At 46.0% G+C, this 57671-nt stretch carries 59 protein-coding genes, 1 riboswitch and 1 other annotated feature (1 of these 61 cut by a window edge); of the genes, 19 read left to right on the forward strand and 40 right to left on the reverse strand.

Translation table 11 applies throughout. The annotated features are described in order from the left end of the window. Positions 1-129 precede the first annotated feature (129 nt). The gene (locus BLV50_RS25045) at positions 130-771 is read right to left on the reverse strand and encodes an NAD(P)-dependent oxidoreductase (protein WP_090810545.1); all 642 of its coding nucleotides are present in this window, start codon (positions 769-771) and stop codon (positions 130-132) included. 218 nt (positions 772-989) lie between these two features. Beyond that, positions 990-1346 (reverse strand): HesB/IscA family protein, encoded by a 357-nt coding sequence (locus BLV50_RS25050; RefSeq protein WP_063566114.1) that lies wholly within the window; start codon positions 1344-1346, stop codon positions 990-992. Between the two features lie 629 nt (positions 1347-1975). Between BLV50_RS25050 and mqnE the strand changes: the two genes are divergently transcribed. After that, positions 1976-3082, forward strand: coding sequence for an aminofutalosine synthase MqnE (gene mqnE, locus BLV50_RS25055; RefSeq protein ID WP_072735487.1), 1107 nt, complete (start codon positions 1976-1978; stop codon positions 3080-3082). A gap of 221 nt (positions 3083-3303) precedes the next feature. Beyond that, on the forward strand, positions 3304-4365 hold the full coding sequence (locus BLV50_RS25060; protein WP_063566178.1) for an NAD(P)/FAD-dependent oxidoreductase: 1062 nt from the start codon (positions 3304-3306) through the stop codon (positions 4363-4365). Here BLV50_RS25060 and BLV50_RS25065 read toward each other — a convergent pair. Next, entirely contained in the window at positions 4362-4616 is a 255-nt protein-coding gene (locus BLV50_RS25065) for a YuzB family protein (protein WP_063566116.1), read from the reverse strand. The two genes, BLV50_RS25060 and BLV50_RS25065, sit on opposite strands and share 4 nt — an antisense overlap. An 80-nt stretch (positions 4617-4696) precedes the next feature. Between BLV50_RS25065 and BLV50_RS25070 the strand changes: the two genes are divergently transcribed. Then, on the forward strand, positions 4697-4942 hold the full coding sequence (locus BLV50_RS25070) for a NifU family protein (RefSeq protein ID WP_024632664.1): 246 nt from the start codon (positions 4697-4699) through the stop codon (positions 4940-4942). A gap of 68 nt (positions 4943-5010) precedes the next feature. Here the strand turns inward: BLV50_RS25070 and BLV50_RS25075 are convergent, their stop codons facing one another. Further along, positions 5011-5790 carry an SDR family oxidoreductase gene (locus tag BLV50_RS25075; protein ID WP_063566117.1) on the reverse strand — a complete coding sequence of 260 codons (780 nt, stop codon included), beginning with the start codon at positions 5788-5790 and terminating at the stop codon, positions 5011-5013. A gap of 324 nt (positions 5791-6114) precedes the next feature. Here BLV50_RS25075 and BLV50_RS25080 point away from each other — a divergent pair, with 324 nt between their 5' ends. Beyond that, positions 6115-7113, forward strand: coding sequence for a DUF2167 domain-containing protein (locus BLV50_RS25080; protein ID WP_090810546.1), 999 nt, complete (start codon positions 6115-6117; stop codon positions 7111-7113). Positions 7114-7298: 185 nt separating this feature from the next. Here the strand turns inward: BLV50_RS25080 and BLV50_RS25085 are convergent, their stop codons facing one another. The 6 genes from BLV50_RS25085 to BLV50_RS25110 form a co-directional block, all read right to left on the reverse strand. Continuing rightward, entirely contained in the window at positions 7299-8135 is an 837-nt protein-coding gene (locus tag BLV50_RS25085) for a MetQ/NlpA family ABC transporter substrate-binding protein (RefSeq protein ID WP_072735490.1), read from the reverse strand. 78 nt (positions 8136-8213) lie between these two features. Next, positions 8214-8873, reverse strand: coding sequence for a methionine ABC transporter permease (locus BLV50_RS25090; protein WP_072735491.1), 660 nt, complete (start codon positions 8871-8873; stop codon positions 8214-8216). Next, positions 8874-9908: a methionine ABC transporter ATP-binding protein gene (locus tag BLV50_RS25095; protein ID WP_090810547.1), complete on the reverse strand. Its 1035-nt coding sequence runs from the start codon at positions 9906-9908 to the stop codon at positions 8874-8876. Between the two features lie 127 nt (positions 9909-10035). Next, positions 10036-10177, reverse strand: a riboswitch (SAM riboswitch). Positions 10178-10307: 130 nt separating this feature from the next. Further along, a complete protein-coding gene (locus BLV50_RS25100) occupies positions 10308-11036 on the reverse strand; it encodes a Cthe_2314 family HEPN domain-containing protein (RefSeq protein WP_090810548.1) in 729 nt (242 codons plus the stop codon). 212 nt (positions 11037-11248) lie between these two features. Further along, a complete protein-coding gene (locus tag BLV50_RS25105) occupies positions 11249-12172 on the reverse strand; it encodes a COX15/CtaA family protein (RefSeq protein WP_256336683.1) in 924 nt (307 codons plus the stop codon). Positions 12173-12489: 317 nt separating this feature from the next. Next, a complete protein-coding gene (locus BLV50_RS25110; protein WP_063566123.1) occupies positions 12490-12834 on the reverse strand; it encodes a thioredoxin family protein in 345 nt (114 codons plus the stop codon). A 143-nt stretch (positions 12835-12977) separates the two neighbouring features. Here BLV50_RS25110 and BLV50_RS25115 point away from each other — a divergent pair, with 143 nt between their 5' ends. Next, entirely contained in the window at positions 12978-14258 is a 1281-nt protein-coding gene (locus BLV50_RS25115; protein WP_090810549.1) for a DUF2515 family protein, read from the forward strand. Between the two features lie 150 nt (positions 14259-14408). Here the strand turns inward: BLV50_RS25115 and BLV50_RS25120 are convergent, their stop codons facing one another. The 11 genes from BLV50_RS25120 to BLV50_RS25170 form a co-directional block, all read right to left on the reverse strand. After that, entirely contained in the window at positions 14409-16037 is a 1629-nt protein-coding gene (locus tag BLV50_RS25120; protein WP_090810550.1) for a putative polysaccharide biosynthesis protein, read from the reverse strand. Between the two features lie 60 nt (positions 16038-16097). Beyond that, entirely contained in the window at positions 16098-16538 is a 441-nt protein-coding gene (locus BLV50_RS25125) for a DUF456 domain-containing protein (RefSeq protein ID WP_063566179.1), read from the reverse strand. A gap of 54 nt (positions 16539-16592) precedes the next feature. Next, a complete protein-coding gene (locus tag BLV50_RS25130; RefSeq protein WP_076290920.1) occupies positions 16593-17342 on the reverse strand; it encodes a Cof-type HAD-IIB family hydrolase in 750 nt (249 codons plus the stop codon). Between the two features lie 283 nt (positions 17343-17625). After that, entirely contained in the window at positions 17626-18498 is an 873-nt protein-coding gene (locus BLV50_RS25135; RefSeq protein WP_079696677.1) for a metal ABC transporter permease, read from the reverse strand. Next, positions 18498-19457: a metal ABC transporter permease gene (locus BLV50_RS25140; RefSeq protein ID WP_072735496.1), complete on the reverse strand. Its 960-nt coding sequence runs from the start codon at positions 19455-19457 to the stop codon at positions 18498-18500. Before BLV50_RS25140 ends, BLV50_RS25135 begins: the two co-directional genes overlap by 1 nt. 3 nt (positions 19458-19460) lie before the next feature. After that, entirely contained in the window at positions 19461-20282 is an 822-nt protein-coding gene (locus tag BLV50_RS25145; RefSeq protein WP_256336684.1) for a metal ABC transporter ATP-binding protein, read from the reverse strand. A 31-nt stretch (positions 20283-20313) separates the two neighbouring features. Then, positions 20314-21261, reverse strand: a complete 948-nt coding sequence (locus BLV50_RS25150; protein ID WP_079696714.1) for a metal ABC transporter solute-binding protein, Zn/Mn family — start codon at positions 21259-21261, stop codon at positions 20314-20316. A gap of 240 nt (positions 21262-21501) precedes the next feature. Then, a complete protein-coding gene (locus BLV50_RS25155; protein WP_083584868.1) occupies positions 21502-23478 on the reverse strand; it encodes a peptidoglycan D,D-transpeptidase FtsI family protein in 1977 nt (658 codons plus the stop codon). A gap of 369 nt (positions 23479-23847) precedes the next feature. Continuing rightward, positions 23848-25875: a peptidoglycan D,D-transpeptidase FtsI family protein gene (locus BLV50_RS25160; protein WP_072735498.1), complete on the reverse strand. Its 2028-nt coding sequence runs from the start codon at positions 25873-25875 to the stop codon at positions 23848-23850. 105 nt (positions 25876-25980) lie between these two features. Beyond that, entirely contained in the window at positions 25981-27078 is a 1098-nt protein-coding gene (locus BLV50_RS25165; protein ID WP_072735538.1) for a transglutaminase domain-containing protein, read from the reverse strand. 66 nt (positions 27079-27144) lie between these two features. Beyond that, positions 27145-27603 carry an ATPase gene (locus tag BLV50_RS25170; protein WP_072735539.1) on the reverse strand — a complete coding sequence of 153 codons (459 nt, stop codon included), beginning with the start codon at positions 27601-27603 and terminating at the stop codon, positions 27145-27147. Positions 27604-27819: 216 nt separating this feature from the next. On the opposite strand from BLV50_RS25170, the gene BLV50_RS25175 reads away from it, so the two are divergent. Next, positions 27820-28995 carry an MFS transporter gene (locus BLV50_RS25175; protein WP_063566132.1) on the forward strand — a complete coding sequence of 392 codons (1176 nt, stop codon included), beginning with the start codon at positions 27820-27822 and terminating at the stop codon, positions 28993-28995. 301 nt (positions 28996-29296) lie between these two features. After that, positions 29297-29644 carry a toprim domain-containing protein gene (locus BLV50_RS25180; protein WP_072735499.1) on the forward strand — a complete coding sequence of 116 codons (348 nt, stop codon included), beginning with the start codon at positions 29297-29299 and terminating at the stop codon, positions 29642-29644. Positions 29645-29724: 80 nt separating this feature from the next. Here BLV50_RS25180 and BLV50_RS25185 read toward each other — a convergent pair whose 3' ends face one another. Further along, the gene (locus tag BLV50_RS25185; protein WP_083584878.1) at positions 29725-30336 is read right to left on the reverse strand and encodes an SCO family protein; all 612 of its coding nucleotides are present in this window, start codon (positions 30334-30336) and stop codon (positions 29725-29727) included. Positions 30337-30567: 231 nt separating this feature from the next. Next, complete coding sequence (gene cyoE, locus BLV50_RS25190) at positions 30568-31497, reverse strand: heme o synthase (RefSeq protein WP_072735501.1); 930 nt, start codon at positions 31495-31497, stop codon at positions 30568-30570. Positions 31498-31750: 253 nt separating this feature from the next. Here cyoE and BLV50_RS25195 point away from each other — a divergent pair, with 253 nt between their 5' ends. Beyond that, the gene (locus BLV50_RS25195) at positions 31751-32731 is read left to right on the forward strand and encodes a metal-dependent hydrolase (RefSeq protein WP_063566136.1); all 981 of its coding nucleotides are present in this window, start codon (positions 31751-31753) and stop codon (positions 32729-32731) included. 107 nt (positions 32732-32838) lie between these two features. Here the strand turns inward: BLV50_RS25195 and BLV50_RS25200 are convergent, their stop codons facing one another. After that, positions 32839-33057, reverse strand: a complete 219-nt coding sequence (locus BLV50_RS25200; protein ID WP_017692386.1) for an alpha/beta-type small acid-soluble spore protein — start codon at positions 33055-33057, stop codon at positions 32839-32841. A gap of 120 nt (positions 33058-33177) precedes the next feature. Here BLV50_RS25200 and BLV50_RS25205 point away from each other — a divergent pair, with 120 nt between their 5' ends. Continuing rightward, complete coding sequence (locus BLV50_RS25205; protein ID WP_063566137.1) at positions 33178-33375, forward strand: hypothetical protein; 198 nt, start codon at positions 33178-33180, stop codon at positions 33373-33375. Positions 33376-33485: 110 nt separating this feature from the next. Here the strand turns inward: BLV50_RS25205 and trpS are convergent, their stop codons facing one another. Beyond that, positions 33486-34478, reverse strand: coding sequence for a tryptophan--tRNA ligase (gene trpS, locus BLV50_RS25210; protein ID WP_072735502.1), 993 nt, complete (start codon positions 34476-34478; stop codon positions 33486-33488). 64 nt (positions 34479-34542) lie between these two features. Beyond that, positions 34543-34808 (reverse strand) — a binding site (T-box leader). Between the two features lie 249 nt (positions 34809-35057). On the opposite strand from trpS, the gene BLV50_RS25215 reads away from it, so the two are divergent. Both BLV50_RS25215 and BLV50_RS25220 read left to right on the forward strand, forming a co-directional pair. After that, the gene (locus BLV50_RS25215) at positions 35058-36032 is read left to right on the forward strand and encodes an aldose 1-epimerase (protein ID WP_079696682.1); all 975 of its coding nucleotides are present in this window, start codon (positions 35058-35060) and stop codon (positions 36030-36032) included. 201 nt (positions 36033-36233) lie between these two features. Continuing rightward, entirely contained in the window at positions 36234-36467 is a 234-nt protein-coding gene (locus BLV50_RS25220; RefSeq protein WP_063566140.1) for an alpha/beta-type small acid-soluble spore protein, read from the forward strand. 78 nt (positions 36468-36545) lie between these two features. On the opposite strand, the gene BLV50_RS25225 is transcribed toward BLV50_RS25220, so the two are convergent. Both BLV50_RS25225 and BLV50_RS25230 read right to left on the reverse strand, forming a co-directional pair. Next, entirely contained in the window at positions 36546-36959 is a 414-nt protein-coding gene (locus tag BLV50_RS25225; RefSeq protein ID WP_063566141.1) for a hypothetical protein, read from the reverse strand. 272 nt (positions 36960-37231) lie between these two features. Beyond that, positions 37232-39031, reverse strand: coding sequence for a M3 family oligoendopeptidase (locus tag BLV50_RS25230; RefSeq protein ID WP_090810554.1), 1800 nt, complete (start codon positions 39029-39031; stop codon positions 37232-37234). Positions 39032-39149: 118 nt separating this feature from the next. Here BLV50_RS25230 and BLV50_RS25235 point away from each other — a divergent pair, with 118 nt between their 5' ends. Both BLV50_RS25235 and BLV50_RS25240 read left to right on the forward strand, forming a co-directional pair. After that, the gene (locus BLV50_RS25235) at positions 39150-39320 is read left to right on the forward strand and encodes a YycC family protein (protein WP_090810556.1); all 171 of its coding nucleotides are present in this window, start codon (positions 39150-39152) and stop codon (positions 39318-39320) included. After that, positions 39317-39550: a hypothetical protein gene (locus BLV50_RS25240; protein ID WP_063566143.1), complete on the forward strand. Its 234-nt coding sequence runs from the start codon at positions 39317-39319 to the stop codon at positions 39548-39550. The genes BLV50_RS25235 and BLV50_RS25240 overlap by 4 nt, the downstream gene beginning before the upstream one ends. Before the next feature lie 17 nt (positions 39551-39567). Here BLV50_RS25240 and BLV50_RS25245 read toward each other — a convergent pair whose 3' ends face one another. Both BLV50_RS25245 and BLV50_RS25250 read right to left on the reverse strand, forming a co-directional pair. Further along, positions 39568-40299: a DUF2225 domain-containing protein gene (locus BLV50_RS25245; RefSeq protein ID WP_063566144.1), complete on the reverse strand. Its 732-nt coding sequence runs from the start codon at positions 40297-40299 to the stop codon at positions 39568-39570. Positions 40300-40335: 36 nt separating this feature from the next. Continuing rightward, a complete protein-coding gene (locus BLV50_RS25250) occupies positions 40336-40713 on the reverse strand; it encodes a globin domain-containing protein (protein WP_024634405.1) in 378 nt (125 codons plus the stop codon). Between the two features lie 562 nt (positions 40714-41275). Here BLV50_RS25250 and ylbJ point away from each other — a divergent pair. Together ylbJ and BLV50_RS25260 are read left to right on the forward strand one after the other, a co-directional pair. Further along, entirely contained in the window at positions 41276-42529 is a 1254-nt protein-coding gene (gene ylbJ / locus BLV50_RS25255) for a sporulation integral membrane protein YlbJ (protein ID WP_090810558.1), read from the forward strand. 104 nt (positions 42530-42633) lie between these two features. After that, entirely contained in the window at positions 42634-43437 is an 804-nt protein-coding gene (locus BLV50_RS25260; protein ID WP_024634403.1) for an NAD kinase, read from the forward strand. Positions 43438-43466: 29 nt separating this feature from the next. On the opposite strand, the gene BLV50_RS25265 is transcribed toward BLV50_RS25260, so the two are convergent. Next, complete coding sequence (locus BLV50_RS25265) at positions 43467-43868, reverse strand: YutD family protein (protein WP_240321485.1); 402 nt, start codon at positions 43866-43868, stop codon at positions 43467-43469. Continuing rightward, entirely contained in the window at positions 43865-44764 is a 900-nt protein-coding gene (gene lipA / locus BLV50_RS25270) for a lipoyl synthase (protein ID WP_063566146.1), read from the reverse strand. Before lipA ends, BLV50_RS25265 begins: the two co-directional genes overlap by 4 nt. Positions 44765-44967: 203 nt before the next feature. Here lipA and BLV50_RS25275 point away from each other — a divergent pair, with 203 nt between their 5' ends. Beyond that, positions 44968-46038 carry a M23 family metallopeptidase gene (locus BLV50_RS25275; protein WP_063566147.1) on the forward strand — a complete coding sequence of 357 codons (1071 nt, stop codon included), beginning with the start codon at positions 44968-44970 and terminating at the stop codon, positions 46036-46038. A 122-nt stretch (positions 46039-46160) separates the two neighbouring features. Here the strand turns inward: BLV50_RS25275 and yunB are convergent, their stop codons facing one another. The 4 genes from yunB to zwf form a co-directional block, all read right to left on the reverse strand. Next, the gene (gene yunB / locus BLV50_RS25280; RefSeq protein WP_063566148.1) at positions 46161-47036 is read right to left on the reverse strand and encodes a sporulation protein YunB; all 876 of its coding nucleotides are present in this window, start codon (positions 47034-47036) and stop codon (positions 46161-46163) included. 206 nt (positions 47037-47242) lie between these two features. Beyond that, entirely contained in the window at positions 47243-47887 is a 645-nt protein-coding gene (gene fsa / locus BLV50_RS25285) for a fructose-6-phosphate aldolase (RefSeq protein ID WP_024632668.1), read from the reverse strand. A gap of 87 nt (positions 47888-47974) precedes the next feature. Continuing rightward, on the reverse strand, positions 47975-48868 hold the full coding sequence (gene gnd / locus BLV50_RS25290; protein ID WP_063566149.1) for a phosphogluconate dehydrogenase (NAD(+)-dependent, decarboxylating): 894 nt from the start codon (positions 48866-48868) through the stop codon (positions 47975-47977). Positions 48869-49308: 440 nt separating this feature from the next. Further along, positions 49309-50763, reverse strand: a complete 1455-nt coding sequence (gene zwf / locus BLV50_RS25295) for a glucose-6-phosphate dehydrogenase (RefSeq protein WP_090810560.1) — start codon at positions 50761-50763, stop codon at positions 49309-49311. A gap of 414 nt (positions 50764-51177) precedes the next feature. Between zwf and BLV50_RS25300 the strand changes: the two genes are divergently transcribed. Next, on the forward strand, positions 51178-51498 hold the full coding sequence (locus BLV50_RS25300) for a winged helix-turn-helix transcriptional regulator (RefSeq protein ID WP_063566151.1): 321 nt from the start codon (positions 51178-51180) through the stop codon (positions 51496-51498). A 165-nt stretch (positions 51499-51663) separates the two neighbouring features. On the opposite strand, the gene BLV50_RS25305 is transcribed toward BLV50_RS25300, so the two are convergent. Then, a complete protein-coding gene (locus BLV50_RS25305; protein ID WP_177031254.1) occupies positions 51664-52536 on the reverse strand; it encodes a helix-turn-helix domain-containing protein in 873 nt (290 codons plus the stop codon). 141 nt (positions 52537-52677) lie between these two features. Here BLV50_RS25305 and BLV50_RS25310 point away from each other — a divergent pair, with 141 nt between their 5' ends. Further along, positions 52678-53805, forward strand: coding sequence for a glycoside hydrolase family 88 protein (locus BLV50_RS25310; RefSeq protein WP_177031255.1), 1128 nt, complete (start codon positions 52678-52680; stop codon positions 53803-53805). A gap of 85 nt (positions 53806-53890) precedes the next feature. Here BLV50_RS25310 and BLV50_RS25315 read toward each other — a convergent pair whose 3' ends face one another. Then, entirely contained in the window at positions 53891-55048 is a 1158-nt protein-coding gene (locus BLV50_RS25315; RefSeq protein WP_090810564.1) for a Gfo/Idh/MocA family protein, read from the reverse strand. 112 nt (positions 55049-55160) lie between these two features. Here BLV50_RS25315 and BLV50_RS25320 point away from each other — a divergent pair, with 112 nt between their 5' ends. Further along, on the forward strand, positions 55161-56027 hold the full coding sequence (locus BLV50_RS25320) for an AraC family transcriptional regulator (RefSeq protein WP_177031256.1): 867 nt from the start codon (positions 55161-55163) through the stop codon (positions 56025-56027). A gap of 91 nt (positions 56028-56118) precedes the next feature. Here the strand turns inward: BLV50_RS25320 and BLV50_RS25325 are convergent, their stop codons facing one another. The 3 genes from BLV50_RS25325 to BLV50_RS25335 all read right to left on the reverse strand — a co-directional run. After that, on the reverse strand, positions 56119-56880 hold the full coding sequence (locus BLV50_RS25325) for a DUF3600 domain-containing protein (RefSeq protein ID WP_090810568.1): 762 nt from the start codon (positions 56878-56880) through the stop codon (positions 56119-56121). Beyond that, a complete protein-coding gene (locus BLV50_RS25330) occupies positions 56867-57454 on the reverse strand; it encodes a sigma-70 family RNA polymerase sigma factor (protein WP_090810570.1) in 588 nt (195 codons plus the stop codon). The genes BLV50_RS25325 and BLV50_RS25330 overlap by 14 nt, the downstream gene beginning before the upstream one ends. A 174-nt stretch (positions 57455-57628) precedes the next feature. Beyond that, positions 57629-57671, reverse strand: partial view of a TrmH family RNA methyltransferase gene (locus BLV50_RS25335; protein WP_090810572.1) — the 3' end only. It continues 746 nt past the right edge of the window; 43 of the gene's 789 nt are visible here — the last part of the coding sequence; the start codon falls outside the window, past its right edge; it ends in the stop codon at positions 57629-57631.

Below are 57671 nucleotides of genomic sequence, written 5' to 3' on the forward strand. Positions count from 1 at the left end.
TATCACATAGTGGATGCGAAATGATGGCTTTTATAACTGTTTACTTAAGTGTAACAGTAGCCTTTAAGTAACATATTTATGTGGTAGAGCTGGCTTCTCCCCGCGCAAAGAAGGAAATCTCACTTATTCTTACTTCGCTTCGCCTACAACCGTAAAGCGTTCGTTCTTATGCTGCGGGTTTTCGATCTCATCGACCAAAGCGATGGCATAGTCAGCATAGCTGATGTAGCTGTTGCCTTCACTGTTCACCAGAATCTGATCTTTACCCGATTGGTATTTGCCTGTGCGTATACCCTCTGGATTGAAGAATCCCGCCGGGCTCAGGAACGTCCATTGGATACCTGAAGAAGCTTGCAGATCCTGCAAGTTTTTACCCTGGTTGGTTGCTGTTGCTTTGTATGCATCAGGGAATCCAGGGGAGTCTACAACACGCAAGGTTTGAGTTTCATCTGTGAACAGACTGCCTGCACCACCAACAACGATCAGACGAGTATTCGGCGCCTCTTTCAGAACGTTAATCAGGGCTTGTCCTGCTTCCACATGCAGATTCTCTTTCCCGGCTGGCGCACCGAATGCATTGACGATCACGTCGAATGATTTGGCATCCTCTGCCGTGAGGTCGAATACATCTTTTTCAAGTACATTCAGACTTATATCTTCCACTTTGGATGCATTACGAACGATCGCAGTCACTTCATGCCCTCTATCCAACGCTTCTTTCAAAATCAAATTCCCTGCTTTGCCTGTCGCGCCAATAATTCCAATCTTCATCATAATCTCTCCTTTGGTTAGGTTCTGTTAAATTTCATAATGTAACTATATTAGTTACAACATAACTTGTCAACTTCACCTCTCTATAAAAAAGCGTCCAGGTGCCCTCTTAATATGAACAACCAAAATACATACCAAACCACCACGCAAAAAAAAAAGACCTCCATAACGTGATTAGTACAAGACTAATCCGCTATAGAGGCCGCAATTCACAAATATTAACAATCTTTATCCGGTACGCCTGCTTCTTCTCTCGTCCGGAAGGATGAGCCACAGCCGCATGTTGCCACTGCGTTCGGGTTGTGAATGGTGAAACCACCGGACATGCCGGATTCTTCAAAATCAATTTCCAGTCCATTCAAATATTTCAGGTTTTCCTTCTCTACAACAACCTTCATGTTCTGAATATCCATATAGAGGTCCTCATCGGACTCTTTATCGTCAAAGCCCATGGCGTACGAAAATCCGGTACAACCGCCCGGTGCTACGCCAAGACGCAAGAACATACCAGGTGTCTCTTGCTGCTCAAGCATTTCTTTCAATCTGTCTGCAGCCGTTTCGCTGATGCTAATCATGCCAGGTCACTCTCCTTTTTCATATATAATCATGTTCAAAAAGGGCGCTTTTCAGTACCAAGAAGATGGGATGAAGATAGAAATGGAGTAGCGGAGCGTAGGCAAAACTACGTGAGCAACGGACATTTCGGCTGAATCCCATATTCGACGCTGAGATGCCGCTAGGCATCCTTCGTAATCAAAGGCGTACTTTTTTAAACAACCTTTCGTTAACTCTTCTTTAAATTATACTCCACCCCGTCAAGGGGCTCAAGTCATCTTTGCCTGTTTCCGCGTTCCCCCTTAACTCCTTTTTCTTCCCAGTGTATTGAACCCCCGGGACACGAGGTTTATAATGAGTAGGTGATCGCTTTGAAATGTCGATATTTTGTCATGACTTATTCAGGCGATGGTCATATATAGAGTTGTAATTTTTTTCACATTTCGAGACTGTACGCAGTCCCCAATGCATATAGAGTCACAAGACTCATTTTGATGAAAAATCAGCTTTACGTACGCAGCATAGGCTGCACCGGGTAAATAAGAGTTAGTCCATATAAGAAGCGGCAGATGACCGCATCTTTTCTATGTAGTTCTGTAAGTAAGTCCTACACACAACTCGATTCCGGTTAAGAATAGGAGGATACAAAATGTCTACATTGGTAACACCGTTCACAGACAAAAGAATGGCTGAAATCGTTGAGAAAGTGCAGAACGGCGTAAGGCTGACCGTAGAAGACGGCGTTTATCTGTATGAAACGGATGATCTGCTGACTTTGGGCCAACTGGCCAATGAGGCCAACCTGCGTAAGAATGGCAAGAAAGTTTATTTTATTGAAAACATGAGCCTTTATTTTACCAACGTATGCGAAGCCCACTGTGCTTTCTGTAACTTCCGCAAAGATCAGGGCGAAGATGGCTCTTACACGTTGTCCGGTCAAGAAATGATCGATTACGTAGAACAGCATATTCACCCAGGTGTACGCGAGTTCCATATTGTAGGCGGACATAACAACCATGTTCCTTTTCAATATTATGTCGATTCCTTGCGTGCTTTAAACGAGAAATATCCGGACGTTACGTTGAAAGCCTACACGGCTGCCGAGATTGATTTCTTCACTCGCATCAGCGGACTGAGCATCAAGGAAGTACTACAAGAACTGCAAAAAGCAGGTCTGAAATCACTGACTGGTGGCGGCGCTGAGATTCTGTCCGATGAATACCGCAAAAAAATGCGTGTAGACAAAGCGAACGTTGACCGTTATCTGGAAGTGCACCGTACTGCTCATCATTTGGGCATGCGTACCCATACAACGATGCTTTATGGATCCATTGAGTCTTATGAGGATCGCGTGAACCATATGGTACAAATTCGTGAACTGCAAGATGAGACCAACGGATTCATGGTATTTATCCCGCTCTCCATGCAGCCGAAAAGCAAAAACGCCAGCATCATGCGTCGTAACTCCGCATACGAGGATCTCAAAACGATTGCGATCAGCCGTCTGATGCTGGATAACATCGATCATATCAAAGCATACTTCATCAACATCGGTCCACAGCTGACTCAAGTCGCCCTTGGATTCGGTGCTTCGGATGCACACGGAACTATTGTTCGCGAACGGATTAGTCATGCCGCAGGCGCACTAACGCCTGAAGGCCTCACCCGCAAAGAGCTTATATGGTTAATTAAGGGTGCTGGACGCATTCCGGTTGAACGTGATACGTTCTACAATGAAATTCAAGTGTACGAATAGCATGTAGTATGAGCATCATTCCCATAAGCGACTTTCATTCAACTCGGGAGCGTTTGGCATGGAGTGGTGCGGATTACTGAAACATATCTGTAATTTTAAATGCCCATTTTCAATCATTTCAAATCCAGATTAAAAAAACAGGAGCAGCTATGTTATTGCATAGCTGCTCCACAGGTTACAGCCCCGTTCACACGGGACTGATGCAGAAAGGAAGCCGAGTCATGAAAAATTTCGTCATTCTCGGAGGCGGCTACGGTGGCCTCACGATTATCAAGGAACTTCTGGAAGGCAAGATCCCGTCAGATACACAAATCGTGTTGGTGGACCGCAGTCCCTTCCAAGGATTGAAAACTGAATATTACGCACTCGCAGCAGGGACCGTATCCGATTATGACCTGCGTATCCAATTTCCAGTCAGCGACAAAGTCACTTATCGTTACGGAGAAGTAACTTCGATTGACTTGGAACAGCGTCAGATTGAATTTGAAGGACAGGACCCGTTGGAATATGACAAGCTCGTGATTGGGCTTGGATGTACAGACCGATTCCACAATACACCGGGAGCCGAGGAATATAGCTGTACGATTCAAAGCTTTAGCAAAACACGGGAAACCTACCTTCGTCTTAACGAAGTCAAAGCTTATGGTAACGTGCATATCGTCGGCGGTGGATTGAGCGGCGTCGAGATCGCTGCCGAGCTTCGTGAGAGCAGACCGGATCTGAACATCAGCATCCTGGACCGTGGTGAACGTGTATTATCCGCTTTTCCGCAGCGCTTGTCCGCTTATGTTCATGAATGGTTTGGTGAACATCAGGTCGAGACACGTGGGCATATTGCCATTTCCCGACTTGAACCGAACGCCATTTTCAACCGGGATGAAGAAATTCTGACGGATGCGGTAGTCTGGACTGCCGGCATTCAGCCCGTAAAAGTCGTACAGGATCTCGATGTGACCAAGGATCCACAAGGTCGTGTCGTACTGAACGAATATTATCAAATTCCAGAATATACCGATGTTTATGTAGTAGGTGACTGTGCCAGCGTGCCTTATGCACCAAGCGGTCAGGCTGCCGAAGTACAGGGTGAACAAATCGCCCATATTCAGCATGCCCTCTGGAAAGGCGAAAAGCCCAATCCGCAGCCACTCAAGCTTCGTGGCACACTCGGTGCACTCGGCAAGAAGGCTGGATTTGGGCTGATGGGCAAAACGTCCATGATGGGACGTGTGCCACGTATTCTAAAAAGCGGCGTGCTCTGGATGTCCAAGCGTCATCTCGGTTAATCGAGATCCAGCTCATCCCAGGCATCGGCTTCGGCAATTTTGGCCAATATAGCGTTATATAAATCCTCCACTTTGTCGGTGATGACAAGCTCGCCATTCACCAGTGCAAATGGAGTCATGTAACATTGGCCGCAGTTGCTGAGGCAGCCGTATTCTATCACATCATAGTCTGGATTTTCTTCCAGTTGATCCATGACTTCATCTGTGCCAAAATGCATATTATTGGCACAAAATTCAATAATCGGTCTCATGTAGGTTCACCTGCTTTGTTTGACCATTTTAATTTGTGGCCAATTGTAATATACTATAGTGAGGAAAGGAGTTGAAAAAAATGAGCGAAAACGCACAAAGCACCATGTATGATGAGGTATCTGAAGTGCTTGACAAACTTCGTCCGTTCCTGCAACGCGATGGCGGTGACGTGGAACTGGTCGACGTGGAGGACGGCATTATTAAGCTGAAACTGGTCGGTGCCTGCGGCAGCTGCCCAAGCTCCACCATTACCTTAAAAGCCGGGATTGAACGCGCCCTTCTCGAAGAAGTTGAGGGTGTTGAAGAAGTCGTACAAGTATTCTAATCAATCCTTCACGAAATAAACCTCAAGAGCCTTTCGCTTCACATGAAGCGGAGGGCTCTTTTTTTGTGCTATGCATCCTCACGCTGTATGTTAGGACGAATCGGGTCAAGTCCTCCAGATACATCCATAATGTTACCTGTTATAAAATCGGAATGATCCAGACACAGATAGGTAATCACCCGCGCAATATCTTCACCGCTTCCAGGACGTCCTCTCGGCGTTTCCTCGTCGGTTATACCTACCATCTCATCAATCGTTTTCTCTTTGTTGGCACCGCGAATATCACCTGGACACACCATATTAACCGTAATGCCGTAGGGAGCTTCCTCTACAGCAAGTGTCTTTGTAAATGAAACCAGACCTACCTTCGCAGCAGCATAAACCGCCCGATGAGGCCATGACCTCGCTTCTCCTGCATGACTGAAGCCAAAATGTATTATTCGTCCCCACTGCTTGCGCCGCATCTCCGGCAATACACGCTGATCCAGCAGCATCGGCCCAAGCAGATTTCCTTGCACAAGCATCTGAACCTCATCTTCGGAATACTCGGCAAACAGTCGACGTTCACGGACAAAAGGACCCGCGTTGTTCACGAGAATATCAATGCTGCCCAGTTTCTCTTCGACCTGAGCAACGAGCATAGTGATCTCTTCTGTCTTGGAAATATCGGCCTGGACGGCAATACACCGCACACCCTTGGCTACAATCTGAGTCTTTAACGCCTCAGCCTCCGTACGGCTATGTACGTAATTCAGAGCAATATGGCAACCCTGATCCGCCAGACTGAGGGCCGTCATTTTACCAAGACCTTTGGCACTTCCCGTTATGAGGGCAATCTTTCCCTTCACGTTCATCCCCCTCTTCAAAGAGCAGTCACTCATCCAGTATAAAAGATTTATCATCCCCCCACAACTCGCGTTTCCCACCAATCTGTACCATTTGCAAAAAAGTGTAAATTAAGGACTAAATACTTATCTTTCAAACCACTGAAATAAAATGAATTAGGTCTTTTGTAGGAAAATTAACCCTTTATCTCCAGAATTACCTTGTCTGGTCTGGATGCCTGTGTTAATGTCGATAAGTCCTTATTTTCTTATGAATATAACGACACAATACATATGTTCATGTAAATGACAACATTGCATGACACCTTCGAAAGGAATACAGCGTAAATGAAAAAATGGTTAGCCTCTCTACTCGCAATTTTGCTTATCGCCTCATTTCAAGCTCCATTCTCGACCACAGCATCTGCAGAAAGTGAAAGCAATAGCTCCACCGAAGATTATCAATGGATTGATGGGCCTTCAAACGTAGCACTTGATAACAAAGCAACATTAAACGTAGCTGAAAATCTCTCCTATCTCGATGCAGCTAACACCCAAAGGTTTTTGGAAGACACGGACTCCTTCCCCAATGGAACGGAAATTGGAAGTATCTATGGCGCCGGCGAAAACTCCAACTGGTATGTGATCTTTGAATATAACGATACCGGTCATGTCGATGATAGTGAGAAAGACGATCTGGATGCCGATGAACTGCTCGATAGCTACAAAAGAGGTACAGAAGATCAAAATGAGAAAACAACCCCCGAAAACCAACTGTTTATCACCGGATGGGAAATTGAGCCCACCTATGACAGCAGCAAACATCAATTGATCTATTCTCTTGGTCTTGAGGATGCAGAGCGAGAAAAACTCGTCAATTATAATGTGAACGTACTCACCCGCGAAGGATACATCGGTGTTATCCTCGTTACGGATAGTGCCAATTTTGAAGAAAATCGCAAACAGTTTGAAAGCTCCGTGCTTAACCAACTCAACGTGATCAAAGGAAATACCTATGAAGAGTTTGATGCATCCGTAGACAAAAAATCAGAACTTGGCCTGACCAGTCTGATTCTCGGTGGTGCTGGTGTAGCTGTAGCTAAGAAAGTTGGATTATTGCTTTTACTTAAGAAAGGATGGTTTGTCATCGTGGCCGCTATTGTTGGTGCTTTCGGATGGATTCGTCGCAAGCTGACCGGCCGCAAAAAAGATGCTGACCCAGGAGATCAGAATTCGCTATCTCCTGCAGAGGAAGCTTACCAACAGCATGCTGCTGGACAGGAGTCCGCAGGCTCTGATAGCCAACAGACAGATGGACATTCAGATACTGATCCGAATAAACCTTAAGCTTATAAGTAAAGCACTTATAGTATTCCTACATCGAAGTGCTCTTACCTCAAAACGTTCTCTTTAACATGATGTACAAAACAGAAAGCCCTGCATTCTCCATAAAGAGAATGCAGGGCTTTCTTTAGTAGTTCCATAACAAGTGGAGCCGAGTATACAATATATTTTCAGCTTAATCGTTCAGCTTAAAACGCCGGTTCTACAGCACCTTGATAACGATCTTTGATGAATGTTTTAACCTCTTCGGAATGCAGGGCTGCAGCCAGTTTTTGGATGGCATCTGCATCTTTGTTATCTTCACGGGATACGAGAATGTTTGCATAAGGGTTACCTTGCAGGTCCTCGATCAACAGCGCATCCTTCTCTGGGTTCAGATTGGCTTCCAACGCGTAGTTGGCGTTGATGAATACCAGATCTGCTTCATCCAGTTGACGAGGCATCATGGCTGCATCCAGCTCGATGATATTCAGATTTTTCGGATTGGCTGTAATATCCTGAATCGTAGAAGTGATATTTGTGTTGTCTTTCAGCGTGATAAGTCCTTCTTTTGCAAGCAACAACAGTCCACGACCGCCGTTGGATGGGTCATTAGGAATGGCTACTTTTGCGCCGTCTTTCAACTCATCCAATGATTTGATTTTTTTGGAATAGCCAGCAAATGGCTCAACATGCACAGGTGTTACAGCAACGAGATGGAAACCACGTTCTTTGTTCTCTGTATCCAGGTAAGGTTGGTGTTGGAAAAAGTTCGCATCCAGTTGTTTATCTTCAAGCTGTTGGTTCGGTTGAACATAGTCATTGAAAGTCACGATTTGCAAGCGAATGCCTTCAGCTTCGAGTTCAGGCTTGATGCTTTCCAAAATTTCTGCATGTGGTGTAGGGGATGCTCCCACTTTCAATTCTACGGTGCGCGGTGCGCCTCCCGCATTGTCAGCGCCGCTGTCGGAATCCTTGTTGTTTCCGCAAGCCGCTAGAACCGCAATCAGCATAATACTAAGTAGAGCAAAAGACCATTTTTTCATGTGTAAAACCCCTTCTCCAATAATTTTTTTTGCATTTTGCCCAAATCGATACCGAATCAGGTAAATGCTATATATGTGTTATTTCCTGGTGAACCATTTAACCAAACGATCGCCAGCCATCTGAAGCACTTGCACCAGAATAATCATAAATACAACGGATATAATCATAATTTCATTCTGATAACGGAAGTACCCGTAGTTGATTGCCAATGTTCCCAGACCTCCACCACCAACCATCCCCGCCATCGCCGTGTAGGAAACTAGGGTAACGATTGTAATGGTGATACCAGCTATCAGACCCGGCAATGCCTCTGGCAGAAGCACACGCCGTACAATCTGTCCGGTTGAAGCTCCCATCGCCTGTGCGGCTTCAATGACGCCACGATCCACTTCACGCAGTGTAGTTTCCACCAACCGGGCAAAGTATGGAGCTGCGGCAATGACGAGTGGTGGTATAACGCCCAGTACTCCTGTAGCAGTGCCAACCAGTGAACGCGTAAACGGAATGAGTGCAACAATCAAAATGATAAATGGCACTGATCGCAGAATATTTACAATAAACGATAGTATCGTGTACACCACTTGAGATTGAATCGAAGTCGACCTTGCCGTCATAAACAGCAATACACCTAGCGGCAAACCAATGATTATCGTGAACAGGCCCGATGCTCCTAGGATTTGCAGTGTTTCAATTGAAGCCTTACCGATTTCTTCCCAACGTACTGTTGAAAAATCCATTTAACGAAGCACCTCCACATCAAGTCCCTGAGCCACTAATTCTTTAATGGTGAGATTAATCTCATCTGACTGCCCCTCAAACCGAACGGTCAGCTGCCCATAGGGAACTTGTTTGATCGTTGAAATGGTGCCTTGCAAAATGGCGAAATCCACTCCTGTTTTGCGAACCGTTCTGGACAAAATCGCCTCATAGGTTTTATTGCCCAGGAAGGATATTTTCACAAGCTTAGAAGATCCATCCTTCTGTAATGAGACATCTGCACTCGCCAGAGCGGTCTCTTCTAATGCAATTCCCACCTCATGGTCCCGCATCATAAAGTCACGCGTAATGGCATGCTGCGGCTTGAGGAATACTTCCGTCACTGGCCCTTGCTCCACGATGCCTCCCTGATGGATAACCGCCACCTGATCACAGATATTCTGGATCACGTGCATCTCATGGGTGATTAGAACAATCGTGAGGTTATACTTTTCATTGATATCCAGCAATAACTTCAGAATCGAATCAGTTGTCTGGGGATCAAGTGCCGATGTGGCCTCATCACACAGCAGCACGTTCGGATCACTCGCGAGCGCTCTCGCAATACCTACCCTTTGCTTCTGTCCGCCTGACAGCTGGGCCGGATATTTATTGCTGTGGTCCTCCAGTCCAACCAATGCGAGCATTTCCTTCACTTTCCGATCAATTGCAGCCTTGGGCGTATTAACGAGCTTTAAAGGAAAAGCCACATTGTCATATACCGTAGCTGAGGATAACACATTAAAGTGTTGAAAAATCATGCCGATCTTACGCCGTTGTTGTTGCAAATCGGACTTATTGAGATCGGTTAGGTTGATTCCATCAACCCAAACCTCGCCTGCCGTGGGGCGTTCGAGCAAATTGATACAACGGATCAATGTACTCTTGCCTGCACCGGAATGACCGATAACTCCGAATATTTCACCCTTGCGGATATTCAAATTTAGTTCCGATAAGGCCGTCATACTTTTTGAACCTTTACCGTACTTCTTGGTTAAACCTTTTAATTCAATCAAAATTACTGCTCCTTCCCACTGCCTACATGTATCTTTACCCGAATGAAAGGAAAACTCCCCTTCATCGTACAAAAAAAGAGCCCCTTTTGCAGAAACAAAAAGGGCTCTTCACGTGAAAGATTATACCTTCTCATCTGCCAAAATCGTGCCTTGCACCATTTTGTAGGAATTAGCACCTAACATCTATAAAGTATGACACAGCTGTCATGCAGTTATAAATCGGTTGCCGGGCTTCATCGGGCCTGTCCCTCCGCCGCTCTCGATAAGAAATATTTAATTTATAAGTTCAGTAGTAGTTATAATGTTAATGTCATAAATGTTAATTCCATCTAACTGTCGATCAGGAACTCAGTATAATCCAAGTATTCCGATTTGTCAAAGGCAAATATTACTATCCAATCAGTTCGTCGGTTGATTCATTACCTGCTTATGCCACTTCTCGTTGATGTAGCCATACGCTGCTTTTAACGTCTCACATACCATATCCACACCCTGCCGGAGTTCCAAGAGATGCTGATCCAGGTCTTCCAGCTTCACTTTCCCTTGCAAAGTCTGGTGCAGCTGCCACAGATCATCCTGCATTTCGGAATTCATGTAATGAATCTCCATGTTTCGCCGTTTGCGCAATTTGCTCATTGGCTCACGGTAAGAGTCCTTGATCCGGATTAGTTCGTTAGCAAGAACATAATGCAGCTTATCATATCCGAACTGTCTTAATACGGTGAAATAAGAATAATGCGTTTTAACATTGGTTGTGTTCAGCTCAAATATTTCATTCAACACTGTACCTAACTTATCCAGAATGGCAAAACATCGGATGAAGCCATCCTTATAGAAATAGACGTAACGGGCATACTCTGCTTTTTCTGGTAATGTCATATCGTCCGTAGAGCCCGCTTTGACTTTCTGACGGAAATGGGAAGCTGCAAAACAGCTTTGCTCCAATTCATCCAGCGAAGAGATCAGTCCCTGGGTCCATATATACAGTTTACGAAAATCATGGGTAGGATCATGGTCCACATGCATCTGTCGCTGAAATAGCTCAAGCGTATTCGCCATCGCTTCCATCGCGTCCTTTAGTATGCCTTCGTTCTTACGCGGCTTTTCACCCAGCAACGTTCGCAGCATATATAGCCTCCTCTTTCCACTCTGCAGATCATCAAATTAATAATAATTCATCATATTAAACAAAATCGGAATCAGAGTAAACGTATGACCGCTGCTTACAATAGGGTGCCCTGACACGCCTGACATCAAACAAAGTTCACCTGTCCAATGATGTACATCATCGGATGGTGAACTTCACTGGATTATCCCTGAACTACAATAATTCGGATATATCAGAACCGATTAACGGGCCGATGCAACTTGTACACCAGGAAACTCATATAGGTTAATACACCGAACAAAATAGCAATATCAAGCATATGCGCCAGCGCCACGAACATATACACTTCCGGACGATTCATCGTGAGCATCAGTCCAAAACCAATGACCACTTGCAACAAAACCAGCACAACAGAAATGACGCCAAGTGCTCTTAATTCCGTGTTATCCGGATGTTTGCGATACGCAAAATGACCGAGGATTGCAATGACGATTACTAATGAAACAGCTGCCACCCGGTGAGCAAAAGCAACAGCTACGCCTCCCGAGAGCTCAGGAATAATCTGCCCGTTACAGAGCGGAAAGCCTGAACAGCCTCCAGCAGAATCCGTATGGCTCACAAATGCTCCAGTATATACCACGAGGTACGTATAGATTGTGGAAAACCACACCAGATTTCGGAACCCTTTGCTGACTCGCGGATATCGATTCAATCGTTCCAATCCACCATGTCGAGCTTCCTGCCGAATACCAAGCGCCATCATTAAGGAGCTAGCAAAAGCAATTAAGGCAAATCCGAAATGCAGTGCCATGACTGCGGAAGATTGGGAGAATACGACGGCAAAAGCACCCATGATTCCCTGGACAATAACAAATATCAGTGTTAACAATGAAAACAATTGCAGATCACGCCGTGATTTGCCAAAACGCAAAAATGCTACAAAAGAGGCTATGGACAAAAGCCCTGCCAGTGCACTGACGGCGCGGTGGGAAAATTCAATTAGTGAGGCAACAGTATGTGCAGGCACAAGTTTTCCGTTACATAAAGGCCATTCTGCGCCGCAACCGAGGCCCGATTCCGTTCGGGTCACAACGCCTCCGCCAAATGTGGCCAGAAACATGACAAGACAGGTTAATACGGTTAACCATTTAAACAAGGTTAAGTGTTTCAATTTTTTCTCACCCGCTGTTGGTTTAAGATGGCGAAGAACTACATCCCCCGCTTGATTCGATACTTTGACACTTATTTCACAACTAAATTCATTATACCGGATAAATGTGTCATTGACGCCGCGCTTTGTGACAAAATGTTAACGTCTGTCGAGAAGTTGACCCGCAGGTCATCGGTAAATATGTACATTATTACAACGTTAGTTTCTCCCGAAAACTCGGAAAATACAAACGCCACTTCCCTATTTCAAGAGAAATGGCGTTCCTTTAATTATAACCTTTAACATGGTTAACCTGTCATGCTTTATTTATGAATCGTGTTATACACCTCAACTGCACGCTGCAGGAATTGCTCAATCTCTTCTCTCGACTTGCGCAGTTTGTTCACATAACGAACAAGTTCCCGGCCATCTGTGTAAGCTACAAAGCTGGGGATGCCGAGGATATTTTGCTCTTCGCTCACAGTACCCACCTGATCTACGTCGACCTCAACCAACTTCAGCTCACGAGCAAACTTTTCTTCAACTTCAGGCATAAACGGATCGATGTACTTGCAATCACCACACCAATCTGCCTTAAATACAGCTACAGTCAAACGCGGAGATTGGATTGCCACATCAAATTCCGGTTTCGATGTAATCTTTTCCATTACAACATCTTCCTTTCTATACCTTGTCTTATCCTCTAAGTGAAGCAAATTGCGGAGTGGAAGTCAAATATTCGGCGCATACTGACATCAACAGCTTCTTAAACTAAAAGCGTAATCAGAATATCAGGAAAGGAGGTCATGTCATGACTTCCGTTAAATCGGATTCCTCCGAGTCTGCCCATCATGGGTCAATATTACAGATGGTTCGATCCATCCCCGGTGCGGCCCGGGAAGTGTGGAGGGGCAAACAGGCGGCTTGGCAGGCCTCTGCACAGCTTCGTCATCCCTTGCGTGATATGGCTTGGGACTCTGACATGGCTGCAACCTTACAAGCAGAGGTGGAGCGCCTATTGCCTGGAAACGAGAGTTCTTTTGCCCGAAATACGCTCAGTGCACTGGTCTGTGAAGAGGACTGCATCATTCTAGAAGAGATCAAGACATTAACGCAGGAAAACAACCGGAGTAACATCACTCGCACAGCAGCATACCTGGAATGTTACGAACAGTATCCAGAGCTGCATTGGGCCCTGCTTGCCCATATGGTATCCCGCAACGGCGGATATCACATGACCGATCTTCAAAGTGACCTTATGCATAATCTGCAAAATCAAACAGACCGTGAGCACATGTATCGACTACTGGAGCGATGTAATGCCCTCATTTTCCAAGATGCTTATCCCCAGCTTCTGTTATATATGAATAGCCGCCGGATCGGCCGGAGCTGTTTTCATTTGTTGTCCCATTTTCATGTATCGGCGTTCATGACACCGTTCTGGGAACGATTTTGGCTGGAGCGATGCAGCTCGCTGCTCAGTGTCGCGTTAATTATTAATGAGCAGAACTATATTGAGAGCCGGGTGTTGCAGCATCCCTATTTTCAAAAACAAGTGCTGTCCAAACCCGCATTCCATCTGCATAACCTGGCTGGGCTGAATCATATCGTGTTTCCACTTGGGCGGGAAAAAGGTCTTGCAGGCCGGGTTATTGAACATTTTGGCAAGCTGGATGAGCGGATTATGTTTGGTAAAGGCTTATATGCGATGCTGTTTGGAGTGGAACAAGTGTACACACAAGTATTGGAGTTTGCGCGCTCGGTTCCCCACCGTGGCTCACGTGCTGAATACTGGCCTGGTCTGTTCACCGCACATAAAGATGAAGCCGGAGAAGCTGAGCTCTATAGTCAGGAGCTGTTGGATCAAGAATGGCTAGGGGAAGGACAACGGTTATATAGTCCTGAATTGCTGGCTGTATGGGGTGATACGCCGTATGAACCGATTACAAGGCAGGATTGGCTGCAAAATCGCGATTGTCTCGGTCATCTCACGGCCCCGCGCCGCCCTTGGCTGTTTGAGATGAGCCATGAACATCGGTATGGTATGTTGAAAACTGCATTGGCCCATGATGCCAAAACCTTAACTCATTAAGGACAGAGGCCTTACCAGGGAATACGTCTAGAAGTCAATAATGGACTACATTTTTCGGTATTACAAAAAAGCCCTGTCCGCTATGAAAGCAGACAGAGCTTGTACTTATTTCAAACAATATAACGAAGTGTGTATTGTGTGTTGAATCGATTATCCACGTTGCCCGGCTCCACGTTGTAGACGCATGAGCGGACGGAGTATTTTTTGCAAAATACGAGGGTAACTGCCCAGTTCGTCTTTACGAAGTACACGTAGAACAACCATGAGTACCAAGTACACGACAACCACAAGCGCACCCACAAACAGACAGGTAACGAGGAATGATACACGTGTTGGCAGGAATAAATCAAAGATGGAGTTCCCAGCCCAGTTCGCCGCAAAACCAACACCCGCTGCACACAGCACGGTAATGATGAATCCTTTCCAACGATCACCCATGATCGAGAAATCAACAATTTTGCGAAGCACCCGCAGATTAAGATACGTAATAACCAGGAAACACAATGCGGTCGCAATAATGATCCCGTAAATGCCAAAAATTGGAGCCAGAATTAAACTCGCTACGAGTTTGACTACGATACCGGCAGCTACACTGATCATTGTAATCCGTGGTTTACCTACCCCAAGTAAAATGGAGTTGGTGGTCATCATCGTAATTTGGAAAATGGTACCGAACGTCAGCAATGTAATGATTGGTGTCCCGTCTGGGCTGGTAAACAGTAAACCGTTAACGGAATACGCTGCCGCACACAGAGCGATAACGATCGGCATTCCTGTCAGAATCGAAATGCGCAAAGCAAGCGTCACCTGATTTTTCAGATGAACTTCATCTTTGCGTGCAAAAGCTGCCGAAATGACTGGCACAAGTGATTGACTCAGTGCGATAGCCAGAATCGGAGGAATACCTGCAATACTTTGGGCCTTGGCACCAAGAATGGCAAGAACTCCTGTCGCTTCATCCATCCCGATTCGTCCGCTAAGCAATGGAACTACCAGCGATGAATCGATAAAGTTAATCGCCGGAACAGCGAGTGAAGATAAAACGATTGGAATCGAAAGTTTGAATATATCGCTGTAGATGCCCCGCATGGGCAATTGCTCCGCACGCTCATAATTCAATTGCGCCGCACGGTCATTTTTGCGAAGTTTCAAGGTGAAGTACAACATGACCGCAAAAGCGCCAATGCTTCCGAATACGCCCCCAAATGAAGCCCCTGCAGCAATGGTTTGATCATCGTAATTCCATTGCAGCATAACAAACGCCACGATGATCGCTGTACCTACACGTGCAAACTGCTCCACAATCTGTGAAATGCCGCCTGCCGTCATATTGCCGCGACCCTGGAAATATCCACGCATCATTGCGATGGCCGGGAAGAGCAGTAGCGCTGGAGCCAAGGCCCGAATGGCGCTCACCGATTCCGGTACTTTGGATACGTACGTCGCATAATAAGGTGCTGCGAACCATAATAAAGTAGACATCACTACCCCGGCTACAGCCGCAAAGATCAGGGCTGCACGGTAGATTTGTTGAGCTTCACCTGCGCGTCCCAGTGCATAACGTTCCGAGACCATTTTGCTAAGTGTACTCGGTATGCCTGCTGTAGCTACGGTTAACAGCATTAAATATACCGTATTGGAGATGGTAAACGATGCGTTACCGATATCGCCGAGGATATGCTCCAGCGGCACCCGTTGAACCAATCCGAGTACCCTCGCAATTAGCGCAGCTGCCGCCAAGATGAGCGTACCTCTAATGAATGTTTCCTTCTTAGACAAACCAATTCCCCTTCTTTCCCCCACAACGACGTGCATCCAGATGAAGCCGCTCCCGAACGTCTATGCGAATCTTACCACCCAGATAATAAACAGAACAATCATGACGATTTGCAAAATAATTTTCATAACGGTGCTTGTAAACAGCCCCACCACGGAACCAAATCCGACTTTGGAAGCTTTGGCAGGTGAAGACCCTCCGATCAGTTCCCCGATAAAAGCACCGATAAATGGTCCCAGTACCAGTCCGAATGCCGGAATCACAAATGGGCCAATGATGACACCAATCGTACTGAGAGTCGTCGATAATTTGGAGCCGCCGAATTTCTTCACACCCCAGGCACTGACGACATAATCAGCCACAAACAGCACCACTACGATCAAAATCTGGATAATCCAGAACCATACACCGAACGGAACAAAGCTGAAGAACCAGCCATAGACCAGAAACGCGAAGAAAATCGCTACAGCACCAGGCAGTATGGGATATACCGTTCCGGCCATCCCCACCGCAAACAGCAGTACAATTAAAATCCAGCCAACGGTTGCGAGCAAAGGTTATTCCCCCTTCAAAATATGATCACGGATGACTTCGACAATGCCATCTTCGTTGTTGCTCGCTACGATCAGGTCAGCCGCTTCCTTCACTTGCTCCTGCGCGTTGCCCATGGCAACACCAAGACCCACGGCTTCAATAACCGCCAGATCATTCAGGCTGTCTCCAACAGCAACCACTTCGGACATCTCTATGCCCAGAAGCTTGCAAACTTCAGCTACGCCACTCGCTTTGGATACTCCACCAGGATTAATTTCAATATTAACAGGTGAGGAGTTCGTCATTTGCAAGCCGCCCATTTGTTGCAGCTCCATCATAATCTGGTGACGGACTTCATCTACTTCGGTATTGAATCCGAATTTCAGCCATTCCAGACCTTCAATATTGTCCGTCCAGCGATCACGGTTGAACAGCTCTTCCACGGAGTATGCCCAGTACCAGCTATTATATTTTTCGCCAATCTCCTGCATTTTGCGGATCAATGCCGGGTCCATCAGATGGCGCATATGCAGATCATGCGGAGCTTTCCAGACTTCACTGCCATTGACCGTTACCATCGGGGTCTCCAGCCCAAGCTGTACCGCATAAGGCATCGCATGAAAAACAGCTCTTCCCGTCGAAAGGCACACATGCACTCCCCGACGAATGGCGATCTGAATCCATTTGGCGGTTTCCTGTGTGATCTCATGATTATCGTTAAGCAATGTTCCATCCATATCCAATGCAAGCAATTTGTATTTTAGTTCACTCATACCGTATTTCCTCCTCAGTTGTCTCTCTACTTCTCCCTATCCAAATACTCTCACAAAAAGATCGCCCGGCATCCGCGTAAGCGGATGCTCCGGACGTCACAGCTAACGACATTTTACCACAGATCGTCGGCCTGCAACAAAGTAACCCGCGATATGGGTGAACCTTTGCAACAAGGGCACAGGTGTCTATTCCAATTCGTGTAAGAGTCTGGTATAAGATAAAACTTACCCGTATCCATGAAAAAACCGCCTGCAATGCAGGCGGCTGCTACTTTTTTATCCATTAACGTGCCGCGAATTTGCGACGAGCATATCGGAAGACAATACCATGCTTTGGAGACAGCAACAGGGCCAGCACAAACAGAATTCCTGCTACCGCCACCATGCAACCTGCAATGGAAGCATCCAGCGCGTAAGCCATGATGTAGCCCCCAACCGAGGAAGCTGCTCCTACGAGCACACTGTACAGAATCATTTTACCCAATCGATCCGTAAGTAAGTAAGCCGTCGCTGCAGGTACAATCAACATGCCTACCACGAGAATAGACCCTACGCTTTCAAATGAAGCCACTGATGTCATGGAAACGAGCCCCATAAGCAGATAGTGGAACAACACCACCGGAATGCCGCAGGCCGCAGCCAGCGCCGGATCAAAGGCACACAACTTGAACTGTTTGTAGAACAAGCCGATTACAAGGAGGATGACCAGCAAGGTGATGCCCAGCATCCAGACCGCCCTTGGGCCTACATCCGTCCCTCCAAGCGTTATGGTATCCCACTGGACATAAGCGATCTCACCGAACAAGACACAATCGAGATCCAGATCAATATGCCCGGCATTCAAACTGATCAAAATCACACCCACTGCGAAGAGTGCCGTAAACACTATTCCGATGGAAGCATCCGATGATAGTCCTCCAGCCTGTAAGCTTTGAATGAAGAACACCGTCAGTAATCCAAATACGGTTGCCCCAAGCAGCATCCATAACGAATCACGTGAACCGCTCCACAGGAAAGCAATCGCAATACCTGGGAGAACCGCATGACTGATCGCATCTCCAACCAGAGCCATCCGCCTTAATATGAGAAAACAGCCAAGAATTGCGCAAGCGGAGGATACCAGGATGGCCGTTAATAGAATCCAAAACGTTGCCATTACAACTCACCCCGTTCCTGCTGTGCTCGCTGTGCAGAGAGTGTCTGTAGCGTGGCATGTTCTTCTCTCAAGTAAGCGGATTTCGCCTGCATACTTCGCAAACGGCGTGCTAACAGTCCGCGCCGTGGAGCAAGCAATGCGGAACCTGCAAATAGCACTGTCGCTGCCAGTACCGTTACTGGCCCTGTCGGCAGATTAGGCACCAATGTGCTGAAGATTGTACCTGTCGCACCGCTCAGTGCTCCAAATACGCCGGCCAACAGTACCATAAGCGAGAGCGAGTCCGTCCAGCAGCGAGCTGCTGCCGCCGGGGTAACCAGCAAAGCGGCCACAAGCACCACGCCAACCGCCTGAATCCCCGCAACAACCGCAATAACGGTCAACAGCAGAATCAGTTGTTCCAGCATGCCAACCGGCAGTCCCATACCCCGTGCGAATCCCGGGTCAAAACTCACCAGCTTGAATTCCTTGAACCATGCCAGACAAGCGATCAATAATACAAGACAGACACCACCCATGACATACACATCCGTCATCACCATGGATGCGGCCTGACCGAACAAATATTTATCCAGCCCACTCTGACTGCCGCTCGCACCGTGCTGAATCCGAGTAAGCATTACTACGCCAATACCGAAAAATACAGTCAGCACAATCCCCATTGCCGCATCCTGCTTGATCCGAGAATACCGTGTAATCCACGATATGCCGAAGGTCGCAACGATCCCAGCCACAAGCGCACCGAACAGAAATAATCCTACTGATTTGGTTTCAGTCAACATAAACGCGATACAAATTCCTGGCAGAGCTGCATGAGCCAGCGTATCTCCCATGAGACTTTGACGACGCAAAAATGTAAAAGAGCCAATAATTCCACTACTGAATCCGAGTAACAAGCAGCCAAGCAATATCCAGCGTGTATTGGGATCGGACAAAATGGCTACTATCCAGTTCCACATGCACTACACCTGGCCTTTCTCCGACCGGCTGCCGATCATCGCTATCCGGCCTCCGTACGTCTCTTGCAAAGTATCCGGTACAAATACTTCATTCGTGGGTCCACCTGCAACCAGCCGTCCATTAAGCAGCAACACATGGTCGAAATATTCCTCCACTGTCGCCAGATCATGGTGAACAACCAGTACGGTCTTTCCTTGCTTCTTCAGCTGTTCCAACAGTGAAATGATAGCTTTCTCCGTTGTGGCGTCCACACCTGCAAACGGCTCATCCATAAAATACAATTCGGCATCCTGTACCAGTGCTCTTGCCAGAAAGACACGCTGCTGCTGCCCTCCGGACAACTGACTGATCTGACGGTACATATAATCACCCATGCCCACTTGCTCCAGGCAGTGAGCTGCCAGATCCCGTTCTTTTTTGCCAGGACGGCGGAACCAGCCCAGATGTCCATAACGCCCCATCATGACAACATCGAGGGCGTGGGTTGGGAAATCCCAATCAACAGATTCACGCTGAGGTACGTAGCCGATACGGCGCCGCTGTTCTCGGTAGGACTGACCAAAAATTTTCACCTCGCCGTGCATTTTTGGAACAAGTCCCAGAACGGCTTTGATCAAGGTTGATTTCCCTGCCCCATTGGGACCAAGAATGCCAATCAGCTGACCTTCCGGGATATCAAAAGACACCCCACTGAGCACCGGCTTTTTATGGTAAGCCACCGCCAGGTCCCGAACGCTAAGCGGAGCTGATGTAGGCTGTGTTCCCTTCAGAAGGTTAGCATTTGGTTGTGATTGAGATTTTTCGGATAAAATTGTATCGCTCATGCTCTGTCCACTCCTCTCTTCATATCGTTTATCATTTTAATGCCTCTACAATCGTCTGAGTGTTATGGCGGATCATGCCAATATACGTTCCTTCTTCTGTTCCCTCAGCACCCATCGCATCCGAGAACAGTTCACCACCAATACTTACGGTATGTCCTTTTTCGGCTGCACCAGCAATAATGGCTTCCATCGCTTTTGCTGGTACGCTGGATTCTACAAATACCGCTTTGATATTGTTGTCCACAAGATAATCTCGCAACTCACTGACATCTCTTGCACCATATTCTGCTGCTGTACTGATTCCTTGAAGCCCCATCACTTTCATGTCATAAGCTTGGCCGAAGTATCCAAAGGCATCATGCGCCGTAACCAATACCCGGCTGGCTTCCGGAATCTCCTGGATTTTTTCCCGCACCTCGGAATCCAATGCCTCCAGTTTGGTTAGATACTGCTCTGCCTGGGCCTTGTACTCTTCTGCATGTTCCGGGTCTGCTTCCACGAGTGTATCGCGCACAGCCTCTGTGGCATGCATCCAGTGGCTAACATCAAACCAGACGTGTGGGTCGTATTCCGTTCCGCCTGTATCTTTTCCTGAACGCAATTCCTCCACCGGAATGTTCTCCGAGACAGCTGTTACTATTTTGCTCTTGGACATTTTCTCCAAGATGTCTGTCATTTTGCCTTCAAGATGCAATCCGTTATAGAAGATAACTTTTGCTTGCTCCAGCTTCCTAATATCTCCCTGTGAAGCCTTGTACAAGTGAGGATCTACCCCTGGGCCCATCAGCCCGGTCACATCAACATATGCCCCGCCGACTTCACGCGCTACATCCGCAATCATGCCTGTTGTGGCTGTGACCTGCACCTTCCCTTCACTACCTCCTGTTTCCGCTGCACCTGAGCACGCTGTTAGCACGATAACCAGAACAACAGCTGCCAGTGTCATCAACCCTCTCTGAATGCTCCTCATCTTCACCATCAACAATTCATACCGCCCCTTTCCCTCTCCTAACATAATTGTCCTCATCTAATTTTGTTGTACAAGGTATTAAAATTTATACAAGACTAATAATGTTTCCCTTGTGCAAATTTTAGCCGATGCAAAATAAAAAGGCAAGGGATAATTTCCCCTGCCTGTCCAATAGAGTATATGGGCGATTTAATTAGATTGTTTGTCTTTTTTCGCTTATCTGTGCTAATTCATTTGCGTTTCTTCACGTTACTCTGTATCTTTCCCCTGATCTTTCTTCCCTTTTGGAGTCCCATCAAGGCCATACACTTCATCGTAAGCATCGAAAATTTTACGTGCAATCGGAGACGCACTAACCGATCCAAAGCCACCTTCAGGCACAACAACCGCTATAGCCAGCTTCGGATTATCCCGTGGTGCAAATGCGATAAATACTCCGTTTTCCTTTTTGTTCGGCCCTGTTCCCTGCTCCGAGGTTCCTGTTTTTCTCGCATAATCGTAGGGGAAACCGTCAAACGAACTTACTTTGGTAACCATACCCTTGTGCACTTCATTCCAGTATGCATCCGCAAAATCAACCTCGTTTAACACTTTTGGTTTAATTTTCTTCACCACATTACCTTCTGCGTCACGGATTTCCTTTACTAAATGAGGCTCCATCCGTTTGCCTTTATTCGCAAGCATTGTCGTATATTGTGCAAGTTGAAGCGTTGTATATTTACCTTGCTGACCAAATGAGGCAAAAGCCAGACGTGTAAGAGCCGATTCATCTTTGTTTGTATACTCAAGTCTGCCCAAGAATTCACCAGGCAAGTCAACACCAGTTGATACACCCAAGCCAAATTCCTGCATGTGCTTGTGCCAAACATCAAGCCCTTTATCCGAGCCATACTTATTTAGAAGTCTCTTACCAACCATATCAATCATAAAGGCATTGGAAGATTTCTCAATAGCCCGTCTCGCTGTAATATTGCCATTATATGCTGAATGGGAGTTCTTCACTTGTCTCCCGTCTTTCCCTAAAATAGCATATCCTTGGTCGTGATACGTTTGCCCTGTCGTGAATAGTCCTTCTTTCAATCCAATCAATACACTGAGTGGCTTGATTACGGAACCTAGCAGTACAACGGATTCAGTATGTTTTTTCGAATCGTCCGGCGGGAAGGAAGCCATCGTTCCGTTGCGATAAACGTACTTGATCTTGTCATAATCCCAGTCATTTGGATCATAATCCGGCATACTCGCCATAGCCACTACATTGCCAGTATCCACTTCCATGGCTACCGCATATCCCGTAACGGCTTTCGGAAGCTTACGCAATTCATCCGTTATTGCCTGCTGTGCTGCCATCTGAATTTCTTTATTGATTGTGGAGACCAGACTGTATCCCTTCTCCGGCGGAGTCTGTTGCATCGTACCCTCTGGCAAATTACGCAAATTAATATCAATGGATTGGTAGCCGCTACGCCCACGAAGCTCTTCCTGATATTGAAATTCAAGACCATCAACTCCAACTTTTTCTTGCTGGGTATAGCGCAATCCCGGGTCGCGTTCTGTTGCTTCCGATTTGCTGATTTCTCTATACTTATCCAAGTTGTCCTGTTGGCCCTTGAACTCTCTTGTATATCCGATCACCTGAACTGCGACCCTATCGGGATCATACTTTCTTACGTTTTCCTCAAGTACCATAGCACCTGGATATTCAGCCTTCTTCTCCATAAAATAAGCAATTTCTTTCATGTTGAGATCCGATTTCACCAGACGAGGAGAATACCCATGTGCCTTCTGAGATTTGAGATCCAGTCTTTTAATGATCTCTTCTGCATCCGGCTGCTCCTTGTCCCCTGGATTAAACTGTTTAAACACAGCGGCCAGATCATGAGCCAGTTCCTCCGCTTCCTGTCTGCGGTCATCATTTCTATAATCCTCATACAACAACACATAGAGGGATTGTACAGGCTCCGAATAAGCCAGCGCGACTTCCCCTGTCGCATCATAGATTGGCCCACGAACAGGGGCGAGCGGAATATCTTTGGTATTACGGCTGGTTTCCATATAGGTCAGTTCAGGTCCCTCGACAAATTGTACAAAGGCCAACCTAAAAATTAGGATACTGAATATCACAAACGCAGCGAAAAAAAACATATTCATTCTTACACTAGACGGCTTGTTGTTGACTGGTGTATCTTCATTGGACATTTTCTTTTTCCTCAATCGGTTAAACATGGGATAAGCCTCTCCGTTCTTATGTAAAAGTAGATTCATCTATCACGCATATTGCATTAATCGGTTCAAATAACATACCTTTCCTTCTACAAGTCTATCAAAGGTCAACTGCCATGTCCTCCAGATTTTGGTTACATTTTCGTAAACAGAAGAGACATATGTCGACTCTTTCGAAACGATGTCAATACAGACATATCGTTAATCTCTTTAATCCTGAAATAAATTTTCATTCTCCTAATATAAACGTGACATGCACGATGTTTGTTACATATTGATTTGCAGCAGCTTGTCGAAAAGAGACCTCTCAGTACTGGCAAACGTAAAAAGGACCCTCGAAAGGGTCCCCTCTTTTGGAATCAAAGAATCACATTACTGTGTATCTGATTCTTTATTTTTATCTTTCTTCGGTACACCGTCCAGACCAAACTCCTCGTCATACGCGTCGAAGATCGCACGTGCAACAGGGGCAGCACTGCTCGAACCAAAGCCCCCTTCAGGAATAACCACGGCTACAGCCAGCTTCGGATTGTTACGTGGTGCATAAGCAATAAACACCCCGTTATCCACCAATTTGCCTCCGACTACCTGTGTCGATGTTCCTGTTTTTCTTGCAAAATCATAAGGGAAACCGCTAAATGAAGATACCTCGGTTGCCATGCCTCGCTGTACCTCATTCCAGTAAGCATCGTTAAAATCGACTGTGCTGAGCACCTTCGGTTTCATTTTCTCAACCACATTCCCTTGCGAATCACGAAACTCACTGACTAATTGCGGCTCCATGCGTTTTCCTTTGTTCGCCAGCATCGTGGTGTACTGAGCAAGCTGCATCGTTGTATATTTCCCCTGCTGTCCAAAGGAGGCATATACCAGCTTGGTCAAGGAACTCTCGACGCTTTCCTCACCATATTCTTTGCGCCCAAGCCATTCATTAGGCAGGTCAACACCTGTGGAGACACCTAACCCAAATTCCTCCATGTATTCATCCCAGACATTGACACCCTTTGCACCATACTTGGAGTACAGCTTCTTACCAATTTCATCAATCATAAACACGTTCGAGGAATGTCGAATCGCATCACGAGGAGTTAACGAACCATACACGTGACCGGAGGAATTCTGTACTCTGCGGTTATCCCCACCAAAAGTCGTTGAACCTCTGTCTGAATATACTGTATTTGTTGTGAAAAAACCTTCCTTCAAACCAATCAATACACTAAGTGGTTTGATTGTGGAACCAAGCAATACAACAGATTCCGCCCGTTTACCTGAATCGTCTGGCGGGAATCCACGAATGGTACCATTTTGATAAATATATTTTATTCTATCGTAATCTTCAGTACTGATACCGCCAGTTCTCCATACGTTCGTGTCGTAATCCGGCATACTGGCAGCAGCAACGATTTTCCCTGTATCCACTTCCATCGCTACCGCAAAACCTGTTTTTGCATTGGGATGAAGCTTACCGGAGACCTGATGTGTGTGCAGCCAGCTTAGTTGATCCAGTATCGCTTGTTCTGTCTTCACCTGAACATTTTTGTTAATCGTTGTAATCAGGTCGTACCCTTTTTCGGGTGGGGTAGAGCCCGCTACACCTTCAGGCAAATTCCGCAAGTCAACATCAACGGAGTTATAACCACTTTTTCCCCGCAGAACATCCTGATATTGCAGTTCCAGTCCATCAAAGCCAACAAACTCATTCTCGGTATATACAAGACCTGGGTCCGTTTGCTTTTTATTGGCCTCATCGACCTCTTTGTATTTATTGAGTGTTTTAGAGCTTTTGAACTTTTTGAGATAACCAATCGTCTGAACGGCTACCGTATCCGGATCATAGTAACGCACACTTTCCTCTACAATCTGAATTCCCTTGAATTCATCCTTGTGCTGCAGGAAATAAGCCACTTCCTCATCGGACAGATCACTCTTGATCAGACGTGGCATGAACCCGTTTGCTTTACGCGAATTGAGGTCCATTGCTTCTAAGATGTTATCGACCGTAAGGGCCTCGGAATCCTTTTTCTTATACTGCTCAAAAACATCATGCAACCGAGTTGCGATGTCCTCCACTTCCGCTATATTCGGATTTGGCTTACCATCCACATCCCCATAGTTTTTGTATAAAGTCAGATACAAGGATTGAATCGGCTTGGAGTAAGCCAGCTTGACCTCGCCCGTGGAATCATAGATGGTTCCTCTCACGGGAGCGAGTGGTACATCTTTGGTAATATTACTCGCTTCCTCCTGACTGAGCTCAGGGCCTTCCACGAATTGCAAAAATGCCAGCCGTACAATAATAACGCTAAAAATAATAAAGGAAGCGAAGAAAAATACGTTCATCCGGTAACTGAAGCGCCGCTTGTCCGTAAGTTCGTCCTTCTCTTTTGAATGATTTTTCATTCATCCTACCTCTTTCATGACTTGATGCATACCGTCCACGCTGTACAGCCTCGGCATGATAACCTGGCAACGTCGTCATCTCCCGGACCCATGTCCGGCGTAATATTAAGCTGATTGATCTTTCAGATGGGTATCGGCAAAGTTAGGAGGATTGAACCAATCACCACTAATCGCCCAAGTGGGGTCAAGCGGAATCCAGCTTTCCGAATCACTTAAATATATTTCATTCCAGGCATGTGGACCATATCCACCCTGCCCATTATAACCAAGTCCTGTAACCACTTTGACTTCCAGACCCTGTGAACGAGCCATGACTGCATATAAACGAGCGTAATCGATACATACGCCTTCACGTGTATCAAATGTATTTTGTGGCGTCTGCTCGTGCCATATGCCCTTTTGCTCATAATCATCCACTTTACCATAGTCATATTGAATGCGAGAACCTACCCAGTCATATAATGCCCTGGCTTTGGCTTCATCTGTCGTTTGACCTTTCACAATTTCTTTTGCCGCAGATTCAATATCCGCCGGAATGTTATGGTCAATGACTTCATATTTGCGTTGCAGGATCGCGCCAAGTTCCTTTTGCACGGCTTGCGTAAATACGGGCAGCTTGTCCTTAATAAATGTACCTGATAATGGCTCTATAACAAATTTGGCCCCTTGCATATAAATGGGTGAAGCCTCTACATAGCGACTAAACATGCTGCCCGGATAGAGACTTACAATCATGAACAACACGGCAATCACAATCATCCCACGGACGGAGCCAATGACTGTACCGATCACTGCACCTGTAAAACGGCTGAAAAATCCTTTGGGTCTGCTCTCTTGCTCTGCTGAACTGTATCTTCTGCTGAAAATAAGGGAAGAGAGCAATCCGAGAATCAATCGGATGAAGCCATAACTAAGCACAAACAACACGGCAAACCGCATCAGCGGAAAATCAGCAATGGCCGTAATCAATGTATAATACATCTGCTCCCATCGGTTCAATTCACGGTTTGGCATGTCTGCCGCATGCACAGACAACCATTGCTGAACATATGGCGCAAGCCATAATGTTAAACCGATGGATAACAAAATACCAATGACCGCCATAATGCCATCCATGAGGAACCCAAAGAGTCTTCCTGCCGAACGCGAAGCACCTCTGGACCACCCCTGAAGCAATGAAGCGGCCACAATCAGCAGCAGCATAATCGTTATGCCGTTGAATTCTTTCAGACTATCCAGCCAACTTTGCAGCACGTATCCATTCCTCCTTTACAACGAAGCCGGTGCTGTTCCGTTCTCCTGTGCCTGTTCGACAAACGTACGTATGGTGTCATTGTCGAGTTTCCATTCGCCAAGTGAAATTCCGCGGAAGGTCACATCGACTTTCTCTGATTGAGTTCTGCCTTTAATCTCCACATTGGGACTTGTGATGGTGAACGCCCCATCCTGTCCTTTGACGTATTTAGCTTTGGAAGCTTCCTTAAGCATCATGCTGGTAGCTTCCTTCTTCAATGTGTCCATCGTACTCGATTGTACGTCAGTAACTGTCTGTTTGATCTGATCAATGGAGATGCCGCTGTATATCAGTAGAGCCGCAATAATGATGATGGCAATCGCCCATTTCAATACGGTTTTGACCACGTTCAGAACAAAGAACAAAATGATCAACGCAACCACGATCACCAGCCAGTTCTGCATCACAAACTCTTTGATTACTTCTATGTTCATGACTACACCTTCCGTATTAGAGTTGATTATTAACACTTCCCGAATATTATACATGATTTCCGAAGCTGCTGTCAGCTAAGCCCTCCTATGTAAAAATAAACGGTCTAAGTTCGTCCCGCCGGGCGTACAAGTAGTACCATGAGGTTCTGTCCAAGGAACGGGGAACACGTCATGACCAGTTATTGAATATGCATCGCTTAACAAGGAGGGGCTTCTGTGAAAACGGCCATCTGGCTATATCTATTTTTGTTCCTTGCTGTTTTTGATTTGCACGCCCAGTATCCAATCTTGACCCCTTTCGCTATCTCGCTCGGGGCAGCCCCGACCTTCATCGGCTGGATGATGGGCATCTATTCCTTGACTCATCTCCCAGGCAATCTGATCGCCGGAACCCAAATCGACAAACATGGCAGCCGTCGTTACATTGTATTCAGTTTGCTGGGTGCAGGCATCATTTTGCTTATCCAGGCGCAAATCCATACGCCATGGCAGCTGCTCGCCCTGCGCTCCATCAGCGGGTTTGTACTTGCTTTTCTGTCTCCGGCCTGTCTCGCACTGCTTGCGCAACTGTCAAGTGATCCTATCAAGCAAGGTAAGTATATGTCAGGCCACGGCGTCGTACATACGCTGGCATCCGTGGTGTCCCCTGCCGCAGGCGCATTGATCGTCGGAGCTTTAGGATTTTCCGCCACCTTTGCGAGTCTCGGTTATCTGCTCATTCTGTCCGGCGTTATCGCATGGTTATCCATGCCCAAAGGCCTCGCTGAGGTTCAGCACGAAAAAGTGACCGAGCCCGCCATGCCTAGCAACCCAGTCGGAGAAAAAAGAAAATTCCTGCCCGTATCCTGGCGTTATTTTGCTCTGCCCCTTGTCATTGCCTGTGCTCAAGGAATTCTTTTTTTTGAACTGCCACTGCGCGGAGGCGGACATTCGTCCATGATGTCTACCGGGCTTTTGTTTTCCATTATCAGTATTGGAGCACTATTTACTCTGAGCTTGCTATTTCTCAACCGTTATTCCCCCAAACTGCGGTTGATTGCAGGTGTGCTGCTAATGTCTTTATGTTTCTTTGCTATGGCGGCCATACCACAGATTCCGTTATCATCCGTGCTTTTCGTTCTGGGGATGTCTAAAGGCATTATTTTCCCAGCCATGGCAACACTCTTTATTCATTTAAGCGGTGGAAACAAGCTGGGTCGCATCTTCTCATTGCAATCCATTGCTACCTCCATCGGTTCTTTCATCGGCCCCATCACAGCAGGACAGCTTCGTGTGGGTTTATCGCCGTATTTCATTGCCTTTGTATTATTGATGATCGGCATTATGCTGCTCCCTTATTTCACAGCCAGACGCGAAGCTGCCCTATCTGATCCCAAAAGCATACTGGGTTAACCATATCAAGATGATCATATCCATACCCTTTGACAACAGAAAGGCTTGTATTTTTCTTGGCTTTGCATCATTCCCCCATTTACAGCTAAACTATATAAAATGGACTGATGTTTTACACACAAACGGAACGGACAGACACTCACCTCAGAGTGTGGAAAAGAAGTTGAAAATCAAAGATGTTTCTGTCAGCGTAGTCGCACGTGTAAAAATTAGAAGGTCCATTTTATATAATCCAGTCGATTTTCGCTGCAACATTTCCCGGGGAATGTCGACATAAGCTCTCGATCAAGAGGTGAATATGATGCCTATTCATGTCATTGTGGAAGGTAAAAACGACCGCAGCAAACTAAAACGTCTTGTAAGACCCGAAATCAACATTTTGTGCACGTTTGGAACACTGAATTCCCTCAAGCTTGAGTCGCTGCGCAAACAGGTTGGTTACGACGAGGTCTACTTATTTATGGATAATGACAGTTCGGGCAAAAGAATCAGGGGTGTGCTGCGAGATGCCTTCCCGGATGCAGTACAGATGTATACACGACGCGGTTACGCTGGTGTAGAGGGAACTCCCGATGAATACATCATCGCCCAGCTGGAGAAAGCCGGATTGGAATCGTATATCCAATATCCTGAACTCCCATCGTTTTAAACCGTAAGAGGCTGCTCGCCGGAGTATTCATTCATCCCAGGAAGCAGCCTCTTTATTGGCTTGTTATTATGAACGCTTTTTTATTCCTTGATCAGATTGCGAATGTCTTCCGCAATGACTGCTGGTTCAACATCCTCTGTATTAAACGCATTGTATACCTTGCGCAACTCGTTATTCCGATCCACCAATCCAATCATGTTCATATGGGCAAAATCGTCCTTGTTCTCACCCTGAATGAGGATCTGGAATGAATCCTTGGCGAGCTGCTTCGTTTGATCCATATCCCCCCGCAGGAAGTACCAGCCATTATAATCCGCATGGAATCGATCTGCAAATTCCTTAATCTTCTCCTTAGTATCCACTTTTGGATCAAACGAGATGGATACAAAGGAGACATCCTTACCAAAGGTATCGTCCTCTTTTAACAGATCCTGCACCTGAGATAACGTAAACGTCGTAATTGGGCACACATCCGGACAACTGGTGAAATAAAAGTAGAACAAACGCACCTTACCTTTGGTATCATCCAGAGATACTGTGCTTCCATCCACATTTTCCATCGAAAAGGATTGAATCTCCCGAATTTCGGGTAACTTTTCCTTGCTGGCAAATACGGTGCCCCACATTAAATACACCGCCATAATTAGTGCAAGCCCTAACAGCATCCATGTCCATTTATACTTTTTTAGCATCATTATCGTCCCTTCCGATTATCAAGATCATATGAATACGCATACATAAAGTTTTAACGGTTATCTATAAAATTCATGGACTTGGATCGTGTTTTTAATGACTTTTCCTCATTCACATACCACTTTGATGCATATGTATACCAAGAACCCAACCGACAATGGGCCCCTTGTTATTGTAACTGTTCCACGGACCCGTGCCCATCTAATGTTTATTAAAGCATTTCATGCTGCTCATTTGTGCACTGTATCCAGAATCATCAATATAAAACTCAAAGAAAGATAGTTAATGGAGTAAAGGAATACCTTTTTGGCCCAGGCATCTGTATTTTGTGCACGAAAGCCTTTAAGTGCGTAGTACAGCCACAGCACGGAAAGTATCAGTGAGACGGTAAGATAGAAGATTCCTGCATACCCGTAAGCATACATGAGGACCGGGACAAAGATTTGCAAAACCAGATAAGGAATCATCTGAATCTTGGTCCGTTCAATACCCTTTACAACCGGTAGTAGTGGAAATCCACCAGCCCGATAATCTTCCACCCTGCGGATCGCGAGCGCCCAGAAGTGTGGAGGCTGCCATAAAAACAACATGGCCAGAAGCAGCCATGCGCCAAGATCCATACGCCCGGTTACTGCGACATACCCGATGACTGGCGGCATTGCACCAGACAGACCGCCAATGGAGGTGCTCCATGTCGACGAACGTTTTAACCAAAGGGTGTACATAATCACATAGACAAACATGCCAAAAATGCCGCATAATCCGGCAAGTACCCCGGAGAAGGAAAAGAGTACGGATAATCCAATCACACCCAAAATAATGGCATAGGATAGAACGACTTTGGGTGTTAAACGTCCTGTTGGCAAGGACCTGTTGCGAGTACGTTCCATTTTGAGATCAAGTTCACGATCAAAGTAGTTGTTAAATACACAAGAAGAAGCCATAATCAGCACCGTTCCAAGCAGGGTCAGCACCATCTTGCCATAGTTGACGTCCCACTGGGATGCAAGCCAAAAGCCACCAAAAACCGCAATAAGGTTGGTTCGAAGAATGCCCGGTTTCGTAATATGGATAAAATCTTTCCACGTCCCTGATTTCATCGGAGGCGCAGATCGTGTTGCCGAATCGGAAGAAGCCTGGTATCTCAATGGATTGTCCACGCTTGTGAATCCCCCTTCTTCTTGATCTCATGGAGGTTTCTCTCTCTGCCTCCGATATAAAGTTTATCACAGGAAAAGGAAAAAGAGTTTGACAATGCTCGTACAATTGCTGTCAATTGAGCAGGTTCTTGTCATATCTTTGGAAATTAGGGTGTTTTGCTTCCCGGTAGGCGGATAATATACACTATATATGGGTATCACCTAGATAGAGAAGCAAGTCGCATTAACGATACACCACACAAAGGAGACGTTTATGGATACTTCTACACATTTTGTCATGGGGATTGGTTTGGCCGGTCTGGCTTATGTCGATCCTGTTGTCGCGACGAGTCCCATGCTCGCAGCTGCGGTCATGGTTGGTACCATTGCAGGCTCGCAGGCTCCTGACATCGACACTGCGTTACGTCTCAAAAGTAACTCGCTCTACATTCGGAATCACCGGGGTATGTCTCATTCATTGCCATTTCTACTGTTATGGGTTCTGCTCATCACCGGAGTCATTGCACTGATCTTCCCGGGTGTCGCTGTTGGACACGTCGCGGCCTGGACTGCTGTCGCCGTAGGCGTACACGTTTTTACCGATTTGTTCAATACCTATGGAACCCAGGCAGCACGACCTTTTACAGAACGCTGGATTGCCTGGAACATCATTCATATTTTTGATCCGTTTCTGTTTACCACACATGTGCTGGCCATTTTGTTATGGGCTTTCGATCTGATCGCCCCTGCTCCACTCTTTGTTTCACTGTATATTTTGATTGGCTTGTATTATGTATGGCGGACAATAGCACGTGCTATGGCTGTTAGACAGGTGAAACGACTCGACAAAAATAATTCTGAGGCTCATTATATGGTCATCCCAACGATATCCTGGAACCGCTGGCATGTGGTGAAAAGATTTGTAGACGGCAGTTATGAGATTGGCAAAATGGATCATTCCGTCCTAACCTGGAATCTCCATGCTTCATCGTCCACTCACGCGGCTGTCGCCGCCTCACGCAAATCTCCTGAAGTCACTGCGTTTCTGTACTTCACCTCCTATGCTGTTGCAGAGGTGGAAGAATTACCAGCAGGATACAAGGTTCGCTGGGCAGATGTGCGTTATCGACACCGCAAACAATATCCATTTGTCGCTGTAGTCGTTATGGATCGAAATTTCGAAACGATTGATACGTATGTCGGCTGGTTAAGTGACGAGAAAATGGATAAAAAACTTTTATCCGCACGCTCTTGACGAAAGGTGCATGGAAGGGCACAATCAGACATAGGAACGAATGCGCGCGAGAAAGCCCGGAGCGTTTCCGCTCCGGGCTTCTGCTTGTTGCTTTTTGGTTATAATAATTATTTGCCAGACCCAGCCAGAGACTGCTCAGCGATTTGTACCAGACGTTTGGTGATATACCCGCCCAGAGATCCTGTCTCACGGGAAGTGTAGTTACCGTAGTAACCGTCTTGTGGGATAGTTACACCCAGTTCTTGTGCAGCTTCGATTTTCAATTGTTGCAGTGCTGAGTTTGCTTGAGGTACCACCAAGTTGTTAGAACGAGATCCTTGAGCCATATTTAAAATCTCCCTTCAATCTGTGTCTGTAATGTAATTGCAAGCTTGCAAGATTATTATGGCTCGTGTGCTTCAGGTTATACGGAATTTCATCAAATTTCTATATGGAGGTTTTTCCCAATGAGCAAAGGTTTATCGCTATGGTTTGCATTCTCTTCGATTATGTTGTTAGCGGTTACGGCGATTATGATCTCTTACTCCGGCTGGTTGGCTACGCTGCTGTTTGTCGTATCCGTTGCCAACATCGGCTGGGGATTCGTTATTCGTGCAAAAAAAGAGCGTCGTGAAGCACGTACCACCTCGGAAACCGCCTCTTGACCGGTAAACTTCATAGGTATAGTACGAAACGATAATAAAGAGGAGCCCCATCAGGGCTCCTCTTTATTATGTGAACGATTCATCTACTTTAAGTTACTTGCCTCGTCCAACTACAACGTACGTCTAGGAACAAACCCCATACGTTCTTTAACCGCATTAAGTGTCTGAGAAGCCACCGCTTCTGCCCGACGAGCTGAAGTTTCCAGGATGTCTGCTAATTCGCCAGACTCACGAATCTCACGATACCGTTCCTGTAAAGGTTCAATAACGGATACGACCACTTCAGCCAGTTCTTTTTTGAACGGACCATACATTTTGCCTTCATAGCGCTCCGCTACTTCTTTCAATGACAGACCTGCGCATTCAGCGTAGATACTCATCAGGTTGCTGACCTCAGGTTTGTTTGCCGGATCATATACAACTTCACGACCGGAATCGGTTGTGGCACGACTGATTTTTTTGCGGATGACATCTGGCGGATCAAGCAAGGCAATGTAGCTGCCTGCATTGGGATTACTTTTGCTCATTTTGGAAGATGCATCATCCAGTGACATTACACGAGCACCCACCTGTGGAATATAAGGGTCTGGAATCGTGAAATACTCACCATAACGGTGGTTAAAGCGTCCCGCCAGATCGCGTGTCAGTTCCAGATGCTGCTTCTGATCCTCTCCTACAGGCACAAGATCAGCATTATACAGCAAAATATCAGCAGCCATTAATGAAGGATAGACAAACAGCCCGGCGCCAACGGAATCTTTACCGGATGATTTGTCCTTGAACTGAGTCATGCGTTCGAGCTCGCCCATCGATGTCAGTGTAGTCATCAACCAGCCCAATTCCGCGTGCTGCGGTACATGGGATTGCAGAAACACATTGGATTTCGTAGGATCGATTCCTGCTGCGATGAATAAGGCAGCTACCGCCTCAGATTGCTCACGCAGCGCTGCTGGCTCTTGAGCTACCGTTACAGCGTGAAGATCAACCACCATGAAGTGACATTGGTAGTCATGCTGCAATTTCACAAAGTTCTTAATTGCTCCGATGTAGTTGCCCAATGTGAGCTTGCCACTCGGCTGAATTCCCGAAAGTACTGTTTTCATTTCACATAACGCCTCCTATTTGTTTTGTTCCTATTCTCCGCGAACGCAAAAAGGCCCCACATCCGCAAGGGACGTGAGACCGTGGTGCCACCCTTATTCGCATTTCTCCATTCCTCTAGACCTGATTAAATCATGTAGAAGAAATGCCTTCATTTCTCCGTAACGTGGAGTATACGTCCAATTCTACTAAGGATAGCCCAAGATCAGACTTCGCCTGTTCAAACCAGCACTCAAGGGTCCATTCGGTAAAGAGTTCACACCGGTTCACATCACCCACCGGCTTTCTGAAGAGAGTTCTCTTGGCTTACTTGTCCCTGTCATCGCTTTGCTTATCATTCATTGGATAAAACGCATCGTTCAGAATACCATCTTAATCCGCACGAAGCAGAATGTCAAAATGGGAATAGCTTTTTTTACCCACTTCACAGAAATCTGTTATGATGGAATTGCTTATCCTAATCACCAGCATTCATTCGGTATGCTAATGGGATAAGTGGCATGTACACAATGACACGCCTGCAACGGCAGATAGGAATGGTCGTTTGCAGACAGATTTCAAGTGGGAAAAGGAGCATCGATATGAAAAAAGTGACCAAAGGCCAATGGAATGGTTACGACACGTATATCCTACATAGCCGTGAATTGGAGATTACCCTGCTGCCACGTCTTGGAAATAATATTATTTCGATTCGCGATTTAGTGCAGGGCCGCGATGTCGTTCGCAGTCCGGAAGAAGACGAACTTGCCTTTTATTTGCAGAAGCCGTATCACTTCGGCGTTCCGCTTCTTGTTCCGCCAGGCCGCATTCATCGAGGACAATTCGAATATGAGGGAGTTCATTACCAATTCGATCAGAATACGGCCAATGACAACCATATTCACGGCCTCCACCGCAGCCAGTCCTGGTGTGTCAGCGACATCGAAGAAGATGAAGATGGCTGTGCAATTACAACGGAATTATTAACTGAAAATGAAAAGCATTGGATGGCTCAATTTCCAATTCCTTTGAAGCTTGAGATGACGTTCAGACTACAAAACGCGGTGTTAAGCCAGCGTCTGCGTGTGACCAATCTGAGCTCTACTCCTGCTCCTTTTGGAATGGGATATCATACATGGTTTCTGCTTGACGGCAAACCTGCCGAATGGTCACTTCAACTTCCTGTGTCCGGAATTTACGCTCAGAATGAAGAACAACTGCCTACTGGTGAGATTGAATCTCTCGGAGAATGGTCTTCTTTGAACGAAGGCATGAACATGCAAGGACGAAACTGGGATACCATTTTGAAAGCTGCCGAAGGGCAACCAGCAGTAGCTCACTTGCGCAGACAGGATGGATATACGCTGAAATATTCAGCGGATGAGGCATATTTCAAACATTGGGTCCTCTTTACAAAGGGCGAATCCGATCAATTTCTATGCATTGAACCTTATACCTGGCTTCCTGATGCACCCAATTTGAATTTAACAGACGAGCAAACGGGACTGATTCGTCTAGAACCTGAACAGCCCGTTGAGCTATTTACACGTATTGAGATTGTTCCGCCAACCGAGTAGTAATCTTGTACTCTCAGGGATCTTCTAGGGAACATAACCCCTATTTTTTCCTTTTATTCTACGTAGCCGATCCATACCGGGTCGGCTTTTTTCATGTTATATCTCATTTCTATTATCCAAATTTTCCCTTACGCCATATCATGCATATTTCCTCATTCTCTAACCATACTAACATCACCAAGCCATAAGGAGGTGACACACATGTACGGAGGTCAAAACCAAGGTAGCGGAAGCCGCTCCAACAATCTGGTTGTTCCCCAAGCAAACGCAGCATTGCAACAATTGAAAATTGAAGCTGCACAAGAGCTGGGTGTAACTATTCCCCAAGACGGTTACTACGGTAACTACACTTCCCGTGAGACAGGTTCTCTGGGTGGTTACATCACTAAACGTCTGGTCCAAATCGCTGAGCAGCAATTATCGGGTCGTTCGTAAGCTCGTAATTTGTGCTCGTATATGCAACAACAAAAAGCGGCCTTCCTCGGAAGTGCCGCTTTCCTGTGCTCATCACAATTATGAAGACGACTCCATGCCTGAATCCATGTATGTATTGGTTCTTGGATAACGAATCATCAGGTTCGCCATATTATAGTTGGACTCCATCGTGGCATCAACCAGAATCATGCCTTGTCTTACTGTAAAATCATATGCAATTTCTCCATGAGTCCAATTTCGCTTGAATTTCAAAGTTTCCAGTGCCATTGCGCGGAAAGAAGAGCGCTGGGTTTCGTTTAATCCACCGTCCTCCACTTCCATTTGACCGTCACGTCCGGTTATCGGATTATGTCGAATCCCAAACTTCCCAATTACATTATTTCGTATTTGCACAAAAACCACACCTGAATCTAACCCTGATAATTCATGATCAAGCTCTTTGAACACCAGATCCAACTGTCGTGCTAATGAAAGCTGGTCAATTTTTACCATAACGCTCCTCCTTTATGCACTTCATCCTACAAAACAAGGACTTACGACTCATTATATGACAACAAATGTGGTCATTCAACAAAGTCAAACAAACTTGGGTAATTATAACTATAATTTGCACAATTAATTGCCATTTTGCGTCCTTTTAGCGAGTTATTTCTCTCAATTGCGACAAAATATTTAGTCGGACCTTAACTTTAAAAAACACAAAAAGGGCCGCAAACCCGTATGCATTTACACAGGATTGCAGCCTCATTTCATATATAGGAATACTATTTTGCGGATTCTGTCATCTCAAGAAATTGATCAATATCGGCAATGACCAGGTTCGCGGCATTTTGCCAGAAACCAGGTTGTGTGAGATCTGTACCCAGATGTTTCTGAGCCAGTTCTTCTACCGTCATTCGGCCTGTATCTCGCAACAAATCATCGTATTTATCGGCAAATGCCGTGCCTTCCTCCTGCGCTCTAGCGTAGATGCCTGCACTGAACATATATCCGAACGTATACGGGAAATTGTAGAATGGTACACCTGTCAGATAGAAATGCAGCTTGGAAGCCCAGAAATGCGGATGATCAGATGCAAGCGCACCACAGAACGCTTCTTGCTGTGCTTCCACCATCAGTTTGGACAACTCATCTGCATTTACCAAACCTTGTTTGCGTTGCTCATAGAAGCGATTTTCGAACAGGAAACGAGCGTGAATATTCATGAAGAACGCAACGCTTCGTTGAATCTTGTCTTCGAGCAGAGCAAGCTTCTCTTGCTCATCCGTTGCTGCCTGAACCAGTGCATCAGCTACAATCAACTCAGCAAAGGTAGATGCCGTTTCTGCCACATTCATGGCGTAGCGTTGATTCAAAGCTGGCAGTTCTTCCATAATGTGCTGATGATATCCGTGACCAAGTTCATGGGCAAGTGTCGACACATTCGACGGCGTCCCAGAGAAGGTCATGAAAATACGTGTTGCTTTGCTGAGTGGCAAGGACGTACAGAATCCCCCTGGACGCTTGCCAGGACGGTCCTCTGCTTCGATCCAACGTTTCTCAAACGCCATCTCTGCAAATTTGGAAAGTTTGGGACTGAACTTGGCGAATTGATCAACAATATTGATGGCTGCCTCGTCATATGTGACTTTTCCACCCGACTTGCCTACGGGTGCATCAACGTCACTCCAACTGAGTTTCTCTACTCCAAGCAGTTTCGCCTTGCGCTCCAAATATCGAACCAACGCAGGTTTGGCACCGTTAATTACGTCCCACATCGTATCAAGCGTCTGACGCGACATCCGGTTGATCGCCAAAGGTTCCTTGAGAATATCATCCCAGCCGCGCTTCTCATACAATTTGAGACGGAAGCCTGCGAGATGGTTTAATGTATCTGCACAGAAGTCTTCGACATCGGTCCAGGCTTGTTCCCAATTGGCGAATACAGTTTCGCGTACATTCCGGTCACTGTCGCTCAGCTTGTTGGAAGCCTGGCCTGCGGACAGCATAACCGTTTCACCATTTTGCTCAAAGGGAATGTTAACCTTGCTCACAATGGTGTTATAGAATTTGCCCCAGCCATGGTAACCATCGACGCCCAAATCAAGCGCAAGACCTTCAAGCTCAGGAGACAGTTTCTCACGAGCTTGCGTGCGGCTCTCATTCAATGCAAAGGCAAGCGGCTGAATATCCTCCCGAGCAATCCATGCTTCCCATACAGAGTCTGTCGTTTGGCTAAGCGTATTATCGAATTGGGACTTGGTACTGTTCAACATCGCGCCAAGAGAACTCATGGTTCCCTGAAGCTGAACTGCTTTTTTATCATTTTGGTTTTGTGAAGAAAGACAGGACACAAATGCGGACCCTTCCGAAATTCGGATATAACAGCTCTGAAGCAGTTCAAGAATCGGATCAAATACATTCGTTTCTTCCAGCGACTTGGGTGCAGGTGTTTCTTTCAAAAGAGCTTGCAGCTTGCGTACATCCTGCTCCAGCTCAATCAAATACGCAGCGAACGACTCGGAGGCAGAACCTCCACTAAAAATGGACTCCAGATCCCAGACGGGTTGTAATGGTGTTTTCATTTAAATAAGGCACCTCTCTCAGTAGAATGGATAATTAACCTTGAATTAGAACTGGTTTTATAAGCGCTATATCTCTATACTAGAGAAATAGTTTAAGCTATTTTCAGGAGGTAATCGTATGAAACCTTTACAAGTCTCGGCTGACACAGCCGTCAAATTAGCAGAATCCCTGGGTGTTCCCCTCGAACATCTGATGCATATGCCGCAGCATATTCTGATGCAGAAAATCGCCGAGTTGGCCAAAGAAGAAGCGGCTAAACCTGCCTCTACGGAAGGCGATCAAGAATGATCCCCTTTGAGAACAGCTGGCCTTACGATATTGTAATGGGGGACATTTATGTACAGCAATGTCCGTACTGCCATGCAAACAATGTACTGCTGCCGCTCAAACCGAAGGAGCTTGTACGCATTCGCGAAGGCAAAAAGAAATTGCTGGTCTTTCCTTGTTGTAATGCCAGCATGACCGTGATCGACAACGATAGTGATTACCTGCTGTCCAGTCGTCCTGTCCGCAATTAGAGAACAACCGTCACTTATCAAATGGGGCTGCGTTTCGCAGCCTCTTTGTCTGCTTCAATCATTTCATCTGGCAATTCCAGCTTGCTCGAAATCATCTGTTCCCGCAGTAATGCCCACTGCTCTCGCGAAGCTCGAATCATGGCAGCATCGGTAATGCGCTTGTCATGAATAACCCTGCCGAACCATTTTACAGCCTCATGGAATCGACCTACCCTGCGGTTCAACTCTCCCAACAGATAAAGAAGCTTGGCTTCATTCCCGCCAGTACCTTCCCGTTCATAAACCTTTACATAAGCCTCAAGGCTAAATTCAAGAAAACGGTTTTCCTGGGTATGATCCTCCATGTACCGATACAGCCAGGCAATATGATGCAGCAGACCCGCAACGACACGATCTTTCTCCTGAATAACCTGCGCAACCAACAGTCCAAGCTTGTACGAATCCATCGCCTGTTCCAGTGTCCGTGCTCCGCTATAGTCTCGTTTCACCCAACGATTGCCGATCTGCTCTTTAAAAGCCTTTCGCTGTTTATCGTTTAATTGTTCTGTCGAATTCTCTGTCGAAGCAAATCCACACTCAGGACAAATTCGAACAACATAGAAATCCGGATTTTCCCGCTTGTAGTACGCACAAAAATCGGAATCCGTCCGATATGGCCGTTTTAAGCTTGGTCTTACGCGTGAGGTATCATACTCAGTCTCGCAATAATGACACTTCACCTTTACCTTATACAGAGGCTCTAATTCCACTCATTCCATCCCTCTCCCACAAGCTTGTAATCGGAACTAAGGTGTATTCACAAAATGATGTGCTGGCCCCGACAATCGCTGCAGGACGAAAGAATGCAACGGCTCTTCCACACCAACTTGTGTCAACGCCTGATCCATACATGCAAGCCAAGCTTCTGCCCGTTCAACTGTCACTTCAAAGTGCATATGGCGGGCACGCATCATCGGATGACCAAAAGCCTCGGAAAACAATGCAGGACCACCGAAGAACTGAGACAAAAACATGTATTGCTTGTCGATTACCGGCTGAATATTCTCCGGAAAAAGAGGTGCCAGCTTCTCATTCTGCTGAACAATCGGATAAAAAGCTTCGACCAGTGCACGAACGCCTGCCTCTCCACCAAGATTGTCGTAGATGCTTAAACTAGGATTCATTCCGCTTTTCCCTCCTTTCAGGTGTCGAATTTTGACATATATTACACTCCCATGCTTAATTATGAAAGGAGATTGAAGAACAAGGCCACGAACGCCTTTATCTTCATTCTATCAAAAAAATCCCAAAAGTCCTATATAACATGAAAGGATTATGGTCCCACATAGCCATGACTCATACAGGTCTATCTCGTGCTGAAGGCACAAAAAAAGCGCCAAACAAGAGGTTTGGCGCACCAGATATTTCATTAATAACTTCGCCAGTCCTCTTCTTCAGAGCGCACAAGCGAGGCACGTATAACATAAACAAAAGCACAAACCAGGATTCCGGTGACAAGACTCATAATCATCACTCCATCCGATTTAATTCCACCTTCAAGGTAATTAGGTGACGTTCAGGCGTTTTTATCATTTTAGCATACATCTCTTAAAAACACAGCCACTTTTGCAAGCGCTTTCTAAACATTAATTTGTACTGTTTGTCCGCTTTGTCTCATATATTGATGGCAAAAGCACCTGCGTTCTGCTGCACACTGACCATCCCAAAAATAAAGGAGAAGAATTCATGGCCGCTTCACAACGAATCACCCATGTCCTGATCCCACTTGCTCTCCTGATCCTGTGTGTGTTGATGGTGCTGTTTCCTGCGGAAACCTGGCATGCAGGTGTACGTGGACTATCCATTTGGTGGGACGTGCTGTTTCCCTCCCTTTTTCCCTTTCTGGTGCTCTCCGAGCTGCTTCTTGGCTTCGGCATTGTTCATTTTTTGGGTACACTCTTAAATCCATTGATGCGTCCGCTATTTCGCGTTCCCGGAAGCGGCGGCTTTGTGTTTGCCGTCAGTTGCGCCTCCGGTTATCCCACTGGAGCCAAATTGACTGCACAATTGTGGGAACAAAAATTGCTTACTCGGGAAGAAGGTGAACGCCTCGTTGCTTTCACCACATCATCCGATCCCATCTTCATGATTGGAGCCGTATCGGTCGGTTTTTTTCATAATGTAGCTATTGCTCCCATACTGGTCACATCACATTATGGTGCTGCATTTCTTGTGGGCCTGCTCATGCGGTTCCATGGCGGCATCTCCGCAAAGGATAAACAGCCGAACAACAACTCTCCCTCCGACTCTGAGGAGGTACACAAAAACAGACTGCTCCGAGCCATTTATGCCATGCACGAGGCAAGAAAGGCTGATGGACGGGCATTTGGTGAATTGCTGCGCCAGGCAGTCTCCTCATCCCTTCGCCTTATTATTATCGTAGGAGGGTTAGTTGTATTCTTCTCCGTTATGATGGAATTACTCGTTCAAACTGGATGGCTAGGCGGGTTATACGCCATTACGGAACAACTGCTTTTATATACAGGATTCCCCCCTGCCTTATCCCACAGCCTCGTAGGCGGATTATTTGAAGTCACTTTGGGAGCTAAAGAAGCAGGAGGGGCGGGCATATCCATTCCGCTCGTGTACAAAGCTGCTGCTGCTGCATTTGTCCTCTCCTGGGGAGGATTATCTGTTCATGCCCAGATTATGAGTGTCTTGAGCAGCACACCGATGAGATATGGCCCCTTTCTGTTTGCCAGAGCAATCCATGCTCTCATTGCACCCATACTTGTACTTTTGTTATGGATGCCGATGATGGGTGATTCGGAATGGCCTGTTTTGTTCCAAACCGGTGCCAAACCAGAATTATTTTCGTATACACTAGACTGGGGACAGATCTTTTTTTCGGGAGTAGGTGTACTTGGAGGCGTATTACTTTTCCTGCTGATACTTTCTCTACTAAGTCCCTTTTTCTTACCTCGACGTATAAAAAAATAAGCCCTCCTGTGCGTTTATATACAACTGAATATCAATCCAACGTTGTGTTCTTCCCTGGAATTGATTATCATCGGTAGTATAATGACCACAAAGGAGCTTTCATCTTGAGATACTATGTTCAAGACCGCGGAGACCAGTTATCGATTGATCTCAGTCAGCAGTTTCATGCGCTGGCAAAAGAGGAAGGGTTTAAGCTGGATGCAGAATCGCCGGAGATTGTCATCTCCATCGGAGGCGATGGTACGATGCTGCAAGCATTTCACAATTTCATCGACCGCATCCCGGACATTGCTTTTGTTGGGGTTCATACAGGCCATCTCGGCTTTTATGCCGATTGGAAGAAGGAAGAATTACGTGAATTGGTTCGATTGATGAGCGGCAAAGGCGACCCGGAACGACTCAAACCACGAATTGTGGAGTATCCACTGCTGGAGCTTGAGATTCGTAAAAAGTCGGGCAATACCTCTTATATCGCACTGAACGAATTTACGTTAAAAGGTGTAGACGGTACAGTCGTTGCTCAGGTCGACATTAATGACGTGACGTTTGAGATGTTCCGGGGAGACGGTATCTGTGTATCAACACCTTCAGGCAGTACGGCATACAACAAGGCGCTTGGCGGCGCTATGGTGCATCCCACAATCGAGGCTATTCAGATCGCCGAGATTGCTTCGATTAATAACCGCGTCTATCGGACGCTGGGTTCACCGGTTATTTTGCCCAAGCATCATCACTGTGATATCTTCTCACGCAAGGATCAGCGGTTGCTGCTTACCATTGACCACGTAAACGTTATGGTGGAAGATCTCATATCCGTACGCTGCCAGGTGGCCCGTCACAAGGTCAGTTTTGCCCGTTTCCGGCCCTATCCGTTTTGGAACAGAGTTCGCACAGCTTTTTTGGACTAAAATATACGCAACAAAAAAAGCGGTCCTTCTCAGGAACCGCTTTTTGCTTTGGCTTGAGGCTGATCTTTGCTCTTCTGAAGCACAAAGTACGCACATCCAAAGTTGCAATATTCATTGATATAGTCCACCATGCTGGAGATCGTGGAATCCTTCGTTGCTTTGGGATGGTTGTCCCGGTAAAAACCTTTCAACCGCAGCTGGCTGTAACCCCAGTCCCCAATAATGTAATCGTACCGCTCCAGCACTTCGCTGTAACGGTCACGGAAGACTTCAGGATTCCAGCCTTCTTTGTGGTTTTGTACGATTTCATAATTCTTTCCGCCGATTTGAACAATAACCGGTTCTTGGGGTTTGTCCTGAGCCGATTCTTGGGCTAATTCCTGAACCTGTTCTGTGCTATTATCTTCTTCCAATCCGGTATCCTCCATCATGCGTGTGTTGCCGCCTGTTCAGCATGTTTTGTAGCAGATTTTACCTGTTCGTGCGCACGGTAAGAACTACGTACCATCGGTGCAGATTCAACGTGGCTGAATCCACGCTTTAGTCCTTCCTGCTTCAATGCTGCGAACTCTTCTGGCGGATAGTACTTCTCCACAAACAGATGTTTCTCTGATGGCTGCAGGTATTGACCAATCGTCATAATATCACAATCCACAGCTCGCAAATCATCCATCGTTTGCAGAATTTCATGATATTCTTCCCCCACACCAAGCATGATGCTCGATTTCGTCGGGATATTTGGCTGCATTTCCTTGGCACGAGCAAGCAGTTCGAGTGAACGCTTGTATTTCGCCTTGGCACGGACTCTGTCCGATAGCCGCTCTACTGTCTCAATGTTATGATTCAAGATGTCCGGTTTGACATCCATCACAATCTGCAAGGAATCCCGGTCACCCAAAAAGTCCGGAATCAGCACTTCTACGCTACATAAAGGCAAACGACGACGAACGGCCTTCACCGTCTCCGCAAAGATCGTCGCTCCTCCATCCTTCAGGTCGTCACGCGCCACGCTCGTAATTACGCAGTGCTGCAGATTCATCTGTTCTGCCGCTTCTGCCACGCGTTCTGGTTCCTGCAAATCAAGTTCCGTTGGCAAGCCGGTATTTACCGCGCAAAAACGGCATGCCCGTGTGCAAATGTCGCCCAAAATCATAAAAGTAGCCGTCCGATTAGCCCAACATTCGTAAATATTCGGGCACCGTGCTTCCTCACATACTGTATGCAGCGTTTTGGAACGCATCATCGTTTTCATTTCCTGATAGTTATCGCCGGTTGTCAATTTGATCCGAATCCAGTCCGGTTTCGGTTCTTTAACACGTTTAGCCAATGCATAAACCTTCTTTCTACTGAAGTTAGGCTGTTGCTCGGAACATATTATACCATGAAAGCGCTGGAAAAACCCCCATTTGTCACATCTTGTGCATTCATGTCTTACATGGATAAAATGAAGACTTTTGAAGAACGCTAGGTTATAGCTTGGTTCATCGGGCACCATGTGCATCATCTCATTGGAAAGGGGGCTGCTTCCCTGTGCAAGATCGCTTTACATCGCGGTTAACTTATTCCTTTTGGATCAAAACATTACTTGCAGGCACACTGCTTCTCCCATTCTTGCCTGTTGATGTTTACGGTGAACCCACCGCCGCTGATTCCAAACCTCAGGCTGTAGAGCAAAAACCAGCGGACATTTTCGCATCGCGCCGACATCTATATGAAAGCATTGGTCAGATGACCCAAATTCCCTGGTACAGGCTCGCAGCGATTGATCAATATGAACGAACCATCTCGCGTGCTCATCCGAAAGATCGTAAACATCCGGAACGGCTGACCGGCATATTCATGACCTCCCCAGCCTGGAGAGGCTGGCTAAATCCGAATGAAACGGATCAACAACCGGGTTCCATTGTTTTTTTCAATGGATATGGTCGTGACGGTTCTGGTGATGGCGTAGCAGATGCCAATAATGACCTGGACGTACTTTACAGCATGGCTTCCATTGTTCAGAATTATGGGAACAAGCCGGAGGACTTCAACATCGCTCTGTGGGAATATTATCATAACTCCCGGGCTGTGCAGCGCATTCAGCAATTCGCGAAATTATATGAGCATTTTGACAGCCTTGATCTCTTTGGTCACGCCTTTCCCGTCCCTCTCGGAACCAACTATTCATATCGCAGCACCTGGGGAACCAAACGCAGTTGGGGTGGGTACCGTATTCATGAAGGCACAGATATTTTTGCACCGCATGGCCTGCCTGTGCGCAGTACCTGTTACGGTGTCGTGGAAATCAAAGGCTGGAATCCGTTTGGCGGCTGGCGTATCGGTATTCGTGATCTGAACAACCATTACCACTATTACGCTCATCTATCCGGCTTCGACAAAAACGCCCATATCGGCGAAGTGGTTACCCCTGGTCAGGTTTTGGGCTGGGTGGGCAGTTCAGGGTATGGAAAACCAGGTACACAAGGTAAGTTTCCTCCTCATCTGCACTATGGCATCTATCGTGATAGCGGACTGAATGAATGGTCGTTCGACCCTTACCCGAATCTGAAGCATTGGGAGCAGGAAGAACGCAAACAGAAGAAAGCCAAAAGCAAATGAGGCAAAATGAGGTTGGAATAAAGGATAAAAAGTATCTACTTAGTATTCAGATGAATTTTAATACAAAGCGGGACCTCTATCTTAGGGGCCCCGTTTTGTATTCGATATTTACCTTTGATTCATTAGTGGTTCACATCCACGTCAAGCTGTAATCCCTCATTGGGATCAGACAAATCCGGCTCAACCTCCAAACCATTTCCGTTCAAACCGTTTGCTGGAGCCTGTTGCTGATTGGGAGAGGTTGAATTAGGCGTTCCTCCATGACCACTCGAAACACCCGTCTGACCCGATGGAAGTGCGATCGCAGGTGCATTGCTTCCGTTGCTGCCTACCGGTTTGCCCTGATTATCGTAGTAGTACATCGGCACATCCCCGACCACCAATAGGTAAGATATCGGAATTTCCGTATCGACGGTCTCGGGTTCCATGTCAAAGGGCACCACTACCGCGACTTCGGCAATGATGTGAATGTACACTTCCACCAGAATCATGTTTATACCGGCGTTCTGCTGACGGGTGTTCAGATCCACCTTGACGGCACCCTGAGGCTCAATACGAACCGGTATACTTGGACCAAAGGATGCCAGTACCGGACTGCCCAACGCCTGCCCCAGCGGAATTTTTTCTTTTAACATATGCACATTCTGCAAAGTGGATTGCACGATGTTCATCGTACTCGCAGTGATCCGCATATGCTCGTCGTAATTCAGCATGAATCCGGACACTTTCCCAGCCGTATCGGTTTTCCAGTCAATCAATCCTTCGGTGGATTTGCCTTCGGAAACCTGCGCTGTAATCGCCTTGTTGATCGCTTCCGTTGCAATCTGCTTTACTCTGATTTTGGCCAGATGCATGATGGGTGGTTTCATTTTCTTATCCACATAGGCAAAACCCTGCATCAAACAAAACGCTGTTACCAATAAAATAATTAACCACATTTTGCGCCTGCCACTTGGCGGCTTGCGGCGTCTTCGGCTTCGCCATCGTCTTCTCATCATCGGGCGTCCCTCCCCTGCGGGATGAGCTATAGGCTATATACTATTCTTATGCACTGTTGTCCCGAAAAAGAAGGACAGCACCTGCTCGTACGGGGATATCATCACTTACAACTAAAAAAGCCTTCCACCAGCAGATTTTGTCTGCATGACGGAAGGCTTTTTAATGGAATATGGCTCTGAGGAATCAGATCCCTGTCCACATTTTATTATTTCGGAACGGACTCCCAATCTTTCAGGAAGCGCTCAATGCCGCTGTCCGTCAGCGGGTGTTTCCACAATGTTGGCAGGAGCGAACCCGGAATGGTCGCGATATGCGCACCAGAAAGAGCTGCATCCTCGACATGTTTGATATTACGGATGCTTGCTGCAATAATTTCGGAAGGCAAATCATACGTATCCAGAATGAGACGCAGATCGCGAATCAGCTTCATGCCATCCACCGCAATATCATCCAGACGGCCAACAAATGGACTGATGTATGTTGCGCCAGCTTTTGCCGCCATCAGACCCTGTGCTGCAGAGAAGATCAGCGTTACATTGGTTTTAATTCCTTTTTGGGTCAGTTCATGACAAGCATAGAGTCCATCTTCGGTCATCGGTAGTTTAATCACTACATTCGGTGCCCATTCTGCAATTTCATAAGCTTCCTTCAACATATCCTCGGCTTTAAGTCCGATAACTTCAGCACTGACCGGGCCTTTAACAACGCCACAGATCTCCTGAATCACTTCTTTAAATACGCGACCTTCTTTGGCAATCAAAGACGGGTTGGTCGTGACTCCATCCACCAGACCCAGACGTTCGATCCGTTTGATTTCTTCAACATTACCTGTATCTAAGAAAAATTTCATGATATGTTCCCTCCACTTGATGAATTTTGTAAACAGCTATACTCATCATTACCCGATTATCCGTATATGTTAACAGTTATATATGAATTAATTTTTTTCTACAGCGTGACCGCCAAATTCATTACGCAATGCTGCAACAACTTTACCTGTGAACGTGTCTGTTTCCAGGGAGCGGTAACGCATCAACAGGGACAACGCGATAACTGGCGTAGCAGTTTGCAGATCAAATGCTGTTTCAACTGTCCAACGTCCTTCACCGGAAGAATGCATAACCCCTTTGATTTCGTCCAGGTTAGCATCTTTGGAGAATGCACGCTCTGTCAATTCCATCAACCAAGAACGAATAACGGAACCGTTGTTCCATACGCGAGCAACTTGTTCGAAGTCGAAATCGAAGCCGCTTTTCTCCAATACGTCGAAGCCTTCACCGATGGAAGCCATCATACCGTACTCGATACCGTTGTGAACCATTTTCAGGAAGTGACCGCTACCTGCTTTACCTGCATACAGGTAACCATTTTCAACGGAAGTATCCTTGAACGCAGGCTCAACTACTGCCCAAGCTTCAGGATCGCCACCGATCATGTAACATGCGCCATTACGTGCGCCTTCCATACCGCCGGATGTACCAGCATCCATGTAGTGAATACCTTTAGGTTTCATTTCTTCGTAACGACGGATGGACTCTTTGTAGTGCGAGTTACCCGCTTCGATGATGATGTCGCCTTTGGACAACAGTGGGCTCACTTCAGCCAGTACAGCGTCAACCACGTTGTGAGGAACCATGATCCACAATACACGTGGGGATTCAAGAGAAGCGACCATTTCTGCATAAGAAGATACGCCTGCTGCGCCGTATTCTTTCATTTCATTAACAGCTTCAGCGTTAAGGTCAAAAGCAACCACTTCATGTTTGTGGTCAATCAGGTTTCTACCCAGGTTCAATCCCATTTTACCTAATCCAATAAGTCCAAGTTTCATTGCTAAGTTCCTCCTGTTATGAACATTTCTAATTTTTATCTGGCCAATTCCAAAATAAGTGCTTAACCTTGGCGCAGTAGCCGTTCCTGTTACGAATCGTTCTTTCGATCGCTGTTGTCTCCAAATTTCCTTGATTAATAATGTTTATGGTTAAAATATGGAGACAAAGGCGAGGCATATGCTTCCGAAGTAGCTTTCTTTCAGAAAGCTTTTAGCTTCGCTTCTTCAGAATCGATTTCGTCCCCTACACTACTCGCGCGTAATTGTTACGAACTGATTTAGATTGAGCCAACTAATCTATATCAAAAATTTTCACGGCCTTCCGGGTATTACCGGAAGGACTTATGCAAAATTGGAACGGTGTAATTCATAAAAATTTGTATATTATCGAGCAAATAGATAGTAGTGTTCTCTTCTCTGATGCTGCTCTTACAATACTTTTACCACCAACGGTAGCCGTTCTCTGCAATCAGACGATCTGCTGACTCCGGTCCTTGCGAACCTGCGCTGTACGTATCGAGTGGCACACTGCCCTCCTGGAATGCTTCCAAGATCGGCTGTACCCATTGCCAAGCCAGTTCAACTTCGTTCCAGTGAGCAAAGAATGTAGAATCTCCACGCATCGCGTCAAAGATCAGGTTTTCATAAGCTTCCGGAATGTTGCGTTCACCTGAGTTGAAGCTCATATGCATAGGTTCCACTTCGCCTTGGTTGAGTGGGTTTTTCGCATTTAATTGAAGCGAGATGCTTTCTTTCGGACCAATTTCAATCGTCAGCAAGTTAGGCTCTGTTGTATTTTCGGATTCATGACCTGTTTTCAGTGGAGCCTTGAATTCAACAACAATTCTGGTTGATTTCTCAGCCAGGCGTTTGCCTGTACGAATATAAAATGGAACTTCACTCCAGAATGGATCATCGATCCACAGTCTCGCCGCAACATATGTTTCATTCTGAGAACCAGCTGGAATGTCAGGCTCGTCCAGATATCCAACAACAGAAGTACCTTGCAGTTCGCCTGCTCCATATTGGGCACGAACGACTTCGGAAGCGATATTCTCTTTCGTCAATGGACGAAGAGCTTCAGCGATCTTCTGCTTTTTGAATTGAATTTCTTCTGGTGTGCAGCGTTTTGGCAAATGCAAACCAATCATCATCAGCAACTGAAGCATATGGTTTTGGAACATATCACGAAGGGCACCGCTTTGGTCATAATACGCGGCACGCTCTTCGACACCAACCGTTTCACTTGCTGTAATCTGTACATTTGCAATGTAACGATTGGACCACAAAGCCTGAATGACCGGATTCGCGTAAGTGAGGGTTTCAATATTTTGAACCATCGGTTTACCAAGGAAATGGTCAATACGGTAAATTTCTTCTTCCGCAAAAGTATTGCTCAATTTTTCGTTCAGATCACGAGCAGATTGCAAATCGTGTCCGAATGGTTTTTCGATGATGAGTTTCTTCCAGCCTTTGGCGTTACCCAAGCCGCTTTCTTGAATGTTCAGTGCGATTGGCTCAAAGAATTCCGGTGCAACCGACATGTAGAACATGCGATTCTCGGGAATATTGAGCTCTTGTTCACGTTTCTGAACCAGTTCCAGCAATTTGGTGTAATCTTCAAGCTTCGTATTATTTAAAGAACAATAACGGAAAGCACCAATAAAGTCGCGAACCTGAGCTTCTTCTTCCGGTGTTTGACGGGAGAAGGTATGCAATGACTTTTCGACATTCGCCTGGAAGTCAGCATCCGACAATTCACGCCGTCCAAGACCAATAACGGAGAAGGATTTCGGCATTTTCGAATCAATGTACAAATTATATAATGCAGGGTAAATCTTACGTTTGGCTAAATCGCCTGTTGCCCCGAAGAGGACAAATGTCATTGCGTCCATTGGAGTGCCTCCTGTGATCTGTGCAGTATAGTATATGATGATACAAAATGTTCAAATCCAAGCATGACAAAAGACGGAATTAGTGGGGGAGTTCCCCGCCTTACCTCCGCTTGTGTATCTGACCTGAATTAAACATGGAACATTCCTTCTCTCCACAACCTTAATCAAGGTTATAAATTGTAACCAATTGAATTGACGTTACCCATCTTACACCTGTCGTCACAATTCGTCAACAATCGTGTCCAACCTGTGAACACCAGTGTTTATAGGGTTTTTATTTAATGTTAACGCTTTATGTGGTAACATTAAGAACAATTGGTATGTGACATTTTACACATAGGGCTTGTGGACACTCAGGTTACAATAAGTATACTAATGCTATAATAAGCATAACTAAATCAAAGGAGTACTATTATGAGCGATGATGAGAATGCCAAGCAAATATGCGAAAAGGTGGAACAGTCTTATCAGATCATTGGCCGGAAATGGGTAGCCCTCATTATTCATACTTTGATGGAAGAACCCAAACGATTCAGTGAAATTCACGCTTATATCCCGGACCTGAGCAAACGGGTACTTAATGAACGGATGAAGGAACTGGAGGAAGAGGGACTTGTCGTGCGTCATGTGGTTACGGAACGCCCTGTTCGGACAGAATATATGTTGTCCCGCAAAGGCACAGAGCTGGGGCGCGCATTAAGCTCCGTAGAACGATGGGCCGATAAGTGGCTGTAGCATGTACTTTTAAGGAAAGTATAGGTGTCTCATTCTATTTTAGAGAAGGAACTTATTTCACTTTTACTTACGACATATTGAGAATTTTAAAATAACGCTTTAAATTTCATTACGATAATGTGCTGACGCTACTTTTAATAACATCAGCAGTTACACTCATGTGATTTAATGTCTGCTGCTGCGTTCAAAATGCTGCCGATACTGTAGCGGAGTGGTTCCCGCCGACTTGCGAAATAATTGAATGAAATAAGATCCATTGGGAAATCCAGCTCGTCTGCCAATCTCTTCAACGGAAAGAGTTGTCGTTTCCAGCAGAAGATATGCCTGCTTGAGTCTTCGGGCGGTGACGTAGTCCGTAATACTGCTTCCTGTTTCTTGCTGAAAGATACGGGAAGCATAAGACTTGGATAAATGAATATCATTCGCCATATGATCCAGTCTGATTTCATCTATGTAGTGCTCTTCAATCCAATGCATCATCTTCTCCGCATGCCTTAATTGACGTGATTCGACCAAGTGTGGTTGACTCGTTTGTTCCCCGTCATTTTGTTGATCCAAAATATTCAATAGTTGTAGCAAAAACAGCACCGATTCCTCCCATTCTCCCCCAACCCGACTGCGTGACTGGTGATAACTTTTGTATATCCAATCCACCTGATCCATAGATGAACTTAGATCAAAAACCTGCTGTTGATTTCTTACTTTCCATAACCTCGAAAAAAAAGCACGGCGATGTGGGAACGCTCCCAAATATCGGTCCATTACAATGGGCTCTACATAGAAAATGTTCCTTTGATATGGTGTATCTGGATGAACCTCGGCATAGACGTGATGCAGCTGATATGGCTGAAAAAAGAAGAGCATGCCTTTACGAATGGGATAGGTATGATTATTCAATACCACAATGCCTTGCCCTTCATGGACATAGAGAATTTCCCCGCATTGATGCCAATGATAATATCCTTTGAATTCGTTTACCGATTTAATTTGATAATCCCATACCAAAGTATTTCCCTCAAAGTTCACAGGTTCAAACACTCTCTTTCCCCCTTCTCCACAAATGACAACAGAGCAACATTTCTTCATATCCTAACACAACTTTTAAGGTTTTTAAAAAGATATAATTTCCTTATAGGAAAGCGTTATCTTATTTCTAATTAACCCTAAGGAGGTTATCTAATGGCCAAGGCAGAATCCGCCGTAACTACGACATATTGGCAGGAAGTCATGCAGAAGCTCGAAAACAAATTGCCAGGGATGAAAAAAAACATTGGGGATAAATGTCCTCATTTTGCCGGTGATAATGGGAAGTATGATAACATCAATACCGATTGGTGGGTTTCAGGTTTCTGGCCGGGTATGCTGTGGATTATGTACGATATGACAGGAGAGGAAAGCTACCGGGATGCGGCATGGTCGTGGGATGAAACTTTGGAGCAATGGTTTATAAGACCAACAGGAGAGCTTCATCACGATGTTGGCTTCCAGTTTCTCTCTACTGCTGTGATCAAACATAAAATTACAGGTGATGAAGACGCTCTCAGACGTGGTCTGGAGGCAGCCAATTTCCTTGCAGGACGCTATAACCCGGCAGGCAAATTCATTCGTGCGTGGAATGAAGACAAATATGGCTGGGCCATCATTGATTGCATGCTGAATATCTCTTTGTTGTTCTGGGCTTCAGAAGTGACGGGAGATCCCCGCTACAAACATATTGCCATTAGCCATACAGAGACGACCATGCAGTATGGTGTTCGTGAAGACGGATCGACCAAACATATCCTTTCCTTTGACCCGGAGGATGGTCGTTATATTGAATGTTTTGGCGGACAGGGATATGCTCCTGAATCCTCATGGAGTCGTGGTACCTCATGGGGATTATATGGGTTTGCCAATACGTATCGTTATACCCAGGATGAGCGTTTCCTGAACACAGCGAAACGAATCGCCCATTACTTTATTGCTGCGCTTCCAGAGGATCATGTACCTTACTGGGATTTCAGACTTCCTACCCTGGATGGTCAATCCCGAGATAGCTCTGCAGCAGCAATCGCCGCATCCGGTCTGCTGGAACTGGCCGCCGCCGTTCCTGAAGGTGAAAAACGACTCTATGCCGATGCAGCCGAACAAATTCTGCGTTCCTTAACAGAGAACTATGCAGTTTGGGATCAGCCAGAGCATGAATCGATTCTGCTGCACGCCACAGGCAGCGGCAATTCCTTCATCGATGTCTCCCTGATCTATGGAGATTATTATTATCTGGAGGCCATCGCGAAGTTGAATGGATGGAAACATCGGGTGTATTGATTTTGTTTTGTGAGTAGGACTCCAATAAAATGAAGCCAGATCTCACAATATCTGTGGGACTGGCCTCTTTTCCATGTTTATTTAACTACGACTCCAACTTTCTCCCTAACGTAATATCCACATCCTCGAAGTTCTCCACGGCTGTCTTTTTTTCATAAAAATGCACCGCATTTTCCATAATCCCTTCCCTTGTATAGAAAGCATCCTCTGCCTCTAGTGGAAAAGTAACCTTCTCTCCCGTACTAGCCGATTTATAGATACCAACAATGAGTTCCAGTGTATTCCGACCAAACTTCCCATCCACCAGAAGCGGTGATTCTGTCTCAATGGCGTTTAGCACATTCTCTACTTGCCCGGTATGCCCCACATGAGTAACATCTGGTAATTCGTCAGCGAGTTTCTGAATCTGTTGTTCCAGATCTGGATTGGGTTCTGGGAATCCATTCGTTCGTGCCGTAGAAGCAACGACCTTCCAAGGCGCAGATACCCTGGCCTCTTTACCCTGAAAAATCAACTGCTGCTCCTCTCCGTGGTGTACCACGGAACTGGTGATCATACCAAGTGCTCCTTCTTGGAATCGAAGCATCGCCATGGAAATATCCTCTACTTCGGCATTATCATGCGCCGTATTCGCCATCATGGCCTGCAATTCCACCGGAGGACCCATCATCCAAAGCATCGCATCAATATGATGTACCGCATGATTAAGAGTACAGCCTCCACCTTCCTTTTCCCATGTACCACGCCACCACAGATCATAATAATTATGGCCCCGCCACCAGAACGAATCGACCTGTACGTGGACAATGGGACCCATAAGTTTGCTATCCAACACATCTTTTAGTTTCATCATCGGTGTCGTAAAACGATTCTGCGCCACAACCGATAGCAGCTTACCACTCTTTTGCGCCGCTTCCAGCATCATATCCGCCTCTTGTAAAGAAGAGGCCATTGGTTTTTCGACAAGCACATGTGTACTTGCATGCAGGAAATCACATGTGATCGGTGCATGGGTATACGGAGGGGTACATACCGAAACCAAGTCAATGTTTTGATCCAGCAATTCATGATAATCGGTAAAAGCTCGTGCTCCTTTCAACCCATATTCGTTAATTTGTTTCTGTGCTTTTTCCGTGTACATATCCACCACAGCTACGATCTGACATCGTTTAGGAAATGCCAAATACGCTGTAATATGCGCTGCACTGATCGCGCCTGCTCCAATAATGGCTACTTTTAACATGAATGCATACCTCCCTTATTCCCTTCACAATACACAATAATAAAGCGCTTTTATGCGTTCATCTTGTGATAAAATGAAACTATATTGCGCTCTTGAAGGGGAGGCATTCCTAATGGCCATCATCACTGAGGATCAATTTAATCTGGCATGCCGTCGCACCTCCACCACTGCGTTCCGAGAGGTTTTTCACGCTCATTCACAGATGGAAATCACGTATATCCATGATGGATATGGACAGCTAATAACCGAGGGTCAGGCATTCTCCCTTGAACCGGGTACGCTGATGATATTCCGCCCTTTTCAGCTGCATCAGATCCAGATTCAAGTCACGAAAGAACATCCCTTTATCCGCAGCGTACTAATGTATGAGCAGCACCTGCTGAACCCGCACTCTCGGCAATTTGCCGTATCAAATCGTTTTACAATGGACCTTCTCGGGCAAACACCTCCGCTTCAACCGATTCGTCTTTCCCCTTCATCCCAAATGGTTCAGATGATTGAGCAATTTGCCGATATTCTGCCTACATTGCTTCCACATGAAGCGGAGGAGGATACACGAGTCTTTTTACTTGGACTGCTCGCACAACTTCGCTACCTTTGGAAAGACAGGCAGTATCCCAGCTCTACTACGCTCCCAACGAGTCCTCCCGCTCTGCATCCTCATGCTGAGGCTGTCATGCAGTGGATTGAAGAGCACTACAATGAACCGTTTCGTCTGGAGGATATCGCAGATACACTGCATCTCTCGCCTTATCATTTGTCCCATATATTTAAAAAAGCTACCGGTACCACCATCGTTGCTTACGCCCAAGCTACACGTATTCGTCATGCTTGTGTGTTACTCACAAGTACCACACATACTGTTCCGGAAATTGGCCACCGTGTAGGCATATCCAGCCCATCTTATTTTTGCAAAGTCTTCCGCAATGCAACAGGCACTACGCCGCATCAATATCGGCTGAATATGCAACGCAGATAAGAAGATTATCTACAAAATCATTTCTACAAAATAAAAAAGGAGAAAAAGGAATAAAATCCCTTTCGCTCCTCTGCCCCTAACACTACCTAAGCTACTCACCCGGTTTGCGTACATCCAGTCCCAACTTCTCCAAGAAGGGAAAAATCTGCTCACGTACCTGCTTCAGTTCTTCTTTCTGCTCCGCAGACAATCGTTCTTCATGCATGTTCCCATCCTGATCCATCACCATGGCTTCATATTGCTTCATCTGTTCATATAACGATTTGAACTCGGTAAACTGCTCCTTGGAAAACTTCGTCTCTGCCATTGCTAGCTGTTCCTTCCAAAATTGCTCCTGGTCCACAGGTTCTTTTGGAGAGTCTACACTTGCTGCTTCCAGCTTTTTAAAAAATGGTTCCAGTTCTGCAGTAAGACGATTAAATTCCGTCTGTTCTGTGACACCCCATTGCTCAGGATGCATCTCTCCCTGTTGATCCGCATACTTCAAAGCCATTTGCCCCATTTGCTTCATCAGATCCATAAATTGAATGAATTCCTCTTCACTTAAATGTGCTTTGGCTGTCTGGAGCTTCTCTTCCAGTCTCATATAATCCTCCGATGTTCCACCCACCGCTGATATATTTTCCTGTGAACCATACATTTCGTTAGCCAAATAAGTATACCCCGCATAGGCTCCCGTAGGAATGATGAGCACAGCAGCCAGCAGCACAGTAACCAGCCATTTTTTCCGCTGTCTTTTGAGATGTGATTCACTTCGTATAGCATTCATGATTTTATGTTTTGTTCTCTCAGGAATTGTCCAGTCTTTAGTCTCTTTCTGGTAGGCTGTTCGCAGCTGTTCATCGAGATTCATGTAAATCCTCCACCTTTCCCCGAGTACCTAGGTCCAACTTCTGATTCTGCCTCAGCTTGGTTAATGCCGCATGAATACGCGATTTCACCGTTCCTAGTGGAATTTCTAATATGCATGAAATCTCTTCTTGTGTGTACTCGTTCAAATAGTGAAGAGTGATGGCCTGCTGCAGCTTGTATGGCAATCGGTGCACCTGTTCAAGCAGAGGGCGATTTGCCAGTTTGTTGATTAAGTCACCGGAAAAATCATATTCCAGCCCCGTATCAGACTTCTCCATCCGCTTGCTAAAACGAAATTGAGTCAATCGTCTGCGCCGGTAACTTCGAACCTGCCGCATCGTCACACCCATTAACCAGGGACGAAACGCTCTCTCCGAATCGTATCCCTCTAAGGACCGGTAGGCCTGAATATAAATTTCCTGTACCAGATCTTCCGCGTCAGATGAGTCACGAATCAGAAAACGCACAGTGCGATACACATCCTTCACCGTTTGCTCATATAACTCCCCGTATGCTTCGTAATCTCCAGCCCGGGTTAATTCCACAAGTTTTATGTACTTTTCTGCCTCACTCATTATCCATCCCCTTCCTCCTTACACTATATATTGGCATACCAGCTCCATATCGTTCGATTTATTTATTTCAACTTCTCCGACTATACAAAAAAAGCCTATTCCTCACTCATCGGTCGAGTAGGAATAAGCTTATATTTCTTACTTCATATGAACATGAAGTATATTATTCATGGGCTAAACCATCCGCTGCCTCATCGCCTCGAACAACAAGATAGTT

The organism is Paenibacillus sp. 276b (genome assembly GCF_900107875.1).
Classification (GTDB): Bacteria; Bacillota; Bacilli; order Paenibacillales; family Paenibacillaceae; genus Paenibacillus; species Paenibacillus marchantiae.

What these genes read in the sequence shown, in the direction of transcription:
- BLV50_RS25150 (WP_079696714.1), bottom strand. Translation starts at nt 21,261, where the DNA reads ATGGTGAAGATGAGGAGCATTCAGAGAGGGTTGATGACACTGGCAGCT.
- BLV50_RS25100 (WP_090810548.1), bottom strand. Translation starts at nt 11,036, where the DNA reads ATGCTGCGAACGTTGCTGGGTGAAAAGCCGCGTAAGAACGAAGGCATA.
- ylbJ (WP_090810558.1), top strand. Translation starts at nt 41,276, where the DNA reads ATGGCCGCTTCACAACGAATCACCCATGTCCTGATCCCACTTGCTCTC.
- BLV50_RS25250 (WP_024634405.1), bottom strand. Translation starts at nt 40,713, where the DNA reads ATGAATCCTAGTTTAAGCATCTACGACAATCTTGGTGGAGAGGCAGGC.
- BLV50_RS25045 (WP_090810545.1), bottom strand. Translation starts at nt 771, where the DNA reads ATGAAGATTGGAATTATTGGCGCGACAGGCAAAGCAGGGAATTTGATT.
- BLV50_RS25265 (WP_240321485.1), bottom strand. Translation starts at nt 43,868, where the DNA reads ATGATGGAGGATACCGGATTGGAAGAAGATAATAGCACAGAACAGGTT.
- BLV50_RS25135 (WP_079696677.1), bottom strand. Translation starts at nt 18,498, where the DNA reads ATGGCAACGTTTTGGATTCTATTAACGGCCATCCTGGTATCCTCCGCT.
- yunB (WP_063566148.1), bottom strand. Translation starts at nt 47,036, where the DNA reads ATGATGAGAAGACGATGGCGAAGCCGAAGACGCCGCAAGCCGCCAAGT.
- zwf (WP_090810560.1), bottom strand. Translation starts at nt 50,763, where the DNA reads ATGGACGCAATGACATTTGTCCTCTTCGGGGCAACAGGCGATTTAGCC.
- BLV50_RS25230 (WP_090810554.1), bottom strand. Translation starts at nt 39,031, where the DNA reads ATGAAAACACCATTACAACCCGTCTGGGATCTGGAGTCCATTTTTAGT.
- BLV50_RS25050 (WP_063566114.1), bottom strand. Translation starts at nt 1,346, where the DNA reads ATGATTAGCATCAGCGAAACGGCTGCAGACAGATTGAAAGAAATGCTT.
- BLV50_RS25060 (WP_063566178.1), top strand. Translation starts at nt 3,304, where the DNA reads ATGAAAAATTTCGTCATTCTCGGAGGCGGCTACGGTGGCCTCACGATT.
- BLV50_RS25185 (WP_083584878.1), bottom strand. Translation starts at nt 30,336, where the DNA reads ATGCTAAAAAAGTATAAATGGACATGGATGCTGTTAGGGCTTGCACTA.
- BLV50_RS25090 (WP_072735491.1), bottom strand. Translation starts at nt 8,873, where the DNA reads ATGGATTTTTCAACAGTACGTTGGGAAGAAATCGGTAAGGCTTCAATT.
- BLV50_RS25080 (WP_090810546.1), top strand. Translation starts at nt 6,115, where the DNA reads ATGAAAAAATGGTTAGCCTCTCTACTCGCAATTTTGCTTATCGCCTCA.
- BLV50_RS25180 (WP_072735499.1), top strand. Translation starts at nt 29,297, where the DNA reads ATGCCTATTCATGTCATTGTGGAAGGTAAAAACGACCGCAGCAAACTA.
- BLV50_RS25140 (WP_072735496.1), bottom strand. Translation starts at nt 19,457, where the DNA reads ATGTGGAACTGGATAGTAGCCATTTTGTCCGATCCCAATACACGCTGG.
- BLV50_RS25325 (WP_090810568.1), bottom strand. Translation starts at nt 56,880, where the DNA reads ATGAATCTCGATGAACAGCTGCGAACAGCCTACCAGAAAGAGACTAAA.
- BLV50_RS25225 (WP_063566141.1), bottom strand. Translation starts at nt 36,959, where the DNA reads ATGGTAAAAATTGACCAGCTTTCATTAGCACGACAGTTGGATCTGGTG.
- BLV50_RS25235 (WP_090810556.1), top strand. Translation starts at nt 39,150, where the DNA reads ATGAAACCTTTACAAGTCTCGGCTGACACAGCCGTCAAATTAGCAGAA.
- BLV50_RS25330 (WP_090810570.1), bottom strand. Translation starts at nt 57,454, where the DNA reads ATGAGTGAGGCAGAAAAGTACATAAAACTTGTGGAATTAACCCGGGCT.
- BLV50_RS25240 (WP_063566143.1), top strand. Translation starts at nt 39,317, where the DNA reads ATGATCCCCTTTGAGAACAGCTGGCCTTACGATATTGTAATGGGGGAC.
- BLV50_RS25205 (WP_063566137.1), top strand. Translation starts at nt 33,178, where the DNA reads ATGAGCAAAGGTTTATCGCTATGGTTTGCATTCTCTTCGATTATGTTG.
- trpS (WP_072735502.1), bottom strand. Translation starts at nt 34,478, where the DNA reads ATGAAAACAGTACTTTCGGGAATTCAGCCGAGTGGCAAGCTCACATTG.
- BLV50_RS25070 (WP_024632664.1), top strand. Translation starts at nt 4,697, where the DNA reads ATGAGCGAAAACGCACAAAGCACCATGTATGATGAGGTATCTGAAGTG.
- BLV50_RS25215 (WP_079696682.1), top strand. Translation starts at nt 35,058, where the DNA reads ATGAAAAAAGTGACCAAAGGCCAATGGAATGGTTACGACACGTATATC.
- BLV50_RS25065 (WP_063566116.1), bottom strand. Translation starts at nt 4,616, where the DNA reads ATGAGACCGATTATTGAATTTTGTGCCAATAATATGCATTTTGGCACA.
- BLV50_RS25320 (WP_177031256.1), top strand. Translation starts at nt 55,161, where the DNA reads ATGGCCATCATCACTGAGGATCAATTTAATCTGGCATGCCGTCGCACC.
- BLV50_RS25300 (WP_063566151.1), top strand. Translation starts at nt 51,178, where the DNA reads ATGAGCGATGATGAGAATGCCAAGCAAATATGCGAAAAGGTGGAACAG.
- BLV50_RS25200 (WP_017692386.1), bottom strand. Translation starts at nt 33,057, where the DNA reads ATGGCTCAAGGATCTCGTTCTAACAACTTGGTGGTACCTCAAGCAAAC.
- BLV50_RS25170 (WP_072735539.1), bottom strand. Translation starts at nt 27,603, where the DNA reads ATGAACATAGAAGTAATCAAAGAGTTTGTGATGCAGAACTGGCTGGTG.
- fsa (WP_024632668.1), bottom strand. Translation starts at nt 47,887, where the DNA reads ATGAAATTTTTCTTAGATACAGGTAATGTTGAAGAAATCAAACGGATC.
- mqnE (WP_072735487.1), top strand. Translation starts at nt 1,976, where the DNA reads ATGTCTACATTGGTAACACCGTTCACAGACAAAAGAATGGCTGAAATC.
- gnd (WP_063566149.1), bottom strand. Translation starts at nt 48,868, where the DNA reads ATGAAACTTGGACTTATTGGATTAGGTAAAATGGGATTGAACCTGGGT.
- BLV50_RS25160 (WP_072735498.1), bottom strand. Translation starts at nt 25,875, where the DNA reads ATGAAAAATCATTCAAAAGAGAAGGACGAACTTACGGACAAGCGGCGC.
- BLV50_RS25165 (WP_072735538.1), bottom strand. Translation starts at nt 27,078, where the DNA reads ATGCTGCTGCTGATTGTGGCCGCTTCATTGCTTCAGGGGTGGTCCAGA.
- BLV50_RS25110 (WP_063566123.1), bottom strand. Translation starts at nt 12,834, where the DNA reads ATGGAAAAGATTACATCGAAACCGGAATTTGATGTGGCAATCCAATCT.
- BLV50_RS25195 (WP_063566136.1), top strand. Translation starts at nt 31,751, where the DNA reads ATGGATACTTCTACACATTTTGTCATGGGGATTGGTTTGGCCGGTCTG.
- BLV50_RS25130 (WP_076290920.1), bottom strand. Translation starts at nt 17,342, where the DNA reads ATGAGTGAACTAAAATACAAATTGCTTGCATTGGATATGGATGGAACA.
- BLV50_RS25125 (WP_063566179.1), bottom strand. Translation starts at nt 16,538, where the DNA reads ATGGCCGGAACGGTATATCCCATACTGCCTGGTGCTGTAGCGATTTTC.
- BLV50_RS25115 (WP_090810549.1), top strand. Translation starts at nt 12,978, where the DNA reads ATGACTTCCGTTAAATCGGATTCCTCCGAGTCTGCCCATCATGGGTCA.
- BLV50_RS25085 (WP_072735490.1), bottom strand. Translation starts at nt 8,135, where the DNA reads ATGAAAAAATGGTCTTTTGCTCTACTTAGTATTATGCTGATTGCGGTT.
- BLV50_RS25220 (WP_063566140.1), top strand. Translation starts at nt 36,234, where the DNA reads ATGTACGGAGGTCAAAACCAAGGTAGCGGAAGCCGCTCCAACAATCTG.
- BLV50_RS25155 (WP_083584868.1), bottom strand. Translation starts at nt 23,478, where the DNA reads ATGTTTAACCGATTGAGGAAAAAGAAAATGTCCAATGAAGATACACCA.
- BLV50_RS25310 (WP_177031255.1), top strand. Translation starts at nt 52,678, where the DNA reads ATGGCCAAGGCAGAATCCGCCGTAACTACGACATATTGGCAGGAAGTC.
- BLV50_RS25145 (WP_256336684.1), bottom strand. Translation starts at nt 20,282, where the DNA reads ATGAGCGATACAATTTTATCCGAAAAATCTCAATCACAACCAAATGCT.
- BLV50_RS25315 (WP_090810564.1), bottom strand. Translation starts at nt 55,048, where the DNA reads ATGTTAAAAGTAGCCATTATTGGAGCAGGCGCGATCAGTGCAGCGCAT.